This window comes from Serratia grimesii NBRC 13537 (genome assembly GCF_001590905.1).
GTDB classification, from domain to species: Bacteria; Pseudomonadota; Gammaproteobacteria; order Enterobacterales; family Enterobacteriaceae; genus Serratia; species Serratia grimesii.
On sequence record NZ_BCTT01000001.1, the window covers coordinates 173,015 to 220,313 of the forward strand.

Here is a 47,299-nt window from a genome sequence, read left to right on the forward strand (position 1 = left end):
AGCTGAGAACTCATCTTTCAACGGTGTTGTCAGATCGAGTGTATGTAACGGCAAGCCGCTGGTAATGACATTTTGGATGCTTTGGAGGACGTCAGGATGGTTATGACCCAGAGCCAGCGTACCCGCACCAGCCAGGCAATCAAGATATTGATTATTCTCAACATCCGTGATCCACACGCCTTGGGCTTTCGCAATTGCTAACGGCAATTTGCGGGGGTAACTCCTGACATTCGATTCAAATTCAGCTTGCCTCGCTAAATATGTTTCGTTGTTTACATTTTTTGAACTCACACCTAAATTATCAATACGGACTTTATCCGTCATCATATCTCTCCTACAACTGGGGGTATCGATACCGCCCGAGTTGAATTATTGAATGCAACAATTAACTACCGTGAGAAAAACGCGCCCAATATATGGCTTTTTACCCCCCGGCTCAATAGTTATTTAGCCGGGGGGTAATTATTGTTTTTTCGATAAAAATCAATAAATTGGTGCTTTATTAGCCAATAATGCCACCGTATGGACGTAACGGGAAAGTTGACAAGGCACGTATTGCGCCCGCAATAAAAGTAGGGGTACTAACCCAATGCACTTATTTTGCTGACAATTTTCTGATCGTAGCCAGGTTTACGCTTGGGTGTTTTTTAAGCAATAACTTATTATAAATAAATCGTTGCTTAGAAATTAAGCGAATTTAGGATGGCATAACCATAGTAAACGGGTGGTTATTGTCGTTAAATCTAAAATATAGGGGGTTTTATTGATGTTTTGTCTGCATGATTAATTCTTCTCCTGAGTCAGTAAAACCAGCAGAACCGTCTAAGCTGAATGAAATAAGTCAGTTACGGTGCGGTGTTAAGCCATTAAGGGTAACGGCTAGCCATGCAGGTTGTGAATCAGCATCGCCCAGTAATAAGCCGGAGTAACCTATGTACGAACCCTGTTTTCCAGAAAATGAAACCGAACGGCTATCGGTTCTGCATTCACTGAACATACTGGACACGAATTCAGTAGAGAAATTAGACCGGCTCACGCGCCTGGCCGCCAAATATTTTGGCGTCAGTATTGCCCTGATTTCGTTAATCGATCGCGAGCGCCAATGGTTCCTTTCTCGCTCGGGCCTGGAGGCACGGGAAACCCCACGCAATATTTCGTTTTGCGGTCACGCCATTTTGCAGCGTGACGCGTTGGTGGTGCCGGATACTGCGGTTGACCCGCGTTTCTTTGACAACCCCTTGGTCACCGGCGGGCCCAAGATCGGTTTTTATGCCGGGCAACCCTTGTTGTCACTGGACGGTCTGCCGTTAGGCACCTTATGCATTATCGACGGTCACCCACAGGCGTTCTCCTCAGAGATGGTGCATGATTTACGCGATTTTGCCGCCGTTATCGAAGAGTATTTGCACAGTATTGAGCGTGATATCTATACCGAGAGTCTGAAATCAAACCTGCAACGTACCGAAGCCCTGTTTGAGCAGACCTTTGCACAGGCGGCAGTGGGCATGGCTCTGGTCTCGCTGGAGGGATATTGGCTACGGGTGAACCCGCGGATCTGTGAAATGCTGGGATATTCTGAGAGAGAATTGCTGGATCGCACCTTCCAAGACATCACCTATCGCGAAGACCTGCACACTGATCTCGGGCTGTTGAAACAACTGTTAGCCAATGAAATAGACACCTATTCGATGGAAAAGCGCTATATCCGCGCTGATGGTTCAACAATTTGGGTTCAACTAACGGTGTCGCTCAATCGTTTGCCGAATGGAGAGCCTCATCATTTTATCTCGGTCATTGTCGATATCAGCGAGCGTAAAGCGGCCGAGGCCGACCTCTATGCACTGCAACATGAGCTGGAAGACAGGGTAGTGACACGTACCCGTGAGTTGAATTTTGCCGTCAATAAACTCAATCATGAGATTGCCAATCGGGCACTCACCGAGCTGCAACTGAGTAGTGAGAAAGAACGCCTGCGGGCCATTACCGATAATATGCCGGCCTTGATCAGTCAGATTGACGTCAATGAGCGTTATCTGTTCGCCAACAGTGCTTACAAAAGCTGGTTTGGTCTGGATGAATCTCAGCTCAACACGATGACCGTACAGGCATTTATGGGCGACGAGGCTTATGCCGTAGCCAGACCGATGATCGAGCGGGCGTTACAGGGGGAAACCGTCAGCTTTGAGAATGAGCTGCAAACGCGCCAGGGGACAGCGATCATTCATACCACCCTGGTACCCAGTGAAACCCAGGGCTTCTATATTCTGTCCATGGATATTACCGAGCTTAAACGTTTGCAGCGGCGGTTAGAATACGACGTCTCTCATGACATGCTGACCGGGCTAACCAATCGGCGGGCTTTCCTGCTCCGGTTAGGCGCAACGCTGCAGGCTTGTTGCCCACAGCAGCAGATGGCGTTGTTGTTTATCGATCTTGATGGTTTCAAAATGCTTAACGACAGCTTTGGCCATGATTTCGGCGATCTTATTCTGAAAACCTTTGCAGAATTGCTCAATGCCTGTGCCGGGCCTCATCACAGCGTTTCACGCCTCGCCGGTGATGAGTTTACGGTTATCCTCTGGCCTTTGGCACACCCACAACTGCAGGTCAGTGCCTTTTGCGAAAGTGTACTGGTCAAGCTGGCGGCAATGGAAAGAGTCGGCAATCAAAAAGTGAATCTCTCCGCCAGTATCGGTGCAGCCATTACTTCTGGCGGTGATATTACCGCCGAGGCCCTGCTGACCAAAGCGGACGATGCCATGTATCGAGCAAAATCCGCAGGTAAGGGGACCTATATTATCCGTTAATCAGAGTCCACGCTGGTGGCAGCCCAAACCAGGATAGTTGGGCTGCCGATAATGGGGACTAAAAGGTCAGCGAATCATAGTTTTTGCGCCGGTAATTCAGCGCGGACAATGCCCACAGCAACACAAACAGCACAATAGCGGCGTAACCGACGCTGCCCATATGGTCATTGAGAATCTCAACACCGTGCCAAAGGCCGCCTTGTAACCCCAGTTTGTCGGCCAACAAACCTAAACCTTCCAGGCCCCCAATCACCAAAGCAATCACCACGCTGGTGCCGGTAATGGTCATATTGTAATACAGCTTGCGGATCGGTTTATTGAAGGCCCAACCATAAGCGCCGACCATCACAAAGTTATCCAGTGAGTCGATCAGCGCCATGCCGCTGGCAAACAGCAACGGGAACAGCATAATCGACCAGACCGACAGGCCGGACGTGGCGCCTGCCGCGGAGATACCCAACAGACCGACTTCGGTGGCGGTGTCAAAACCCAGACCAAACAAAAAACCGACCAGATACATATGCCAGCTTTTATTCACCAGATTAAAAGCAAAGCGATACAGGCGTGTCATCACACCGCCGCTACCGTTAACCAGCAGAGCCACATCTTGTTCCACCAATTTTTCTCCGCGTTTCGCCTGACGGAAAATGCGGTAAACATCGCGAAAAATCAGCCAGTTCAATAGCGCCATGGCCAGCAGGAACAGTGACGAGATGAGCGTGCCCAGTGTCGCACCATACTGATGCAGCCAGCCAATGCGGTCGCCAAAGGCCAATGAAGTGGCGGCAATGGCAATGCAGGCCAGGATCACGATGCTGGAGTGGCCCAAAGAGAAGAATGCGCCGACGGAAACCGGGCGCTGGCCTTGCTGCATCAGTTTGCGCGTAACGTTATCGATAGCGGCGATATGGTCAGCATCCACCGCATGACGCAGCCCATAGCCATAAGCGAGCAAAGCGGCGGCGATTAACGCCGGGTAGCGATGGAAGGCGGCAAAAGCGGCCCCCCAGGCCAACAGATTTAGCGCCACCAGCGCCAGTAATAACCAAAAGGCGCGGGTATGGGTGTGGAAAAACTCGCGGTTTAACATATCAGGTCCTGTCAAAGGTAGAAGAAGAAGCCGGAGAGTGTTGGGCGCAGGCGACCAGCGCCTGACCCAGCGCCAGCCCGCCATCACCCGCCGGCAATTGCTGTGGCAGCAGTATTTGCAAAGGGGCCAGATGGTGCTGCAGAAGTTGACGCAGAAGACGGTTGTGCAAAACACCACCGCCTACCGCCACATGCTCAATGCCATGATGAGCAGCAAAATGTTTGGCCATATTCGCAAACCCTTGCGCCAACGCATCATGGAACGCCCAAGCCTGTTGCGCGGCAGGGGCCTGCCAGCCCAACCATTGCTGCCAGAACACGGATAAATCCAGCTGATTACCGCGAAGCGGTAACGTAACAGGGTGAGGGCAAGGCTCACTTTGATGGGCAAGAGCTTCAAAAATGCTGGCTGCTTCTCCCTCCCAACTTTGCTGTGCAGGGGCATAACCCAGCGCCGCTGCTGCGGCATCAAACAAACGACCGCATGAAGAGGCTAACGGCGCATTAATACCGGCGTTAATTGCGTGTAGCAGCGGTTGCCATGGGGTTTGCAGCAACGGTTTAGCCTGTGGATAGCGTTGCCAGTCCGGTACGAAACGTGCAAAGTGCGCGAGCTGATTACGCCAAGGTTGTTGTGCGGCACGATCGCCGCCGGGCAGCGCGACTGCCGGCAGGCCACCCAGATGGCGGCAACGACGGTAATCAAATAACAGGCATTCTCCACCCCACAAAGCACCGTTCTGCCCATAACCGAGACCGTCTAACGCGAGGCCGATCACGGCACCGCCGTCCAGCGGCCAGTGATGCTCAGCCAGACAAGCGGCCAAATGTGCATGATGGTGCAACACGGGTGTCACCGGCAGCGATTGCAGCGCAGCCCACTGGTGGCTGACATAACCGGGATGAGCGTCGCTTGCCAGCCGCTGCGGTTGGCAATGGTATAAGCCGATGAAATGCTGCATTGCCTGTTGCCACTGTTGCTGGATATCCTCCCGTTCTAAATCACCAAAATGCGCGCTGAGCAGGGCGTTATCTCCTGCGATCAGGCAAAAAGTATTTTTACGATCGCCACCCACGGCCAACAACGGTTGCTGAGCAGGAAAGCCTGGCGGTAGCGGCAGGGCGTCAGGCACGAATCCACGCGCCCGGCGTAGCATTTCATGGCCATTCGGCAGCAAACGAACGAGAGAATCGTCCGCACGTTGTACGATCTCGCGATTGTGCATGAGCCACAGATCGGCAATTCCGGTCAGCTCAGTTAACGCCTGGTCATTCGTTAATACTGGCCGCAGGCCTGCAGCATTGCCAGAGGTCATCACCAACGGCCGTTGTATTTCTTGCATCAAGAGATGCTGAATTGGGTTAGCGGGCAACATTAAGCCCACTTCATTCAATTGTGGGGCAATAGCCTCGGACAACGGTGACTCGGCAGACAGTGCCGTCAGGACGATAGGTGCAGCAGGCGACGTCAATAATGCCTGTAACCGCGGCAGGTCAACGTCAGCGGAACAGCGCTCCAGCCAACGGGTATCCGGTAACATCACCGCCAGCGGTTTGCTCGGTCTCCGTTTCCGTAGGCGAAGGCGATCGACGGCCTGGGTATTGGTGGCGTCACAAGCCAGGTGAAAACCGCCCAGACCCTTGATTGCCACAATGTGTCCGGCAGCCAAGGCAACGGCAGCCTGTTGCAACGCCGCTTCGCCTTGATACTGGGCCTCTCCTGGCGCGCCACAGCAGAACAGCTGTGGCCCACATTCGCTACAGGCCACGGGTTGTGCATGAAAGCGTCGGTCTTGCGGGGCGTGATACTCCCGATCGCAGCGCGGGCAGAGAATGAATGGCGCCATGCTGGTTGCCGGACGATCATAAGGCATCGTGCGAATAAGGGTAAAACGGGGGCCACAATGCGTGCAGTTGATAAAGGGATAACGGTAACGCCGATCCTGCGGATCATTCATTTCCTGTAGGCATTGCGGGCAGGTCGCCGCGTCCGGGACGATGTGCGTAGCCATAGCGCCGGACTGACTGGGGCGGATGCTGAAATCATTGGGGGCGTGCAGCCAGGTAAAGGGCCATTGCTGAATGCGATCGATCTGCGCCAACGGAGGCGCCTGTTGATGCAATACATGCAGGAACAACTCAAGTTCGACGGGCTGTACCAGACGAATCTCCACACCAGCACTGTCGTTCCAGACTTCGCCACGCAGGTTGAGCTGTTCGGCCAGTTGCCAGACAAAAGGCCGGAAGCCGACGCCCTGTACTTTGCCGCTGATGCGCAGCAGTAATCCTGAATGGGACATAGTTAATTACCTTCTGCGGGTTTTGTAGGGGCGCTGCATGGCTGCGCCCGGGGTAATCGGTTCGACGGCGACCGGGTTATCGGGGCGAATTATTCGCCCCCTACAAAGTTGACGGTGCCGCTTTAGAACACATCTTCTGCTGCGCGACGCAGGCGGGCCTTCATGTCGCTGTAGCTCTGCTGGGCATAATTTTCCGCCCAGTTCTGATCGCTAATTGCCGCCAGTTTTACCGCGCAGTACTTGGTTTCTGGCGTTTTGGAGACTGGGTCCAGATTTTCTTGGGTCAGTTCGTTACAGGCCCCAATCCACCACTGGTAGGTCATATATACCGCCCCCAGATTGATGCGTTCGTTATAGTTGGCGCGACTGATGACCTTGCCGCGGCGCGAGCTGACCCACACCAGTTGCTGATCGGCAATACCCAGCGCTTCGGCATCCTGTGGATTGATCTGCACGAAACCGGGTTCATCAGCCAGAGTTTGCAACGCGGCACAGTTACCGGTCATCGAACGGCATGAGTAATGGCCGACCTCACGCACGGTACAGAGCACCAGCGGGTAGTCTGCATCCGGGATTTCCGCTGGCGCACGCCAGGTGGTGGCAAATAATTGGCCCTTACCGGACGGCGTGGTGAACTGATTGCCCTGATACAGATAAGGCGTTCCCTGGCTTTCCAGCGTGGTACAAGGCCATTGAACATGGCCAAGTTCGCCCATTTTTTCGTAAGTGGCACCGTAAAACAGCGGGCAGAGTTCGCGCATTTCGTCCCAGATCTGCTGGTTATCGTCGTAATGCATCGGATAGCCCATCTCGGTCGCCAACAGACTGATGATTTCCCAATCGCGTTTGACGTTGTACTGCGGCTCAATGGCTTTTTCGAAACGTTGGAACCCGCGATCGGCACAGGAGAATACGCCACCATGCTCACCCCAGGAGGTGGCAGGCAGGATCACATCGGCCTGTTCGGCGGTTTTGGTCATAAAGATGTCTTGCACTATCACAAAGTCCAATGCGTCGAACGCGCCGCGCACCAGGCTCAGATCGGCTTCGGTCTGTAACGGATCTTCCCCCATGATGTAATAGGCCTTCACTTTACCTTCGTGCACCAAATGTGGGATCTCGGTAATGCGGTAACCGACGTTGGGATCCATCTTGCTGGCATCAATACCCCAGGCCGCAGCGAATTTGGCGCGGACGCCAGCGTCGGTGACGGCCTGATAACCTGGGAACTCATTGGGCAGGACGCCCATATCACAGGCACCCTGAACGTTGTTCTGCCCACGTACCGGGCCAACCCCCACATTAGCGCGTCCCAGATTGCCGGTAAGCAGCGCCAGACTGGCAAGGCCTTTGACCACATCGACAGCCTGACCGAATTGAGTCACGCCCATGCCCCACATGATGGTGGCGGAAGGCGCACTGGCGTAGGTGCGCATCGCCTGGCGAATTTGCTGGGCGCTAACGCCGGTCAGATGTTCCACGGCTTCTGGCGCATAATCCGCTAACTGTAGGCGGTAAGCCTCGAAACCTTCCGTGTATTTCGCCACGTAATCGCGGTCATACAGGTTTTCTTCAATCAGCGTATAGGCAAAGGCATTCACCAGCGCCATGTTACAGCCGTTTTTGATCTGCAAATGTTGGTCGGCAATACGTGCGGTTTCGATACGGCGCGGGTCACAGACGATAATTTGCGCGCCTTTCTCTTTGGCCTTCAGCACCCGGCGAGCCACGATAGGGTGCGAATCGGCACAGTTGTAACCGATGACCAGCAGGCATTTAGAGTTTTCGATATCGCCAATCGAGTTGCTCATTGCGCCGTTGCCCAATGTGGCCTGCAAACCTGCCACCGACGGGCCATGACAGACACGGGCGCAGCAGTCAACGTTGTTGGTCCCAATCACCGCACGCGCGAACTTCTGCATAACGTAGTTGGTTTCATTACCGGTGCCACGTGATGAGCCGGTATGCATGATCGCGCTGGCACCGTGTTTATCTTTGATCTGTTGTAAGCGTTGCGCGGTATAACGAATCGCTTCATCCCAGCTGACCGCTTCAAACTTGCCGCCTTTCTCACGGCGAATAAGCGGCTGGCTCAGGCGCGGGGTCAAGAGTTTGGTATCGTTTAGAAAGTCCCAGCCGTAATAACCTTTCAGGCACAGCTCGCCCTGATTGGTCACGCCATCAGCCGCCTCGGCACGGATGATTTTCCCGTTGTCGACCACCAGTTTCATTTTGCAGCCTGCACCGCAGTAAGGGCAGACGGTTGTGATTTTTTTCATCGGTTCAGTTCCTAAAACAGTGACGACAGGGTGTCGAGCGCGGCGCGACGACGTTTCTCGGCATTCATTTCTTGCAGCATATTGCGGTCAACGCAGTGCAGTGCATTAGTTGGGCAGGTTTCCATGCAGGCGGGGCCGCTATCACGACCGATACACAGGTCGCATTTGTGGGCTTCAGCTTTCTCGGTGGTGGCACTCATCACAGCGCCGTTCTGGCGGACAACCGGGCGGGTGATCACTTCCATCGCGCCGTAAGGGCAAGCGACGACACAGGTTTTGCAGCCGATGCAGCGTTCTTGCATCACCAGCACCATGCCGTTGGTGCGACTGATCGCACCGTTGGGGCACACATTGGAACAAGGTGCGTCTTCACACTGGCGGCACAGTACGGCGGTACTGACGTTAACGCCTTTGATCACATGCAGTCGCGGGGCGAAGCTGGCGGGATTTAGCGCTGAAATTTCCTGGCTTTCACTGTGTGCCATCACACAGGCGATCTCACAGGTACGGCAGCCGATGCATTTTTTGGGATCGGCGATGATAAACCGGTTCATCAATAACTCCTGGGTTACCCTTCAGCAGGGTATGGCAGTAGAAACGTTGTGACTTCTTTTAGGCATAAAGCATGCCAATTATTAAAATTCATTAAAAACATAGGATTAGTGAGGGTGTGACGATATGACCGACCACGCATCGACATAATTGACGATGCCGCGTCAGACATTCGTCACCACCAGTTGTGGGTAGCCGCCCTGGTGCGGCCAGTCATGCAGCCGCTGATGCAGGGTGGTTACTGCCTGCCTTACCGCCGCGCCGATCGGGTAGTAAAACGCCACCACCTCCGGCTGAATGCCGATAAAAGTAATATCCGGCACCGTTTCGCGCAGTTGGTCGATCAGGAAGTTGAGCGGCAGGTTATGGGTAGTCATGATGAACATGTCGGCAATGTCTTTTTCATCGATCACCCGGGTTTCTCCCGCGGCCAGCCCCATGTCGGTGGCATCGACAATCACCAGCCGTGAAGGGTGCAGCTCGCGGATATGGCCAATGTCGTTTTCCGGTGCGGCGCCGCCGTCAATCACCGTCCAGCCGTCGGGGGGATTGCCGGCACAGAGTTCTGCCAGCAGCGGTCCGGCACCGTCATCACCCATCATGCAGTTGCCTACACACAATAGAACGTCAGTCATCATGCCTCCGGACCATCAGATAAATGGCAGGTTCGTTTTCAATCGATTGCAGCAGGGCGATCAGCTGCTGGCTCCAGTCTTGCTGTTCCACGGTCATCTGCGGCGCTGCGGTACTCAAGGCAGTGGCTAACAAGTGGGTATGGCTGCTGTCGATACAAATTTCCCCAAAGCGATCGACCCCTTCAAGCTTGCGCCGGGCGGTGCTGCCTACGGGCAGGTGGGCCACCCATGCGTGGAACCCGGTCAGTGGGCAACTGAGTTTGGCCTCCAGGCAGTCGATAACACCCAGATGGTGGCCGATAGCCAGGCTGTAATAGATCACCTCCTGGGCTTTGGGTGGGGCCTTTTTCTCTTGCACGAACTTACGGCTTAGGGAGTAAAACACCACTTGAGCCTGGGAACCGGTCATAGTCGCAACTCCCCACGCAGTACCCGCTGATAGATACCTTGCAGGTTGCCGACAATCTCGCTCAGACGTAGATCGTCTTGTTGTTGCAGGTAAGCGCTAATGCGTTGTTCGACGGGGAGTGCACTGTCTGCTGCCAGCAATTGCATGAACTGGTCGGCGATTTGGCGACCATAGCGGTAGCCGGCCATCCGCCTGGCTTCCCGATCCAGTAATACCCGTAACGGTTGGGGGAGTTCAGGGTGCAGCAAATGTGCCGCTTCACCCTGGGTTTCATCATGCTGGCGGCCTTTGATTTTCTGATCCAACAGACCGAGCGCCATGGCGAAACCGTAAATGGTCGCGGCGGGCGTTGGCGGGCAACCGGGGATATAGACATCGACCGGTACGATGCGATCGGTGCCGCCCCATACACAGTAGAGATCGTGGAAAATGCCGCCGCTGTTGCCGCAGGCACCGTAAGAGATGCTGATTTTCGGATCGGGTGAGGCTTGCCAGGCACGGATCGCCGGGATACGCATGGCGCGGGTGACTGCCCCGGTAAACAGCAAAATATCGGCGTGACGGGGTGAGGGAACCACTTTAATACCGAAGCGTTCGGCATCGAACAGCGGCGAAATGGCGGCAAAAATCTCTATTTCACAACCATTGCAACCGCCGCAGTCTACCCGGTAAACATAGGCCGAACGGCGGATATCCTTCAGCAGGGTAGTTTTCAGCTTGGCGATGCTGTCGTCGAGGGTGATCGGCACCGGCAGGCCATTTTCATCGCGTGGGCCAATCAGTGGCGGATTCATGAGATGACCTCCCGGGTCAAATGACGGCCAATGTCAATGCGATCGGCCTGGGTCAGGTTTTGCTGTTGTTTACAGGCAGGACAGGTTTCAAACTGCGGACGGCGGGCGGCCATTTCTGCACTGCTCAGTCCAAGCAGCGCAATCGCATAATCTATTTCTTTTTGCGACGCATAGGCTTTACCGCATTGCCGGCAATGGCAAATGGCGAAATCGGCGTGTTCATACAGATCCTCTTTGCGCCACACCGCCAGCTCGAATGCCTGTGAAAGTCGGATGGCGGTGGTTGGGCAGACCTCTTCACAGCGCGCACAGAAGATGCAGCGACCAAGAAAAAACTGCCAACGTATTGTGCCGGTGGTCATGTCGGTCGACATGGACAACGCATTAGACGGACAGGCGTTAGCACAAGCCCCACAGGCAATGCATTGCTGCGGGTTATATTCGGGTTTGCCGCGAAAATTCGGGTCAATGACCAATGGTTTGGCTGGATAGGCCACGGTGGCAGGCCCGGTGTTCAGCACTTTTTTAATCAGTTTCAGCATGATGGGCTCCGGTTAGAACGGTTTGTTTTTCCGTTCGATGCCATAACGCTCAATTTCTTTGTACGGCACGATGATGGATTGGCGCTTACGCACGTCGACGATGGTCATCCTGTCGGTACAGGAATAGCAGGGATCCAGGCTGCCAATGATCAGCGGGGCGTCAGAAACGGTATTGCCGCGCAGCATGTAGCGCAGTGTTGGCCAATTGGCATAGGTTGCGGCACGGCAGCGCCAACGGAACAGTTTCTGGTTGTCGCCGGTCATGCTCCAGTGGATATCATCGCCACGCGGCGCTTCGGCGAAGCCCAGGGCAAAGCGGTGTGGAATGTAGGTGAATCCCTCCACGGCCAGCGGCCCAGTTGGCAAGGTTTGCAGACCAAACTCGATAATGCCAAGCGAGTTGAACACTTCGTGAATACGTACTTTAAGCCGGGAGTAGACGTCACAACCGTCCTCAACGCACAATTCCACCGGCAGTTTGGCGTAGCCGGCAAACGGATGATCGAGACGAGTATCACGTCGGTGGCCGCTGCCACGGATCATCGGCCCCACGTTGCTGTAGTCACGAGCCACTTGAGGATCAAGACGGCCAACGCCTCGGCTACGTTGTTCGGTATTCGGCGTACTGAGCAAGATATCGACCAGATCCACCAGCTCACTGCGCATTTGTGCCGCCAGCCGTAGGGTTTGCAACATGTCGTCTTTTAAAATATCGCGCCGGATGCCACCAATCAGGTTCAAACCGTAGGTTTTACGCGCGCCGGTCAGTATCTCAGCCATCTTCATCGACTGTTCACGCACCCGGAAGAACTGCATAAAACCGGAGTCAAAACCGACGAAATGGCAGGCCAACCCCAAGTTCAGCAGATGGCTGTGCAGGCGTTCCACTTCCAGCAGGATCGAGCGGATCATTTGGGCACGTTCTGGTACCTGAATACCCATCGCGTTCTCTACCGAACTGGTGTACGCCACACTATGCGTAAAACCGCAAATGCCGCACACGCGATCCGACAAGAAGGTCACTTCGTTGTAACCCATGCGGGTTTCGGCCAGTTTCTCCATCCCACGGTGTACGTAGAACAGCCGGTAGTCGGCATCGATGATGTCTTCACCGTCCACGAACAACCGGAAATGCCCCGGTTCATCTGATGTAATATGCAATGGGCCAATAGGCACCACGTTGGCTTTGCTACCGGCCAGGCTCTGGAACGGATAGGTTTCCACGTCGGTGGTTGGTGCGGGGCGTTGACGATAGTCCATGGCGTCTTTACGCAACGGGTAGAGATCGTCCGGCCAGTCGTCCGGCAGCACCAGTCGGCGTTCATCTGGCAAACCCACCGGGCGCAGGCCATACATATCGCGCACTTCGCGTTCACCCCAAACGGCAGCGGGTACCCGTGGCGTCACGGAAGGGAACTCCAGGGTCTGGGCATCAACTTCGGCGCGTACCGTGATCCAGCATTTTGTGCCTTGCTCCATCGACAGCACGTAATACAGCGCGTAATTGCCACACAGCGTGCGTTCGTCGTTACCAAACAGCACCGACAGCCAGCCGCCCTGTTGGTAATACAGCCATTCCACCACTTCCGGCAGCGCGTTGAGTTTGACGGTCACCGTCAGTTGGTCGGCCGTTTGCCATTCCGCCGCCAGCATGGCAGCGGGGAATTGTTGCTGCAATGCCGCCAGATAGTGCTGGCCTTGATGTTCGTTAGTCATTGTTGATTGCCTCAATCATTATTCAGCCGACGACCAGCCAGGAAACCAGCGCCAGAAATGCCAGTCCAAAACCGGTCCAGGTGGTGTAAGCGGTTTTCAAGAAACGCAAACGCGCCACGCTGTTTTCGATAACCGCAATCAGTGCCACTGCACACAGCAGCTTGAACAGCGCCAGTACCAGTCCAACCAATAATTGCGGCGCGTTGAGTTCTGCCGCTTGCCCCCAGGGCAGGAAAACGCCGAGGAACAATTGCAACACCACCAGTTGTTTGAGGCTGATGCCCCATTTCAGAATGCCTAGCTCAGCCCCGGAATATTCCGTCAGCGGGCCTTCCTGTAGCTCTTGTTCCGCTTCAGCCATATCGAACGGCAATTTGCCCATTTCGATGTAGGTGGCGAACGCACAGGCCAAGCCGGCCAACAGCAGCGGTAACCCGGCGTGGTGTGGCAACCCCAATACGCTTTGCACCATCGCGCTTAGTTGGGTGGAACCCGCAACCAATGCCGCTACCCACAAACCGAGTAGTAAAATGGGTTCAACCAAAATGCCCAACACGGCTTCGCGGCTGGCACCGATGGCGGTGAAGGGGCTGCCGGTATCCAATCCTGCGATAGCGAACACAAAGCGCACTACGGCGAACAGATAGATCAGTGTGATCACATCACCGATGGCGGGCAGCGGTGAGGCGGTGGTCAGCATCGGTAGCGCACAGGCGATGGCCAGCAAGGTGCCGGTCAACAAATAAGGCATGGCACGAAAGGCCAGGCCGGAAGCGCCCGGTGCCACGCTTTGACGCTTGAGCAGTTTGGCGATATCTCGGTATTCCTGTAATACGCCAGGCCCGCGTCGGGTGTGGATGCTGGCTCGCAGCACCCGGCTGATCCCGGCAAACAGCGGGGCAACGGCCAGTAACAGCAGGGCCTGTACCAAGCCGAGTAATACATAGGGATAGGTCATCGTTATCTCCTCAGGCAAAAGCCACAACCAACAGCACCGCCAACTCTACGGCGGCCAGACCGCGGCAGAAGGTAACGAATACGTTACGGTGTAACCCATCACTGACTTTCTCAGGCAGCCAGCGTCGCAGTTGATACAGCGGGGCAAACATTACTCGCAACGGCTGAGCAAAGCCGGTAGCGGTGATCACCATTGCGTCTTCATGCCCATAACCGCAGGCCCAGGCACTGCCTTGCACCCGATGAGGCTGGCGACGAGTTTGATAACGCGCCGCGATCAACAAAGGCAGCAGTGGCATCGCCAGCAATAAAATGGCGATCAGCGGAGTAGAAACCAGCGCATCAGTCACAGACAGGTTGTGTTCCGGCAGGGTGCCAATCAAGCGGGCAAACAGCGGGACGATCCAGGGGGCGCCCAGACCGCATAGCAAGCACAGTAATGCAGGCAGTACATGGCTGAGCGTCAGCCACAGGTTGGCCTGAACCGCATTCTTGGCAGCGGCGCTGCGCGGCGCGCCCAAGCAAGCGACACCAAATACCTTGCTGACGCACATCACCGCGAGTGCACCGGTCAAGGCTAAGGTCACTGCCAGCAACGGGCCAAACAGATGCCCGATAAAGCTGGGTGCTGCGCTGAAACGGAAGAGTCCCTGATAGATTAGCCATTCACTGGCGAACCCATTTAAAGGAGGCAGTGCAGCCATCGACACCAGACCAATCAACAGGGCAACCGCGGTCCAGGGCATCAGCCGCGCGAGTCCCCCCATTTTTTCCATGTCTTTCAGGCCGGTTTGTTGCTCAATGGCACCCGCCGCCAGAAGCAGTGCGCTTTTGAACAGGCTATGATTCAACAAGTGGAACAGACCGCCGATCAGGGCGAATGCGGTCAATAGCGGCAGTTGTAGCGCCATGCCGACCATCGCACCACCGATACCCAACAGGATGATGCCAATGTTCTCCAGCGTGTGATAAGCCAGCAAGCGGCGCAGGTCGTGCTCCATCAGCGCATACAGCCCGCCGAAAAACGCGGTCCCAGCGGCTAACAGCAACACCAGTAAGCCCCACCAAAGTGGCGGTGTGCCCAACAGATCCATACCTATTTTCATAATTCCCAGCAGGCCGACTTTCATCAGTGCACTGGAAAACAACATGGCGGCGGAGGCCGGTGAGCTACTGTGAGATTGAGGAACCCAGGCATGTAATGGCATCACCCCGGCAAAGATGCCGAACCCGGTGAGTGCCAACAAAAACACGCCATTACGCAGTGCGTCCGGCAATGGCGTAGCGCGGATCACGCTGAAGGCCAAACTGTGGCTATGGGTATAAATCAGGGCGAAAGCGATAACCAGTAACAAGGTACCCAAGCGCATCAGTAAGAACTGGTTATGCCCGGCACGCAGGCTTTTGGCTCCTGGGGCATGGACTATCAGGAAATAGCCGCACAACGCGGCCAGCTCCAACAGTAACAGCAGCGCCAATGCATTATCAGCCATCACCGCGGCACTTAACGCCGACAGCATCAGGTTGGTCAGACCACCAATTCGCCCGCGAACGCGCGCGTTTAAGCTCAATATGCAGCCTGCGTGATACAGCGCGGTGCAGATACCGCTGAGGGCAATCACCAGCAGTAACAGTGCGTTAGGGCCACTGATTTCCACGGCATAATTCAGCCAGGGTAAGCGGGCGCTATGCAGCGGCGTAAACAGCATAGATAAGGCCGCCAGCAATGTGGCTATAGCACACAACAAGCTGCCGCCACTCAGTAGCTGGCTAACACGTGGCCAGGGAGAGATTAGCCAGCTCAACAGGGCGCAGAGCAAGTACCCCGCCAATGCCAATGTCAGAAGCAACAGTGGATCGGGCGTAATGGTATACATCATTAATTCGGCTCCTTGCGGGATTCAGGGGCGGCAACGAACGGTAACTCGGCACTGAGCGCCTGCATGGCGTTACGTCTTTTTTGCTCGCTTGCATTACGTACGTCATGATCAGTCACCAGACGGATGGCCTGGGTAGGACAGGTACGGATACACGCGGGGCCATCGGCACTGAAGTCGCAGAGATCGCACTTCACCGCCACGGCACGGACACCGGGTACGCAATCCAGGAAGGGGCTGATCGGGCGCGCTGCTTTGGGCGCGGGCAATGCCAGCGGGGTGTTGCAGTCCGCAGGGATCGCCAGCGGAGTACTGCCCCCGAAACCAATGGCGCCGAACGGACAGGCAATGCCGCACAGCTTGCAACTGATGCACAGGCTTTCGTTCAGTACGATGGCGTCATCTTGGTGGCGGATAGCATTGACCGGACATACCTGTGCGCAGGGGGCGTCTTCACACTGGTGGCACATTGCCGGTGCAGAGTCGCGGGCGTTGCGTATTACCTGCAAGCGGGGTAATGCCTGCAATCCATATTGCCGGTGTTCCGCAGAACAACTTGCCATACAGGTATTGCAGCCAATACACAATTTAGGGTCCGCAATAATAAAGCGGTTCATGCACACTCCTTGCTTCGTCATTTATGACGAAATCGTCAGTAAAAAATGACGTTTCGACAGTTTTCTGTCAGTGATTAACGCCGACAGTCAGACGGGTAAGGTTATTTTCTTCAGTGCGTCATAAATGGCATTGCCATCATGAAGAGAGTCAAACAAGCATTGGTAAATAACGGCTATCTTATCCAGATAATGTTCAAATACTGCCTGCGTATCACGGTTGTTTATTTTCCCGTCGACATTGCCGCTTTCATCCAGTGTGGCATGTGCAAAAGGGGCAAAATTTTCCGGTTCGTGTGCCGTCGCCAAATTAATGCGGTAGCAAATATCGCGACTGTAGAACCCCTCGCTTAATTGAATGCTGACAATAAAGTGGTTGAACAAAACAAAGCGCAAGTCGTCTTCCTGCCCATAAGTAAACTGATGATTAATCTTCTTTTTGGTGGTGGTGACTGCTTTGATTAACGTGCTGTGGTAGGTCTGCCACTGTGCCATCAGACGGTTGCTTTTGCTGGCGATATAATCGGCCTGGCTGGTTACTTCACTGATTGTACTCATTGTCCTCACTCAAAATTGATGATCATTGTCGAAATAGCTCCTGGTCAACGAGTTAAAGCATAAAGTGTGCCAAACATTTTAATTCCTCACTTATCCCTTTTATTTCAACCGTTGGCACTAAATTAAATGCGTAGCCAGCCCGTCGGCGATTGATGTAATTACTGTCGATGACATGACGCTCGACAAATATGTCAATTTCGGCTTGGCATCATATTTGCAGTGGTATTAATACAACGCGTTTTATCACCTTTGGCGGAGACCAGATGCACGAAATAACCTTGTGCCAACATGCGATGGAAATAATGCAGCAACAGGCTCGCCAGCATCGTGCCCAGCGTATTACAGCGGTGTGGTTTGAAATTGGCGCATTTTCCTGCGTGGAAGCGGAGTCTTTGCGCTTTTGTTTCGACATGGTGTGTCGTGACACCCTGGCCGAAGGCTGCGAACTGCATCTGGTGGAACAGAAAGCGCAGTGTTGGTGCCATGACTGCCAGAGAGATGTCCAGTTGCTGATACCGCAGGTTTTGGTCTGCCCGCACTGTAGCGGACGAAATCTGCGGGTACAGGCCGACGATGGCTTGCAAATAAAACGCCTGGAAATTGAATAACAGAGGGGAATGAATATGTGCAGTACCTGCGGTTGTGCCCAGGGTGAATTGACGATTGAAGGAGAAGTAAAAGTGCCATTCCGTCCGCAACGGAACAGGCAAGGCGATTTGCATTATGGTTTGGGGCTGGCCGGTACCCATGCGCCAGGTATCAGTCAGCGCCGTATGCTGGACATTGAAACCCGGGTGTTGGATAAAAATGATCGCCTGGCAGAACGCAATCGTCAGTATTTCGCTGAACAACATATTCTGGCGCTGAACCTGGTATCCAGCCCCGGTTCCGGCAAAACAACGCTGTTGACAGAAACGCTGCTGCGGTTGCGTGGTCAGCACCCGTGCGCGGTGGTGGAAGGCGACCAGCAAACCACCAACGATGCTGAACGTATTCGCGCCACGGGCGTGCCGGCGATCCAGGTCAATACCGGTAAAGGCTGTCATCTGGATGCCCAAATGGTGCATGAGGCCGCCCAGCGCCTGGAATTAAAACCCAATAGTCTGTTGTTTATCGAGAACGTCGGCAATTTGGTTTGTCCGGCCAGTTTTGATTTGGGTGAACGCCATAAGGTGGCGGTGCTGTCGGTTACCGAAGGGGAAGACAAGCCACTCAAGTATCCACATATGTTTGCTGCCGCACGGGTGATGCTGCTGAACAAAATCGACCTGCTGCCGTATCTGAACTTCGATTTGGCGGCCTGCATCGACAATGCCCGCCAGGTGAACCCCACCATTGAAGTGATTACCCTTTCAGCGACCAGCGGTGAAGGCATGGATCACTGGCTGACCTGGCTGGAGAAACAGTTATGTGTATAGGCATTCCTGGGCAGATCGTGGCGTTGGATGAAAACCACCGTCAGCATGCCTGGGCTGACGTTTGTGGCGTACAGCGTGAAGTGAATATTGCGTTAGTTCGCAAAGACGATGAACCGAGAGAAGCCATGATCGGCTGTTGGGTGCTGATCCATGTGGGCTTCGCAATGAGCCGCCTCGATCAGCACGAAGCCGAAGAGATGTTGGCGGCACTGCAAGCGATGGGGGAAGTCGAACAGGACGTGGCGCTGTTTTTAACGGGGGAAGGTCAACATGCACTACGTTGACGAATTCCGCGATCCGCACCGGGTAAAAGCCCTGTTGCAGCATATCCGACACCGTGCCGCCCAGTTGCCGTTTACCGCTGAGCGACCGCTACAAATCATGGAGGTGTGCGGGGGGCATACTCATGCCATTTTCCGTTTTGGCCTGGATAAACTGCTGCCGTCGCACATTGAGTTTATTCACGGACCGGGTTGTCCGGTATGTGTGTTGCCGATGGGGCGCATAGACGCCTGCTGCGAGATTGCCGCGCACCCGGAGGTGATATTTTGCACCTTTGGCGATGCGCTGCGGGTACCGGGAAAACAGGGATCTTTGTTGCAGGCCCGTGAGCGCGGTGCCGATGTGCGGGTGGTTTACTCTCCACTGGACGCTCTGACACTGGCACGGCAAAACCCGCAACGGCACGTGGTGTTCTTTGCCCTTGGTTTTGAAACCACCATGCCGGTTACAGCGATCACATTGCAGCAGGCACGGCAGGAAGGGCTGAAGAACTTTAGTGTGTTTTGCCAACACATTAGTCTGATCCCGACGCTGCGCAGTTTGTTGCAACAGCCAGATGTGCGCATCGACGGTTTTCTGGCCCCCGGCCATGTCAGCATGGTGATAGGGACCGAGCCTTACGGTTTTATCAGTCGGCAATACGGTAAGCCTTTGGTGGTGACCGGCTTTGAACCGCTGGATATCTTGCAGGGGGTGATGATGCTGGTTGAACAGTTCATTGGGCAACAGAGTCGGACCGAAAATCAATATCGCCGCGTGGTGCCGGAACAGGGAAACCTGCTGGCTCAGCACGCCATGAGCGAGGTATTTGTGCTGGGAGGCGGCAGCGAATGGCGCGGCCTTGGGACCATTGCCGACTCCGGTATTGCCTTAACACCGGCCTATAGAGACTTTGATGCGGAACGCCGCTTTCGGCCACAACATCGTCAGGTCGCGGACGATCCTCTTGCCCGTTGTGGTGACGTGCTCACGGGACGCTGTAAACCACGTGATTGCCCGTTATTTGGCCGCGGTTGTACGCCGCAAAATGCTTTTGGTGCCCTGATGGTGTCTTCAGAAGGCGCCTGTGCCGCCTGGTACCAATACCGCCGTGAAACAGAGGAAACCCCCGCATGAATAACGTGATTACTATGGCGCACGGCAGTGGCGGTGTGGCGATGCAACAGTTACTGGATACGCTTTTCTTACCTGCCTTTGCCAATCCACTATTGGACCAGCGTGAAGATCAGGCGCGGTTAAATTTGGCAGAGTTAACACAGCAGGGCGATCGACTGGCGTTTACCACCGACAGTTACGTGATTGACCCCATCTTCTTTCCCGGGGGGGATATCGGCAAGCTTGCCGTTTGTGGCACGGCGAACGATCTGGCAGTCAGCGGCGCCTGGCCACGGTATCTTTCTTGCGGTTTTATCCTCGAAGAAGGCTTGCCCTTGGCTGATTTGCAACAGATCGTTGCCTCAATGGCGGCGACTGCCCAACAGGCCGGCATTCGCATCGTGACCGGGGATACGAAGGTGGTACAACGTGGCGCTGCTGACAAAGTGTTTATCAATACTGCCGGTATCGGCGTGATCCCGCCCGATCTTAATTGGGCCGCTCAGCATATTCAGGCCGGTGATGTCATCATTGTCAGCGGCACATTAGGTGACCATGGGGCAACTATCCTCAATTTACGGGAAAGTCTGGGGATGTCGCTGGACGTCATCAGTGATTGCGCCGTATTAACCCCTTTAATTACGCCCTTACGCACTATCAGTGGCGTGCGGGCTTTGCGTGATGCTACCCGCGGTGGTGTGAACGCCATTTTGCATGAGTTTGCTCGTGCAGCACATGTCGGTATCGAAATTGAAGAGAGTCTCTTACCGATAGCGCCAGCGGTGAGGGGAATTTGTGAGTTGCTGGGGCTGGACGCCATCAATTTTGCCAATGAGGGCAAGCTGGTCATCGTCGCCGCACCTGAAGCCGAACATGCGGTTTTGGCCGCATTGCAAGCCCATCCCCTGGGAACCAACGCGGCGGTCATTGGCCGAGTGACGGCAGGGAGACAAGTGAGAATGCAAGGGGCTTACGGCATCAGCCGCTTACTGGATTTGCCACATGCCGAGCCTTTGCCGCGCATTTGTTGATCCTGTCGGGGGAGAACCTTGTCGCCCAGCGTTACACTTTGTGACGTGACTCACTAAAATCATCATCGCGACTCAGGCAAGTGATAAACAATGTCGAATGCTCAATTAGAAAAACAAGAATTACTGGAAATTACCCGCACGCTGCTCAGTCAGCACAACTTCGCCAATTTGCTGATGCAATTGCGTCAGGTGCTGCAACGTCAGCAACTGGCAGACCATGTGACGCTGGTGCTGTTTGATTTGTACAGTGAGCGAGTCAGCTTTCATGGGCTGGATGCGCAGCGGCAGCCGGTTATTTATCAGGATGAAACTCTGCTGTCCAATGGGCCGGTGAGCCGACTGCGACAAAGCCCGTTGCCGCAACGCTGGCAGAGTGATGATCTGCATGCGCGCTACCCACAAATCAGTGCGTTGGCGTTGTATCCACCCTTTAAACAGTATTGCCTGATGCCGCTGCACGCTGGCGGTACCCTGATCGGCGGTTGTGAACTGTTACGCAGTAGCCCGCAACCCTTCAGTGATGCCAGTCTGGTGCAGTTACAGACCCTGATGGAATTGGTTGCGCTGGCGGTGGAACAGATCAGGTTGCGTGAGCAGGCGGAAAACCGCCAACGTCAGTTGCGCCATGAGCGCGACGATTACCGTATTTTGGTCGATGTCACTAACGCGGTGCTGTCGAAGCTTGATCTGGATGATTTGATCGGCGAAATCTCCACGGAAATTCACCGTTTTTTCAAGATCGACGCCATCAGCATGGTGCTATGTGACGATAAAACCGATCAGGTGACCATCTACTCCACCCATTATCTGCAAGATGACGTGGTTGAACGGCAGCAATACAGTGTGCCGTTGGCCGGTACGTTATCGGAACAGGTGATGCAGAGCGGTGAGATGCTGCTGTTAAATCTAAAGCATTCCGATCGCCTGGCGGCTTATGAACGTCAGTTGTTCGATCTGTGGCATGACCAGATTCAAACGCTTTGCGTACTGCCGTTGGTGTTTGGCAAAAAGACCCTGGGCGTACTGAAACTGGCACAATGCCAACCGGACAACTTCAACGCAGCCAATCTGCGTGTGTTGCAACAGATTGCCGAACGTATTGCTATTGCGGTCGACAACGCACTGGCCTATCAGGAGATCAACCGGCTTAAAGAGAGCCTGGTACATGAGAACCTGTATCTGACCGAGCAAATTAACGGTAACAATCCAGATTTCGGCGAGATTGTCGGGCGCAGCGTAGTGATGTCTGCGGTGCTCAAACAGGTTGAAATGGTGGCAAAAAGCGACTGTTCTGTGCTGATTCTGGGGGAGACCGGCACCGGTAAGGAATTGATTGCGCGCGCTATACACAATCTGAGTGAGCGCCGTGACCAGCGTATGGTGAAAATGAACTGTGCAGTGATGCCAACAGGATTGCTGGAAAGTGATCTCTTCGGTCATGAAAAGGGCTCGTTTACCGGAGCGACAAACCAGCGGATGGGGCGCTTTGAACTGGCCGACAAAGGCACCTTGTTTCTGGATGAAGTCGGGGAAATTCCCATTGAGCTGCAACCCAAGTTGCTGCGGGTGTTACAGGAACGTGAGTTTGAGCGAGTCGGGGGTAACAAAGTAATTTCGGTTGATGTGCGTCTGATAGCAGCGACCAACCGCGATTTGCAGCAGATGGTGGCCGATCGTGAATTCCGCAGCGATCTTTTCTACCGGCTTAACGTGTTCCCCATCGTCATTCCTCCTCTTAGGGAACGTCCGGAAGACATTCCACAACTGGTGAAATTCCTGACCTACAAAATCGCAAGGCGGATGAAACGTACCATCGATAGTATCCCGGCGGAAACGTTACGTTTGCTGAGCCAAATGCCATGGCCAGGCAATGTGCGTGAATTGGAGAATGTCATCGAGCGCGCCGTATTACTGACACGCGGTACCGTACTTAACCTGCAACTGCCGGAGATTCAGTATCCTGTACCTTCGATGGCGTTGCCTATCCCCGCGGCGGAACCCATCCAGCCCGGCGAGGACGAGCGCCAGAGGATTATCCGCGTACTGAAGGAAACCAACGGTGTGGTTGCCGGCCCACGTGGCGCGGCACAGCGGCTGGGTCTGAAGCGAACCACATTGCTTTCCCGGATGAAAAAATGGGGGGTTTTGGTCAAGTAAGGGGAGTATAAAAGGCCAGAGCCCGGTGCTATCGGACTCTGGCATCGTTAGAGGCTTGATCTTAACTGTTCAGCTTTGTTTCGTCGTCAATATCAAGCGGCCTTTGCTTGCGGAGTAAATGCAACAGTAAGGACACGCGTCGCTCTGTCCGCTCCGGCGTGTCCGGCGGCAAGTTATAGCGCAAGGTATAACGCTCGTTTTTTTCATTGAAGAATTCGATGACAAGCACGGGGACCGAAGCCCCGACGACTTGTTGATAGTTCAATGAGATAGATGACAGGTCTCTTTTCATGAAAACACTCATTATCCATCAGCTCACGACAACGGTACGACGTGTTGATACCGCAATCCGGCCGATACCAAAACTCAGTGCGGCACCCAATAGCAGTATTAGTAAAGAACTCCATGCCGCACGGGAGACTTGTTTGGCAGCCACGTCCGCAGCTTCGCGAGCTTTCTGCTCAGCCTGAGCTTTTAGCTGTTCGACTTTTTGTACCGCCTGCTGATAAGCCTGGGCGTAATTATCAACGATCTGGGTTGCTTCGGCGTGACTCTTACCGGTACGTGCTGCAACGATGTTCACCAGCGCATCCTTATCCGCGGCGTTCAAAGCAGGTTCACCCGATTGCTTAACGCGTTCGAACCATTGCTTGAGCTCTGTGGCCGCCTGCGTTGGGTCAGTGGTTACATCCGTGGCTGATTGCTTGCCGTCCGTCGCCGCTTGTTCGGTTTTTTGCGTCAGCTTTGACGGGTCTAATTCAGTCTTACCGGTTTGCTTGAGTGTGGTAGTCAACTGATTCTCCAAATCGTCCCAGTCCAGACTAATACCTTTCTTATCAAGCTGCTGTTTGACGCTATCACCAATACCCGGTGCTGCTGCCGCAAGACCGTTACCTGCCAGAGATAGCCCTTTGCCAACGGCATTGCCGGCTAAACCGACAACGCCACTCGCCAACGAAATAACCAACCAGGTAGTCAGTAACGTGGTAACCGCCCAGCTCAACAGGCCGTGCAAGCCGCCGCGGTCCGGAGCCGTACGACCGGCGATAAATGCCCCTGCGGCCAAGGCGATCAGCGTGGAGACAAATAGCCAAATTCCGGTCCCAACACCGAAGCCGCTTAAGGGGTTGCCTTCATGCATCGGGTCCACGGCAGATGCGCCAACGGCGGTACCCAGAACGCTTAATATTAGGTAGGTCACCAGCGCCATGGCACTCCCGGCCAATATTGAGCCCCATGAAACGTGAAACGCAAAGCGATTGGATTCATAGACAGTGGTCATTGTTATTCCTTATATTTACTGGACAAGTGGTTGTATGCGCAGCAGTCAACCGCGCCGACTAAATCAGTCTGCCGCTCTGCACCACCAACCGTCCCGGTTCATTTGCACCGCTAGACCTAGTGCATTCACACCCCGCGAATGAATGACTTACGCACTATGCTGATCGTGAAGTCGCGTAACTTACAGGAGCTCCGATCGCCGCTCGGCGGCCCGAGACCTTTCGCCTTTTGGAGAAAACATGAGCCAGGCCGTTCTTGCCAGCGAAACTAACCGTAGCCAATTACAACAGATCATCTCAGGGCTGACTGAAGGGGTGATCCTGATTGAAATCGACCAGACTATTCTGTGGGCTAATGAAGCCGCTCTGAACATGCATGGATTGAGTCAGCTGAGTGAGCTGGGGGCAAATGCCCGTGAGTATGGCGAGCGTTTTGCTTTGCGCTATCGCAACAATCATCCTTTAACGGCGGATCAATACCCGATTAACCGGGTTGCCAATGGTGAGACATTTAGCGACGTACTGGTGGAGGTGAAACCCAGCACTGAGCTAGATTTCATTTGGGTGCACCGTTTACGCAGCCTGATTATCACCGATCACCAAGGACAGCCTGAGTTACTGGTTTTGATCTTGAGCGATGCGACAGAATGGGCAAGTGCAGAGGCGCGTTTTGAGAAAACCTTCAACGCCAATCCCGCACCCGCAGTCATCTGTAGCCTGAACGATCTGCGTTACATTAAGGTCAACCAAGGGTTCCTCGATATGACCGGCTATAGCCGCGATCAGGTCATGGGCAATTCGGTCTACGCATTGGATGTACTGGAGCAGGCAGAGCATAAAGAACAAGCGGTGCAGCGCCTGATAGACGGGGAAACTATTCCGCAGATGCAGGCTGAACTGAAACTGCCTGCCGGGGGAACTAAACTGGTGATCGTCGCCGGCCAGCCGTTAGACATTAATGAAAAAGATTGCATGCTGTTTACCTTTACCGATCTTGAGCCACGTCGTAAGGCAGAATCAGCGTTGCGCGAGAGTGAAGAGCGCTTTGCCAAGTCCTTTCGTCTGAGCCCAGTTCCTACGCTGGTATGCACCGCCGACAAGCAGCAGGTGTTGGATATCAATGAAGCTTTTATGAAGACTACCGGCTATGCCGCTGATGAGCTGATCGGTAAGTCGGTTGATGACATCAATTTTATCGACGGGCAAGGAGAATGTCAGCGCTTGTTTACCACGTTGGGGAAAACTGGCAACGTCGAAAGTCAGGATTTTAAAATCCGGAAAAAGGGCAATGAGGTGATCGACTGTGTGGTCTCAGCGGATGCGGTGAGTATTCAGGATGCCCCTTGTTACCTGCTCGTGCTGATGGACATTACTGAGCGTAAGCGTTCAGAACTTGAGTTGGTCGTTGCCATCGAGGAAGTGATGCAAGATGCGTCTTGGTTTAGTCAAACTCTGCTCGAGAAACTGGCTAATGTAAAAAGTATCAATAAGCCCAACCTGTCTGCATTTTCCTTCACCGATCTTACCGCCCGCGAACGCGATGTATTGGGGCTAATCTGCGAAGGCCTGCCGGACAAGAAAATCGCCACGCGGCTCAACCTTGCCCCCAATACCGTTCGCAATCATGTGGCTACGGTGTATTCCAAACTTGATGTGCATAGCCGCAGCGAAGCTATCGTCTGGGCCAGAGAGCGGGGGCTGTTTGCCGGCGAGCGACAGCCTAAAAATGGCAAATAGGGTGCAAATGAACTAGTCCTGCCCATGCAAACTGACCTTATGAACCATTGACTGCCAGATTAATATTGGGGAACCCGTACAGGTATCGGCGTGTAAAGACGCCGATGTGAACCTAACCTCAGGAGAGCATAATGAACAGCGATAAGATCAATGGTGTTATGGACAAAGTTGTGGGTAAGGCGCAAGAAGCGGCAGGTGACATGACTGGCGATGAACAGTTACAAGCCGAAGGTACCGCCCGCTACGTTGCTGGGACAGTCCAAGAGAAATATGGTGACGCTCTAAACTGCATCAGCGATGTGGTCAGGAAAAAACCCATCACTACCTTGTCAATCTTTGCCGGTGTGAGTTTATTGGCCGGTCTGTTGTTACGTCGTCGTTAAGATTGATTTAACTGCCATTTATTTCTGATATCGCCCGCATTTTGCGGGCGAACTGTTGCCAAATAGGCTTGTCATTGATAGCCAAATTCACTCATCCTCTATCGTCTACGCAATCATCTTTGTCAGCTATCCTTCCTTGAACAGAACCAAAACCATCTTGGGCTCTGTTTTGCGTCTGACGCATACGTCCTATATATTTATTAATAGGCCCAATGGCCGTTAGGGAATAGTGATTCTTGATCCAACTAGTCACCGATTACTAGGAAGCTATCATGCATAAAAGAACACTGGCGACATTGCACTACGAGAATATGCCTTACGACGGGGTGTACTACCATATCTTAAAACGTGAGGCGCAAGGGCACACGGCGCTGTTGAAACTTGATGCTGGCAGTAAGCAGTCGGCCCGCATGCATCCGGGCTGGGTTAAATTGATGGTCCTGTCCGGTGAGCTCAAAATAGGGGACCAGACTCTTCAGTCTCATGAAATGTTGATGATCCCGGCCAAAACCGCGTATACGGTAGAAGCCATAACGGAAGTTTTCTGTCTGGCGATTTCTGAACTCGATGGGGTTGAACTGGCCCGTTAAGGATTGTACTTATCAGATTGGCCTGGTGGGCGTCATGGCTTATCTGATGGAATTCCCCGTTCAAGCTACGGGGAGTTCTGATTTAGGGCGGTAAACGGCCTAAAACCTAATGAAAGAGATCGGTTTTGCCTGCTGACATCCGCTTGCCATCGTTTTTTGAACCGATATAACCCATCCAATCTATCCTGCCAGTTTCAGAACATCCCAATGTTCGTGCCTCTCACTGCAACGTCTTGAGCCATCAACAGAGAAGGGATATAAAACATTATTGTGACAAAATGACAAATTAGTCACTCATTGTGAATCAAGGCGCACAGAGATAAGCTATACCGATGAATGAGAAAATAAATACACCACAGACGCGGGGCCCCTCGGACCACAGTGTTCGCGATCAGGTCGTGGCAGCCGCTACCGAATATTTCGGACACTACGGTTATGAAAAAACCACAGTGTCTGATCTGGCTAAAGCTATCGGCTTTTCGAAGGCTTATATCTACAAATTCTTTGAATCCAAACAGGCGATTGGCGAGGTCATCTGTTCAAATCGGCTGGCGATGATTATGGCGCTGGTGGACTCAGCAATCACCGACGCACCTACTGCTTCAGAGAAGCTGAGACGCTTGTTTAGGGCCTTGTCAGAGACCGGTAGCGATTTATTCTTCCATGACAGAAAACTCTATGATATCGCCGCCGTCGCTGCACGCGATCAATGGCCGTCTGTGACAGCGCACGAGACGCATCTGTTGCAAATCATCCAACAAATCCTCCGTGAAGGGCGTGAGTCTGGAGAGTTTGAACGCAAGACCCCTTTGGATGAAACCGCCAGTGCGATTTATTTGGTTATGCGTCCCTATATCAACCCCGTACAGCTGCAATATAACCTGGAAACCGCCGGGGAAGCCGCGGTGCTATTGTCGGCCCTGATATTGCGTAGCCTATCGCCTTAATACAGTTGTGACCATTGACTTAATTGGTCACTAGTCGGAGAATGCGGTTCTTGTCTTGCCAATGACGTAAGGGAACCCCATGCTTCGGCTCAAACCTGCCACCATTGCCGCTTGCCTGTTACCGCTGGGCCTGGTGGGCTGTGATCACGTATCGACCGTCGACGATCCACGTAATAAGCCGCCGTTAGTGAGAACGGCGGTGGTTGAAGATGCGGTCGATATCTCCCGTGCATTCACCGGCGTCGTGGTCGCCCGAACTCAAAGTGATTTGGGATTCCGTGTCTCCGGCAAGATACTGGAACGTCTGGTCGATACCGGTCAGTCCGTCAAGCGCGGTCAGCCGCTGATGCGACTGGATCCGGTTGATCTTGGCTTGCAGGCACGAGCACAACAACAAGCAGTGGCGGCCGCCCGGGCGCAGGCTCGGCAGGCGACTGCCGATGAGACACGTTACCGTGGGCTAGTCACAACCGGCGCTGTTTCGGCTTCAGCCTATGATCAGATCAAAGCGGCTGCGGATACCGCAAAGGCGCAACTCAGCGCCGCAGAAGCTCAGGCAGATGTTGCGCATAATGCGTCCGAGTATGCTGTTTTGCTGGCTGACACCGATGGTGTGGTGATGGATACGCTCGCCGAGCCAGGACAAGTTGTCAGTGCAGGGCAACCCGTAGTGCGACTGGCACGCGCGGGGCAACGAGAGGCCATAGTACATCTACCGGAAACGTTGCGTCCGGCCATCGGCAGCGTGGCTATGGCCCGATTGTATGGCCACAACGCGGGAGAGGTTCCTTCAACATTACGCCTGCTTTCTGATGCCGCCGATCCTTCCACCCGGACGTTCGAGGCAAGGTATGTACTTAACGGTCCGCTGGCAGGGGCGCCCTTAGGAGCGACCGTCAGCCTCGATATTGTCAAAAATGAAAGTACGGCGACAATGCGTCAGGTCCCCATAGCAGCGCTGTTTGATCCAGGCCAGGGGGCCGGCGTATGGGTTATCGCTGGTAAGCAGGCAACCGTATCCTGGCGCCCCATACAAGTCCTTAGCATCAGCGACGATGTCGCGATGGTTACCGGCAATCTTAATGCAGGTGAGCAGATTGTGGCATTGGGAGCCCATTTGCTGCGAGACGGTGAACAGGTAAGGGTGACATCCGCTTTACCGGGAGCCGTCTATGAGTGAAGGACGCTTTAATCTCTCGGCGCTTGCCGTTCGCGAACGGGCTATTACGCTGTTCCTGATTCTTCTTATCGCAGTTGCCGGTATCCTTGCGTTCTTTGAACTGGGACGGGCAGAAGATCCTCCATTTACGGTTAAACAGATGACGGTTATCACCGCATGGCCGGGGGCGACTGCACAGGAAATGCAGGATCAGGTCGCCGAACCGCTCGAAAAACGGATGCAGGAACTAAAATGGTATGACCGCACCGAGACTTATACACGCCCAGGGCTAGCTTTCACCCTAGTGTCACTGGCAGACAAAACACCGCCTTCCGAGGTGCAGGAAGTTTTCTATCAGGCACGCAAGAAGCTGGGTGATGAGACTAAAAACTTACCCGCGGGCGTCATTGGGCCAATGGTCAATGACGAGTTCTCTGACGTGACCTTTGCGCTGTTTGCACTAAAAGCCAAGGGAGAACCGCAGCGTCTGTTGGTTCGCGATGCAGAATCTTTACGCCAACGTTTACTGCATGTACCCGGTGTTAAGAAGGTCAATATCATTGGGGAACAGGCCGAGCGTATCTTTATTTCATTCTCCCACGATCGGCTCGCCACATTGGGGGTTACCCCTCAAGAGATTTTTTCTGCGCTAAACAGTCAAAATGCCTTAACGCCCTCGGGGTCGATTGACACCCACGGACCGCAGGTCTTCCTCCGCCTTGACGGTGCCTTCAACACCCTGGCCAAGATTCGCGCCACGCCCATTGTGGCGCAAGGACGAACTCTGAAGCTTTCGGACGTCGCGACAGTGGAGCGCGGCTATGAAGACCCGGCGACCTTTATTATTCGCAACAACGGCGAACAGGCTTTGCTGTTGGGTATTGTGATGCGTGAAGGGTGGAACGGACTGGATTTAGGGAAGGCGCTTGATGCTGAGACTTCCAAGATAAACGCGGATATGCCGCTGGGTATGACGTTCACTAAAGTGACCGATCAGTCAGTTAATATCCGTTCCGCCGTTAATGAGTTTATGGTGAAGTTCTTCGTTGCACTTCTGGTAGTGATGGTAGTTTGCTTCGTCAGTATGGGGTGGCGAGTGGGCGTTGTCGTCGCGGCTGCTGTCCCCTTGACGCTGGCAGTCGTGTTTGTCGTCATGGCAGCCACCGGCAAAAACTTTGATCGTATCACCTTGGGCTCGCTGATACTGGCGCTGGGATTGCTGGTTGACGACGCTATCATCGCCATTGAAATGATGGTGGTGAAGATGGAGGAAGGTTACGACCGTATCAAAGCCTCCGCCTATGCCTGGAGCCACACCGCCGCCCCTATGCTGGCGGGGACACTGGTGACAGCGATTGGATTTATGCCTAACGGTTTTGCGCAGTCAACGGCTGGTGAGTACACCAGTAATATGTTTTGGATTGTCGGTATCGCGCTGATCGCCTCTTGGGGGGTTGCGGTGTTCTTTACGCCGTATTTAGGGGTTAAGATGTTGCCGGACATCAAGAAGGTTGAAGGCGGGCACGCGGCAATCTATAACACTCGCCACTATAATCGTTTCCGCCGCTTACTGACCCGTGTCATCACCCGTAAATGGTGGGTGGCCGGTGCGGTGATTGCCGCCTTTATCGTGGCCATCCTTGCTATGGGGCAGGTAAAAAAGCAGTTTTTCCCCACCTCCGACCGTCCTGAAGTGTTGATCGAGGTGCAAATGCCTTATGGTACCTCCATCGAGCAGACTCGTGTTGCCACCGAGAAAATTGAAACCTGGCTGAAAAAACAAGGTGAGGCCAAGATCGTTACGTCCTATATCGGTCAAGGCTCACCACGCTTTTATCTGGCGATGGCGCCAGAGCTGCCCGATCCATCGTTTGCAAAAATTGTGGTGCTCACCGACACCCCGTCAGCCCGTGAGGCATTAAAATTCCGCCTGCGAGCGGCGGTGGCAGATGGACTGGCCGCAGAAGCGCGAGTGAGAGTCACCCAGTTGGTGTTTGGCCCGTATTCGCCATTCCCGGTTGCGTATCGTGTTATGGGACCGAACGCCGATAAACTGCGTGAGATTACAGGCCAGATCGAGGCCGTGTTGCAAGCCAGCCCGATGATGAGAACCGTCAATGCCGACTGGGGACCACGCGTGCCGACGCTGCATTTCTCTTTGGATCAAGACCGGTTGCAAGCCGTGGGGTTAACGTCAAACAGCGTGGCGCAACAACTGCAATTTCTGCTCTCAGGTGTACCGATTACTACGGTGCGCGAAGACATTCGTGCCGTGCAGGTTGTAGGACGTGCGGCAGGGGACATTCGACGCGATCCCGCCAAGATTGAAGGCTTTACTCTGGTGGGGTCTGCCGGGCAGCGTATTCCGTTGTCGCAGGTGGGTGAAGTCGATGTACGGATGGAGGATCCCATTTTGCGGCGACGCGACCGTACCCCAACGATGACTGTGCGAGGGGATATTGCAGAAGGGCTGCAACCACCAGATGTTTCCACAGCGATACTAAAAGAACTCCAGCCGGTAATCGACCAACTGCCTGCCGGTTATCGCATCGAGCAAGCGGGGTCGATTGAAGAGTCAGCCAAAGCAACCAAAGCAATGTTGCCACTATTCCCAATCATGATTGCGCTGACGCTATTGGTCATCATTTTGCAGGTACGCTCTATGTCGGCAATGGTCATGGTGTTTCTCACTGCGCCGTTGGGCCTGATTGGCGTCGTCCCCACATTACTGCTGTTCCAACAACCATTTGGCATCAACGCCTTGGTAGGTTTGATAGCACTGTCGGGTATTTTAATGCGAAATACCCTGATCCTGATTGGGCAAATTGCTCATAATCAAAAAGCAGGCATGGATCCGTTTAATGCCGTGGTGGAAGCCACAGTACAACGAGCTCGTCCAGTGTTGCTCACGGCGTTGGCAGCCATATTGGCGTTTATCCCACTGACCCATTCGGTATTCTGGGGCACACTGGCATACACGTTGATCGGCGGCACCTTCGGTGGAACTATCATGACTTTGGTATTCCTGCCCGCCATGTACGCTATCTGGTTTAAGATCCGTCCTGACAAGGCATAACGTGATGATATTGTCACTTGTTTGCACGATAAAAGACTTCACTGGGCGAAGCCAACAATGGAGAAGGTCAAGATGTTGAAGAATATGTTCACACATTTTCCTGACGCCGCACTTAAGGCCGAAGCTGAAATCTTCGAGACAGTGTTATCGCAACCGAATGTGCATATTGAACGCATCATCTCTACCGGGCAATCAAGCCCGCCGGACTTCTGGTATTGCCAGCCGCAAAGTGAGTGGGTCATCGTATTACAGGGTTCTGCCGGCTTGCGGTTCGAGCATGAATCGGAGATACGGGTAATGAACGTCGGCGACTTTGTGAATATTCCGGCACAAAGCCGCCATCGCGTTGAATGGACAGATTTAAGCGGGCCGACGATTTGGTTAGCGGTTCATTACGGGTGAAAAAATCCCATGAAAGTAACCCTTAAATTTTAAATCGCGTCGGTCGATAAATTTCAGGAATGGCCAGGTTCTTGCCGGAAATCAGTTCTTCACTGACCATTCGCCCTACAGTGGCTGCACAGGTCACGGCAGGGTGCATAACAGCAACATAAACGCCTGTGACGCCACCCACGAACCCCATGACGGGATAACCGTCATGCAGCATCGGACGTTGACCCACAGATTGTCGGAGTAAATGGACTGATTCCGTCCCTTTCAGACTCTGTTTAATTGCTGCTAATGTTTCCAAAGCCACGTCTTCTGTGCTGCCCGTTGCTGGATAATCCTCTGCCGCCAGAATATCGCCATTCCGGGCATGACGAACCTCAATATCATTCCCCGAAATCAGAGTATTAACAACACGTTCACTGATACCGTATCGTAGCAAAATGGCTGGCGAAGCCATGACCGGGAGCGAGATCCCAATGGTTGTTAGCAGGGGAGAAATGCCTGTTCCGCAAGCCAGAATGACACTATCTGCGTTTACTACTTCGCGTGGTGTTTGAATGCCAGTGATTTGGCTTCCCGTTTTGATAAACCCGGTTACAGGGGTTTGAGTTTTCACTGTTGCACCAAGACTCCGGGCTTTATTCAATAGCACACGGGTAGCGTCTTCCGGATCAACAGCGCCATCTTGTTTCGCATAATATGCCCATAGCGGGGGAGCATTCATCGCGGGTTCAAGTTGGGAAATGTCAGACTGTTTAAGTATTTTTTCTTTATCTTGTTGGCCTGATAAAGCATCACCGTAACTCAGTGCGCCACCCCAGTGAACCGAGAGTTCCGGCACTTCTTGCTCAAGCCGATGCCAGTCTTCCACCGAAGCGCGACGAAGAAGTATATCTGGTGCATCATCGCTCACGGTTGTGTGGATCCAACCAAAAGAGCTGCCCGTTGCGCCTGATGCAGGTTCACTTTGATCAATGACAGTCACTTTGACACCGCGAGTGGCCAAGTGGAAAGCAATGGAGGCGCCCACAATCCCTGCACCCACAATAATCATATGTTTTTCAGCGCTGTACATACTGGCTTCCTGGCGTAAAAAGGGGGCCTGACTATCTCATAAAATAGCCATTTCGTGGATAGAAATACAGGAATCGTTTTTTGATTTATGCGTATGTAAGGCATTCACTTAAAAAGGTGAGTAGCGTTCCATTTTAGTGACAGCGTCACGTTATTAAGTTAAATACACACGCATTCAAGTGAGTAAAAGGCTGGCATGTTGACCGATTCAGCGGAATGTATGAGACCCGCCATCAACAACGCATGTTCTACGACGTCTGTCTGAGCGCCTGGAGGATAACGTTGAATGCTGCTGAGGATTGTAAACGGCTGGTGTAGTACAAGTAGTACTCAGGATAGGTGATACAAAATTCGTCCAATACTGTGACAAGTTTGCCTGCATCGATGTGATTTTGTGCTAACACCTTGGGAACAAAAGCAAAACCATAACCATCAACAGAAGCCTGAAGCGCCTGGTTGATACCGTTGACGACGATTTGCCCGTTTACCCGCAGTTTGTGCTCCTGCCCGTCAATGGCAAAAATCCAGGCTAAAGGTTCATGCGTGGGCAACAGCAAATTGATGCAGGAAAATGTCAGTAATTCACTTGGGACCGCGGGAGAATTGTGTGTTGCAAGGTACTGCGGGGAGGCGATCACCACCATCTGATGTTTGTTGCTGATGGGTATGGCGATCATATCTTTGGCGATCAAACCACCACGCCTTACGCCCGCATCAAAACGTTCTTTGGCGATATCAACCAAACCATAATCCGTGATGAGTTCCAATTTGACGTCGGGGTAATTTTTAAGGACCGGGGATAATTTAGGCCATAGGATTTGTTGAATAGCGTACTCATCGGCCGAAATACGCACCGTACCAGTAGGTTTTTCTCGCAGATCAGCTAATTGTTCAAGCCCTAATGAGATCTCTTCGATAGCCGGACCAATAAGGCTGAGCAGTCGCTCTCCGGCATCAGTCAGCGTAAGACTTCGGGTGGTTCTGTTCAAAAGTTTAAGCTGTAGCCTACGTTCCAGACTGCTGATCGTTTGGCTGACGGCAGATTGCGACGTACCCGCTTTTGCTGCTGCGCGAGTAAAGCTCCCTTCCTGAGCGACCGCCATAAAGGTGACCAGATCATTGAGGTTCTCTTTTATCATTTTATAAGCCCAACTTATAACTGAAATCTGATTATCCCCGCTAATCAAAATGAATGTCCAGTCTTAAGATGACTCATGCCATCAGTCAGTAGAAAACAAAAGTCTTACTGACCGCCGAATACTTATGAGGAGCGTGATGATGAACCAGAAGATAAGCTTCATTAATACCAACAACCCGATGATCTCTTTATCCGCTGTTATCTATTTCCCACCAGAGTTTAATGAAAACCGTCAATATCCAGCGATTGTCGTTTCACATCCTGGTGGTGGTGTTAAAGAGCAAACCGCTGGCACTTACGCCAAAAAATTGGCAGAGCAGGGTTTTGTCACCATAGCCTATGATGCCTCTTATCAGGGCGAAAGCGGCGGTGAGCCACGCCAGTTGGAAAACCCTTACATTCGTACCGAAGACGTCAGCGCGGTGATTGATTATCTGACTACGCTACCTTACATCGACAACGCACGCATCGGTGCCATGGGGATCTGTGCTGGGGCTGGTTATACCGTTAATGCCGCCATTCAGGATCGCCGCATCAAGGCTATCGGTACCGTCAGCGCAGTCAATATCGGTTCTATGTTCCGTAACGGTTGGGAAAATAATGTGAGCTCCATTGATGCATTGCCATTAGTGGAGGTGGGTTCCAATGCACGTACACAAGATGCCAACAGTACCGATATCGGCACCATGCCGCTGGCACCGATGAAGGAAGCTGATGCACCAAATGAGGAGTTGCGCCAGGCCTGGGAGTATTACCACACGCCGCGAGCGCAATGTCCGACTGCACCTGGATTCGCCACACTCCGCAGTCTGAACCAAATTATCACGTATGACGCTTACCACATGGCAGAAGTCTACCTGACGCAGCCGCTACAGATTGTGGCCGGTAGCGTGGCTGGCAGTAAATGGATGAGTGACGATATCTACGACCGCGCAGCCAGCGATGATAAGCGTTACCACATTGTCGAAGGTGCTAACCATATGGATATGTACGATGGAGAAGGCTATGTCACAGAGGCCGTTTCTGTCCTGGCTCCGTTCTTTGAGGAGACACTGTAATGAAAAATGTTCAAATCCAAAACGCAGATATGGCTTGGCACATTGCAGCCAACATTCATTTACCGGCGGGCTTTGATGAGTCGAAGAAGTACCCGACGATCGTTAGTGTACATCCGTTCGGAAGCTGCAAAGAACAGACTTCGGGTAATGTTTATGGCAAAGCGTTAGCCGAAGCCGGCTACGTGGTAATTGCCTACGACGCCAGCTTCCAGGGGGAGTCCGGTGGATTTCCTCGCTGGATTGAAGATCCCACTCAGCGTGTAGAAGATATCAGCCGGGTTATCGATTATGCCGTGACTTTACCGTATGTTGATGCTGAACGTATCGGCGTGCTGGGGATTTGTGGCGGAGGCGGTTATGCCATCAATGCCACCTTGACGGAGAAACGCATCAAGGCGGTAGTGAGCATCACAGGTGTTAACGTAGGCAGACTCTTCCGCGAAGGCTTCAGCAATTACGATCCACTCGGTGCGTTACAGGCCATGGCAACACAGCGCACGGTGGAAGCACGTGGTGGAGAGCTCCAGATCAATGAATTACTTCCCGCCAATCCAGAAGTGGCCAAAACGCATGGTCTGACAGAGCGTGATGTTTTTGAAGCCACGGATTATTACAAAACGCCACGCGGGCAACAGCCAGGAGGAACCACGCGCATGCTGTTTTCTCACGCACAGAAAACGTTAGCCTGGGACGCATTTGCTTTTGCAGAAACGCTGCTCAATCAGCCAATGATGGTTGTCGTTGGTGAGAAAGTCGGTGCCTTTGGTGCATTCCGTGATGGCATGGAGGTGTATGGCAGGGCGACAGTATCGAAACACCGCGAGCTGGTTTCACTGCCTGACTTTTCCCATTACGAACTGTACGACAAACCCGAAGCGGTTCGTGCAGCATTGGACAAGGTGATACCGTTCCTGGACACGCATTTGACCTAACCATTTACAACCGCGAACAGGCGGGCATTTGCCCGCCAAACTACCAAGATTGCTTATTTGTGCTAGGCTCCCGGCCCAATAAGTTGCCGTTGGATTTCCGCCCCAGGCATCATCGCCAACAGTCCCTCAATCAACATATCACCGGCGTCATGCAATGCTGATAAGGGCATTTCTGGCAGGCTTTCCAGGATAAACCACATCTGCTGACTTTCTACACTGAGGCGCGTTCTTACACCTTGGCGCCAGTTCCATCGCCGGCAGGTCACGCCCACATCATCACGCCATATCACTTCGCCAGATTCTGGTGACTCATAAGCAGGCAAACCTTCCTTCATGGTATCGAACTGTTCGCTTGCGTCTGCCAGGGTCAACCGCGGTGTGCCAACATAGGCTGCCAGATTTTCTCCACCCACCGGGATGGCATAACGCAGACTGACTGCATTATAAAGATCAACGATAGGATCGAGCCCCGTCAGTTCACCATCACGGAGCACTCTTTTACGCAGTGCTTCGGCAGAACAGGGGGTGCGCTTAGGTTTAGCACCAAAGCGTTTGAATACTTCGGCCCATGCTGCCAAGTGTGCTTCTGCCCATTCAGGTTCACCAACGGAAACCGCTTGGCAGGCCTGTTTTAGCGCAAGCTCACCCATCTCAGGATGGGTTACTGCCGCGGCTTTAACCAGGATGCTGAGCGCCCGAAAACCCGGAGCCATATTGGCAATATCGGTATCAATTGACGGAATAACAGAAAACATCGGATAATCCTATAATGACTAATTTATTTCATGATATCGACCAATGACCAATAAAGTCAATAAATCGACCGACTCTGGTGCGGACATTCATTTAGTCAGCGAAGCCGTCGCTGAGCGGATTAAAGCCTTTCGTAAACAAAAAAAACTTTCACTCGATGAGCTTTCACGACGTGCCGGTGTCAGTAAGGGCATGCTGGTAGAAATCGAAAAGTGCCAGGCCAACCCCAGCATTGCCATGCTGTGTAAGATCGCGGCGGCTATGGGGTTGTCGGTGGCAGATATTGTCGATGTGGCCAGCAAGCCGCCGGTGCATCTGATCCAGAAAGAGGAGATCCCAATTTTATGGACAGGCGAAAAGGGGGGAAGTGCCCGATTGCTGGCTGGCACCAGTGGTCCGGATATGGTTGAACTCTGGCGTTGGCACATGCATCCTGGTGAACAGTTTTCTTCTCCTGGGCATCCTGTCGGCACCTGTGAGCTGTTGCATGTGGAAAAAGGGACACTCCAACTTTCTGTCGGCGATACAACGTTGATCGTTCCAGCCAGTTGTTCAGCCGTAGCCAAAACGGATTTTCCACACCAATATGCCAACAACAGCCATGAAGAGCTTGTCTTTACTATGACAGTTGCAGAATTGCACGCTTAAAACTGCACTGTAAGCTCGTCTACTGTGGGGGCATTTCACTTAGGCTGACCGTTGCCGTACGCCCGGCGATCAAGGTTATGCCGCTGGGCACTTCATCAATGGCAACACGCACCGGAATACGCTGAGCCAAACGGATCCAGCTGAAGGTTGGATTGACGTTAGCGAGCAGATTGCCAGTGGCAGTGGTGCGTTCACTGTCATTGATGCCAGCGGAAAGTCCATCGACATGGCCATACAGTGGCCGTTGTTCACCCATGATGCGAATAATGACCTTATCACCGTTTTGAATTTGCCCCAGTTTGGTTTCCTCGAAATATCCGGCAATGTAGAAGCTGTTGGAATCTACCAATGCCATGATCGGCTGGCCTGCGGTCGCGTAGGCACCAGGCCGTAAAGAGAAGTTGGTGATGACACCATCTACCGGCGCATAGAGATCGGCACGCTGCAGGTTGATACGTGCTAACGCCTGATCGGCCAGGGCTTGGTCCAGATTGGCCTTGGCCAGCGACTGTGCATCACGGTGGTTGTCGCGCTCCTGCTGCGAAATCGCCGATTGCAATGCCTGATAACGCTGGTTCTCACGTCGTGAGGAAGCCAATTGTACGCTGGCGCGTTCCACGGCGGCGTCTGCCTGTTCCAGCGCGTTACGTAGACGCACTTTATCCAAAGTGAGTAGAAGCTGCCCTTTGTGCACCACCTGGTTATCGTGGATATGTACAGTGTCCACTTTACCGGAGACATCCGTAGCCAATGGCACCACGTCGGCGCGGATCTTGCCGTCACGGGTTTGCGGCGCATAGGTGTAATAGAGGTAAAGCTGCCACAACACCCATAACGCGGCCAACACGGCAATAAGGGTCAGCGCGGGGCGCAGAAGGACGACGGTACGTTCACGAAACATGGAATCCTCAGGGAGTAGTTAACAATTTAAGGCCATAGAAAAACAGTCCGGCCAAAATGAGAAATAAGGCGGTGTCGAATAATGGGCGCTGTGCCACCAAACGGTAGACCCCCGCGACACTCAACATCCATGACAGCACCATGCGCAGGAAAAATGCGCATACCAAACACAGCAGCAGCGGCGAAATGAAAACGCCATCAATATTGATTTCACCAATCATATTATGGGGTCCAGTGCAAAGCCGTAGGGAAGTGCAGCAACCGTAGTCGCGTGAGCGGCCGCAACATACGCCGGTCATTTTGCTGCCAGGCTTGTTGCAGCCCAGCGTCGATCTGGCTCAACAGCGTCGACGGTGTTTCTGCGGACAGGGATAGTTGGCGGAACGCAGTAAGTAACCCAGCGAGCCACACAGTACCGTTGTTGAATTCACCGGCTTGCTGCAACCGAATCAGATCGATGCCGGTCTTTAATCTGACCAACAGCTGCGGACTGCGATCGGACTGACCGATGGCGGACAAGCGACTTCCCAGGGCTGTAATGCGATCTAAGGTCCGTGCCTGATAGCGCTGCAAGTCTCGTTCGGAAACGTGCCGATTGATGCGCAGCATCTCGTGAGCATCTTGTCGCATCAACCGAACGACTGCCTGGTCGGTACCCCAGCGTCGGAACAGCGCCGCGCACAAGAAAGCGACATAGACGCCGATCAACGTACCTGTGGTACTTTCCAGATACAGTCCCATATTGTTTGCTGCGTAGTGCCCCTGAAAGTTGACGTTGCTGAGTGACAGCGCGATCGCAAGCGTAGCCAGCGGATTGCTTGCAGCCCACACACCCAGTGGCAATAGAAAAAGGCCCATCACAACCAGGAAGCTGCCGTAATCTCCGGCCAACGGCAACAACACGTAACTGAGCAGGGCGCCAAGGGCCATGGCGATGGCAGCGAAACGTCCAAAGGTCGCAATGGTGGTACCGGGGTTATCGCCAGAACCGAAGAAAGCAATAGCGACGATCCCCATCAGCACCATGTTGGCACCCTGTTCCCAGCCAGTGAAATACCATAAGCCGCACAGCAGGATGTAGGTTGTCAAAATACCAGCGAACATACGTACTGCCATGCCAGTATCTGGCGGCGGTGAGAATACGCGGTTGCGCATCATCTGCGACTGAAGTACCGCAGGCAAGGGTTCGCCATCAAGAAAAGCATTCAATTGTTGAACCTCGGTCCATAGCGTCAACCATTGATCGATGTGTTCCACCAGTTCGTCGACAATCAATTTCTCCCACGGCGAAAGTAATTCGTCGGAGGGTAACAGGGCGATCAAGGGCTTAGATTTTTGCGTATTTTCGCCGGCCTGATGACGTACACCATCCAACCAGGGGCGCAGCACCGGACGTAGGCTTATTGGCAAAGCAGCAATGCTGCTACCTATGGAAGAAAGCAGTGGCACGATTTGCAATACTCGCTGCTGTATCGATATTGCCGCCTGGCGGGTGCTTTTATCGACCGAACTGTCATAACCGAGAGTGGTCATCATCTGATTAAACGAAGCGATATCGCTCAACAAGCGAATGCGATCCGCTTCGGCCTGTACGTCGCCAGTATTGCCATCGAGACTGTCTTTTTGCCAACTCTCCAGGTCAGATAACCAGCCTTTCAACCGTGTGCGCAATACTGGCGCCAAAGACGAAGGGAACAGCACGCTGTCTACCAGCGTTACCGCCAGGATCCCTAGGCAGATCTCTGTGACGCGGGTTACCACCATAGTGAACATGGTGTCTGGGTGGTTAATGTAGGCAATGGCAACCAGCATCATGGTGATGGCGCCCAACTGAAAGAAGTAAGCACGCGGCGTGCGGTCGAGGTAAGAGATACTCAGCATCACCGAAGAGGACAAGCCAGCAACAGCAATCAACAGCACCGGGGTGTTGCTGAGAAATGCCGAGATCGCCAGCGTCAGCACGCCAGCAAATAGGGTGCCGCAAAAACGGTAGGTAGCACGGGCGCGCACGGCGCCACTGACCGGATTGCTCAGCACGCAGCAGGTTACCATTGCCCAATAGGGATTTTGCAGACCGATGTTTTCCGCCAGCGCAAAGGCCAACATGGCCGAAATAAATAGCTTCACTGCATATAACAGTTGCGGTTTGCCTACTCTCATTCCTCATTGCCAGCTTGTTGCAGGTATTGACTGGCGCGATCTTCGAACAGACGCAGAATGCGTGTGGCAGTTTCGATATCTTCCAACGGCACGTCGTGCATCAGCTCGACCCGCAGTTTGTCCGCTGCGGCTTCGATTTTTTTTGCCAATTCGGCACCGGCAGGCAGGATACGTAGGGTTTTAAACCGACGATCGCCTGCCGATTCCTGTCGTTCAAGAAAGCCTAGCGCCGATGCCTGATCCAGCAGGCGCACCAGCGCACCAGGATTGACGCCGACTTCTTCCGCCAGATCGCGCTGATTAATACCTTGCGGATTGCGGTGTACCCATACCACGACGGTTGCCAGCGACATAGAGATGCCGGATTTTGCTATCACCAACGTCGCAGCTTGCTTCCACACTCGGCGAACCGGTTGCAGTGCATTGGTGAGGGCATAGAGGGATTTTTCTTTTGATAACATGGGGGACCTCAATAAACAGTGCATATAGATTAAATGGCAACAGTTGCTTTGGCAATTAATTTTATACATCAAAATCAGTGATCATCGAGAATGAAAAACACGATAAAAGTGACGACGTCACATAAAGTAGATCTTATAAGCTGTTATTTAATGGGCATTGTGTACTCAACGTGACTATTGACAGACCTATCCTGATGAGGAATTTTATAATGAACAAAAATTAGCTTTATTCATTACCAACAACCCCATGATCTCTTTAACAACCGGAAGCGGTACGTTAAGCATTGGGCAAGATGGCCCCGATCCTAAACATATCGCTGATCTGACAGTGATAAAGGTAGGTTGGCATGGCGCGTTTTGAAGAGATCTGCAGAGGGATTAGTGCCAAATGTTTTCAGATTTCACGTAGCGCGATCAAAAAAAGGAGGGTGTTTTGACCGATTCGACACAACTATTGGCATTAATCCAATCCCTGGAAGTTAAGCTGCACCAGCCAGCAACGAGAAACAGCATCACGTCGGTTAGTGAGTTGCTGCATGATGAATTTAAAGAGATTGGGCGTTCAGGTAATTACTATGATAAACAGCAAACTCTGGCAGCACTTCAAATAGAACGTGGTCAGGCATCGATTTATTCCGAAGGGTTTAAGCTAGCCATCATTGCCGAAGGTGCGGTATTGCTGACGTATCGTAGCTTTCATCGCAGTGATGATGGTGGTGTTACTCGATGTACATTGCGCTCATCGATCTGGTTGTTATCTGCAAAAGACAATGGCGATCAATGGCAGATGCGTTTTCATCAGGGCACGCCGACGAGTTGTTGACACGGTAAATGTTGAGCCACAAATAATCACCAATGAATTGACGTTGGTTGCTGACAGAACCGCTAAAGAGAAAGGTGAGGCGAGTTATAGCCGGAATGGACAGCCTGGTGCGTAGCTATCAATGCAATTTAACTTATGTTGACTTACTATTCAGTTCATAAGTCTAATTTATTTATCATGTTGTTATATATAAAATTTATCCAATATTCACCTTATTCACTCACAATCAACTTCATGAACCACCTAAGAATGGATGTTTTATAGTCGTTTCCCATCCCTAATCTACAGTCTATGTTCATGAACCATGTGTAAACCTTGCGCTGGTAGGTTCAACCCTATTTTTCATAATTATCCGATTGATCTATTGATCATATCTTTTTTATTGGTAACATTTAGACATAATAAGACCATAAGTAGAGTTTATATCTCTGAGGGCGGTAGCGTTCACAAGCCAAAGTAAATAACGGTTATTTATTATTCCAATGATTTTAATTTCAAATGCATTTAATGCTATGTGTAATGAGTTTAAAAGACATAATAATTGTTAGATAAACTCAAGAACATGAAAAAAATTAATAATGACACTAAATCGGATTTTAACGTCCGACAAGAAAGAGGATAGGCGTAACTCACCGGCTATTACAGTATGCTCAGGCCACACGAATAATCAGAAATAAGTTGGGATAGTCAATGAAGGACTTCGAACGCAAAAAATATAAGACTTTATTTTGATAGCGCTGCATATACAGATGGTTTTTATATGAAATGAATTATACTTATTCTGGGTTGCTTTAGTTCGCACTAAAAATACATGAAAATACAGTGTTGAGGTGTTGTATGAAATTCCCATTCAATAAAAGTTTATCATCCATGACATTATCTCCTGAAAAAATTAAAAATATAACCATTCTCACAAATAATTTTGATAAAATTATTCTTATCAAGGCCATGTCGAATGGGAATAAATTGGGGTATTTGAACTTTACTCAATATGATGGTGCTAATTTAAAATTGGCCGATATTTTTGTTTTTGAAAACTACAGAAATCTAGGTGTTGGTACGGAGCTTCTAAAAAAATCTATTGAGTTAGCTGCTTCATTAGGTGTTAAAAAAATCTTTGGTGTTATGGTCGGAGAAATTGAGAGGCTAACAATTTTTTATAAGTCCTTTGGGTTTTCTATCATAGGAAAAAACATTGAACTTAACCTAACCAAGCTTGATTCTGATCATCACCTCACTGATTAAGAACAAACTCGAGTTAGTAGCTTTATAATAGAATTGCTGACAAACATGCTGATGTGGCGTTTTGTGAAAGAGGGGAATACCATTGTCGACTTATTTTTATTAAAAAACATTAATAATATAGTCTAAGGAGTTTATGCTGTGAATAATTTATATGTAAAAAAAGTTGGTAAAAGTAGTGTTTCATGGATATCTTCAACAGATGAAGTTTTAACTCCTTTGCAGATACTAAATACTTGGAAGGCTAATGATTTCATATTCAAGGAAGAAGATGAAGATAATAATAGGGCGGGGTTACGCCCACCGCAAATTGGCGGGATTCATGCTGCGTTAGGGCATGAGCGATCTGATAGTAGCACCTCGGCCACAATAGTTATGCCAACTGGAACTGGAAAAACAGAAACTATCCTTTCGATAATTATTGCTGGGAAGTTTGATAAAACCTTGGTGGTTGTACCTTCCGATGCTTTAAGAACTCAAATATCAAAGAAATTTTTAGAGTATGAACTACTAAGGAAGTTTGGTCTGATAAATACTAAAATTGAGAATCCAAAAGTTGCTATAATTAACCACGGAGTGAACGATGAAAATGAGTTAAGTGAAATCATCAATTCCAATGTCATTGTCGCCTCTGCTGCTGCACTGAGTCACTTTTCCGATGGTAATATTTCCAAGCTTACTAAGGCATGCTCTCACCTAATTATTGATGAGGCACATCATGTTACAGCGGCAACTTGGGCTAGAATTAAAAAACTATTCAGAAAAAATAAAATATTCCAGTTTACTGCAACTCCATTTAGAACTGATGGTTCAAGACTGGAAGGGAGGATAATATTTAATTACCCCTTAAGAAAGGCCCAGGAAGACAATTACTTTAAACCTATAGAGTTTCATCCTGTTAGAGAGTTTATTGAAGATAACGCAGACAGAGAAATTGCAGAGAAAGCCATATCATTATTAAGAAGTGATCTTTCCTCAGGACTTAATCATATAATCATGGCAAGAGCTTCTACGATAGCTCGTGCAAAAGAAATTTTCATTTTTTATGAAAAACACCCTGATTTAAATCCAATCATTATTAACAACACAACTAAAAAGAAAAAACAGGTAATCGAAGATATCAAAGCTTGCAAACATAGGGTTATTGTCTGTGTTGATATGCTTGGAGAGGGTTTCGATTTGCCACAACTTAAGATTTCGGCAATACATGATCCTCATAAGAGTATAAATGTCATGCTTCAATTCACAGGGCGGTTTACACGTAATACGGCTGGAGTTGGCGATGCCAAATTTGTTGCTAACATAGCTAATGTTGATGTTGGGGAAAGCCTAGATGAATTATACAGAGAAGACTCTGATTGGAATGTCCTTATAAGCAATATCAGTTCGCGAAAGATTCAAGATGAAAAAGATTATGAAAACTTTAAGTCTGGGTTCTCCAATCCTGGGAAATTACTTGAACTTGGATTAACTCCAAATATAAGTACCGTGATTTTTAGCATGAATTTATCCACCTGGAATCCTGAAAGGATATTAAAAAATGGAGGAAGAAATTTTAATGTTTTCGATTCAATAGTCAATGATGAGGAGAACTTGCTTATATTTTCTGTTAAAGCTCTTACAGCAGTTGGCTGGACAGACTCTAAAGAGTTATTTGATGAGTCCTGGGACCTCTACATTGCTTATTATAATAAAAACAAAAAATTACTATTCATTCACTCCTCTGCCAAAGATGGTTTGGTAACAAAGCTTGTTAAAATTATTGCGCCAAGCGCACTCCGTATTCAGGGGGAAAGGGTGTTTAGAACTTTTTCTGGAATAAAAAGATTAAAACTCCAGAATGTAGGCTTGAATAAGAATAGAAAAGGGTTACGTTACTCAATGCATACAGGGACCGAAATTAATGAGCAGATTCCTGATGTAGAGGCGAAAAGAGCCACAAAATCTAATATATTCGGTAAAGGATACGAAGATGGGAAATTAGTTACCATTGGTGGATCTCATAAAGGTAAAATATGGTCTATGGATAGCGACTCCATTGAGAAATGGATATTGTGGTGCGATAAACAAGCGAAAAAAATACTTGATGACACCATCGATACTAACGCTGTTTTTACTACTGCCATGCGCATGGATGAAATTGATAAATTACCAAGTTTAGAAATAATTGCCGTTGAGTGGCCTAATGAGATTTTAAGACGGAATGAACAAAAAATAAAAATATCAACAGATAATTGGGACGAGAATTTTTTATATTGTGAGCTTTCTTTAGCTAATGGACAGCCAATAGATAAAAAATCATTTCATTTAGAATTAAAAACCAAAGATAACGCCTGTAGTATCATAGGTACTTTTACTGCCAAAGGTCAAATAGAGTTTGAGTCAAGTGATAATTTGAAGATAGAGTTTGGTGAGAAAATATTGTTGTTAAAGGACTTTTTAAATGAATATCCGCCAATTCTATTCTTAGAGGACACTTCCTTTATTGACGGAGGGTTGAGAGTCCTCCCTCATGAAGATTACGAGTATTTGTATTCTCTTGACAATGTTGAAGATTGGAAATGGACAGGGGTGGATATATCTGTTGAGTCACAAACTTCCTCGAGACTCCCTCAATCAATTCAATATCATACCATTAAAAAAATTTCGAATAATTATGATTTTATATTTGACGACGATGGTTCTGGCGAAGTGGCAGATATTGTTGCAATCAAAAACATCAATGATATGGAATTAATCATCCATTTGTACCACTGTAAATATTGTTCTAAAGTAAAAGGGGTAGCAAAACCTGGAGCTAGAATTGATGATATCTATCAAGTTGTAGGCCAAGCTGTTAAAAGCGTTAGGTGGTTTTCTAACAAAGAGCAACTTATCCTGCGGTTAATGGAAAGAGAGAAAGGTCGTCTTGCTAAAGGATTACCTTCAAGGATTAACAAGGGAAAGTATGAGGATTTAATTCACCTCGCGAAGATTTCCAGATATTCAACTTTTAATTTGGGAATTACAGTTGTACAACCTGCAGTATCTAAAAAGGTTATGTCCCGTGAACAACTTATTGTTCTTGGCGCAACGGAAGCATATATAGATGATGTAACGGGCGTTAAACTTCGAGTAATTGTTAACGAATGATTATTTTATTAGATGATTTTTAAATAAAATATCAACATTCGAAATTAACTTGTACCAGGATAATATCGCCATGTGTGAATCACTGTTCGGCGGGCATCGCCGAACGCTTACAGTACAGGCCTATATGCTAGCCAATAAGGCAGAAGCGGCATTCCGGCTTTTGCAGCAATACGGCCCAGAGCTGATCGTACCCGACTATATCCAGGAGGCGCACTGTAAATATTGTTCTAAAGTAAAAGGGGTAGCAAAACCTGGAGCTAGAATTGATGATATCTATCAAGTTGTAGGCCAAGCTGTTAAAAGC

General features: G+C 51.4%; 43 protein-coding genes and 1 pseudogene (1 of these 44 only partly in view). 21 read left to right on the forward strand and 23 right to left on the reverse strand.

All coding sequences use genetic code 11. The features are described 5' to 3' along the window. Positions 1 to 324: the start of a diaminobutyrate--2-oxoglutarate transaminase gene (locus tag SGR01S_RS00750; protein WP_037415171.1), read on the reverse strand. 1,068 nt of this gene lie to the left of the window's left edge; only the first 324 of its 1,392 coding nucleotides appear in the window; its start codon is at positions 322 to 324; its stop codon lies beyond the left edge, outside the window. A 608-nt stretch (positions 325 to 932) separates the two neighbouring features. Between SGR01S_RS00750 and SGR01S_RS00755 the strand changes: the two genes are divergently transcribed. Further along, the gene (locus SGR01S_RS00755; protein ID WP_061806219.1) at positions 933 to 2,807 is read left to right on the forward strand and encodes a PAS domain S-box protein; all 1,875 of its coding nucleotides are present in this window, start codon (positions 933 to 935) and stop codon (positions 2,805 to 2,807) included. 58 nt (positions 2,808 to 2,865) lie between these two features. On the opposite strand, the gene SGR01S_RS00760 is transcribed toward SGR01S_RS00755, so the two are convergent. The 13 genes from SGR01S_RS00760 to hycA form a co-directional block, all read right to left on the reverse strand. Then, a complete protein-coding gene (locus SGR01S_RS00760; protein ID WP_061806220.1) occupies positions 2,866 to 3,897 on the reverse strand; it encodes a HoxN/HupN/NixA family nickel/cobalt transporter in 1,032 nt (343 codons plus the stop codon). A 1-nt stretch (position 3,898) separates the two neighbouring features. Next, the gene (hypF, locus tag SGR01S_RS00765; RefSeq protein ID WP_061806221.1) at positions 3,899 to 6,196 is read right to left on the reverse strand and encodes a carbamoyltransferase HypF; all 2,298 of its coding nucleotides are present in this window, start codon (positions 6,194 to 6,196) and stop codon (positions 3,899 to 3,901) included. 122 nt (positions 6,197 to 6,318) lie between these two features. Further along, positions 6,319 to 8,475, reverse strand: coding sequence for a formate dehydrogenase subunit alpha (fdhF, locus tag SGR01S_RS00770; RefSeq protein ID WP_061806222.1), 2,157 nt, complete (start codon positions 8,473 to 8,475; stop codon positions 6,319 to 6,321). A gap of 11 nt (positions 8,476 to 8,486) precedes the next feature. Continuing rightward, the gene (gene hydN, locus SGR01S_RS00775; RefSeq protein WP_037415222.1) at positions 8,487 to 9,029 is read right to left on the reverse strand and encodes an electron transport protein HydN; all 543 of its coding nucleotides are present in this window, start codon (positions 9,027 to 9,029) and stop codon (positions 8,487 to 8,489) included. 162 nt (positions 9,030 to 9,191) lie between these two features. Then, positions 9,192 to 9,662, reverse strand: coding sequence for a hydrogenase maturation peptidase HycI (gene hycI / locus SGR01S_RS00780; RefSeq protein WP_061806223.1), 471 nt, complete (start codon positions 9,660 to 9,662; stop codon positions 9,192 to 9,194). Continuing rightward, positions 9,655 to 10,071: a formate hydrogenlyase maturation HycH family protein gene (locus SGR01S_RS00785; protein WP_061806224.1), complete on the reverse strand. Its 417-nt coding sequence runs from the start codon at positions 10,069 to 10,071 to the stop codon at positions 9,655 to 9,657. Before SGR01S_RS00785 ends, hycI begins: the two co-directional genes overlap by 8 nt. Then, positions 10,068 to 10,865, reverse strand: coding sequence for an NADH-quinone oxidoreductase subunit B family protein (locus SGR01S_RS00790; RefSeq protein WP_037415228.1), 798 nt, complete (start codon positions 10,863 to 10,865; stop codon positions 10,068 to 10,070). The genes SGR01S_RS00785 and SGR01S_RS00790 overlap by 4 nt, the downstream gene beginning before the upstream one ends. Beyond that, entirely contained in the window at positions 10,862 to 11,407 is a 546-nt protein-coding gene (locus SGR01S_RS00795; protein ID WP_061806225.1) for a formate hydrogenlyase complex iron-sulfur subunit, read from the reverse strand. The genes SGR01S_RS00790 and SGR01S_RS00795 overlap by 4 nt, the downstream gene beginning before the upstream one ends. 12 nt (positions 11,408 to 11,419) lie before the next feature. Further along, entirely contained in the window at positions 11,420 to 13,123 is a 1,704-nt protein-coding gene (locus tag SGR01S_RS00800; protein WP_061806226.1) for a hydrogenase large subunit, read from the reverse strand. A 22-nt stretch (positions 13,124 to 13,145) separates the two neighbouring features. Next, the gene (locus SGR01S_RS00805; protein WP_061806227.1) at positions 13,146 to 14,081 is read right to left on the reverse strand and encodes a respiratory chain complex I subunit 1 family protein; all 936 of its coding nucleotides are present in this window, start codon (positions 14,079 to 14,081) and stop codon (positions 13,146 to 13,148) included. 10 nt (positions 14,082 to 14,091) lie between these two features. After that, positions 14,092 to 15,960, reverse strand: a complete 1,869-nt coding sequence (locus SGR01S_RS00810; RefSeq protein ID WP_061806228.1) for a proton-conducting transporter transmembrane domain-containing protein — start codon at positions 15,958 to 15,960, stop codon at positions 14,092 to 14,094. Then, the gene (locus SGR01S_RS00815) at positions 15,960 to 16,574 is read right to left on the reverse strand and encodes a 4Fe-4S dicluster domain-containing protein (protein ID WP_061806229.1); all 615 of its coding nucleotides are present in this window, start codon (positions 16,572 to 16,574) and stop codon (positions 15,960 to 15,962) included. Before SGR01S_RS00815 ends, SGR01S_RS00810 begins: the two co-directional genes overlap by 1 nt. Positions 16,575 to 16,661: 87 nt before the next feature. Continuing rightward, positions 16,662 to 17,129 carry a formate hydrogenlyase regulator HycA gene (gene hycA, locus SGR01S_RS00820; protein WP_061806230.1) on the reverse strand — a complete coding sequence of 156 codons (468 nt, stop codon included), beginning with the start codon at positions 17,127 to 17,129 and terminating at the stop codon, positions 16,662 to 16,664. Between the two features lie 263 nt (positions 17,130 to 17,392). Here hycA and hypA point away from each other — a divergent pair, with 263 nt between their 5' ends. From hypA to flhA, 6 genes are all read left to right on the forward strand, one after another. Then, positions 17,393 to 17,737 (forward strand): hydrogenase maturation nickel metallochaperone HypA, encoded by a 345-nt coding sequence (gene hypA / locus SGR01S_RS23525; protein WP_073963395.1) that lies wholly within the window; start codon positions 17,393 to 17,395, stop codon positions 17,735 to 17,737. 15 nt (positions 17,738 to 17,752) lie between these two features. Beyond that, entirely contained in the window at positions 17,753 to 18,547 is a 795-nt protein-coding gene (gene hypB, locus SGR01S_RS00830) for a hydrogenase nickel incorporation protein HypB (RefSeq protein ID WP_061806232.1), read from the forward strand. Further along, positions 18,538 to 18,831 carry a HypC/HybG/HupF family hydrogenase formation chaperone gene (locus tag SGR01S_RS00835; RefSeq protein ID WP_037415245.1) on the forward strand — a complete coding sequence of 98 codons (294 nt, stop codon included), beginning with the start codon at positions 18,538 to 18,540 and terminating at the stop codon, positions 18,829 to 18,831. Before hypB ends, SGR01S_RS00835 begins: the two co-directional genes overlap by 10 nt. Next, positions 18,818 to 19,945: a hydrogenase formation protein HypD gene (gene hypD, locus SGR01S_RS00840; protein WP_061806233.1), complete on the forward strand. Its 1,128-nt coding sequence runs from the start codon at positions 18,818 to 18,820 to the stop codon at positions 19,943 to 19,945. Before SGR01S_RS00835 ends, hypD begins: the two co-directional genes overlap by 14 nt. Then, positions 19,942 to 20,955 (forward strand): hydrogenase expression/formation protein HypE, encoded by a 1,014-nt coding sequence (gene hypE / locus SGR01S_RS00845; protein WP_037415250.1) that lies wholly within the window; start codon positions 19,942 to 19,944, stop codon positions 20,953 to 20,955. The genes hypD and hypE overlap by 4 nt, the downstream gene beginning before the upstream one ends. A gap of 90 nt (positions 20,956 to 21,045) precedes the next feature. After that, positions 21,046 to 23,112, forward strand: coding sequence for a formate hydrogenlyase transcriptional activator FlhA (flhA, locus tag SGR01S_RS00850; RefSeq protein WP_061806234.1), 2,067 nt, complete (start codon positions 21,046 to 21,048; stop codon positions 23,110 to 23,112). Positions 23,113 to 23,173: 61 nt separating this feature from the next. Here flhA and SGR01S_RS00855 read toward each other — a convergent pair whose 3' ends face one another. Next, positions 23,174 to 23,404 (reverse strand): hypothetical protein, encoded by a 231-nt coding sequence (locus SGR01S_RS00855; protein ID WP_037415254.1) that lies wholly within the window; start codon positions 23,402 to 23,404, stop codon positions 23,174 to 23,176. 18 nt (positions 23,405 to 23,422) lie between these two features. Next, positions 23,423 to 24,394: a hypothetical protein gene (locus tag SGR01S_RS00860; RefSeq protein ID WP_061806235.1), complete on the reverse strand. Its 972-nt coding sequence runs from the start codon at positions 24,392 to 24,394 to the stop codon at positions 23,423 to 23,425. Between the two features lie 238 nt (positions 24,395 to 24,632). On the opposite strand from SGR01S_RS00860, the gene SGR01S_RS00865 reads away from it, so the two are divergent. The 7 genes from SGR01S_RS00865 to SGR01S_RS00895 all read left to right on the forward strand — a co-directional run bounded on the left by SGR01S_RS00865 (position 24,633) and on the right by SGR01S_RS00895 (position 32,686). Beyond that, positions 24,633 to 26,129: a helix-turn-helix transcriptional regulator gene (locus tag SGR01S_RS00865; RefSeq protein ID WP_061806236.1), complete on the forward strand. Its 1,497-nt coding sequence runs from the start codon at positions 24,633 to 24,635 to the stop codon at positions 26,127 to 26,129. Positions 26,130 to 26,260: 131 nt separating this feature from the next. Continuing rightward, complete coding sequence (locus tag SGR01S_RS00870; protein WP_061806237.1) at positions 26,261 to 26,512, forward strand: CsbD family protein; 252 nt, start codon at positions 26,261 to 26,263, stop codon at positions 26,510 to 26,512. A gap of 272 nt (positions 26,513 to 26,784) precedes the next feature. Further along, positions 26,785 to 27,102, forward strand: a complete 318-nt coding sequence (locus tag SGR01S_RS00875; RefSeq protein WP_037415267.1) for a cupin domain-containing protein — start codon at positions 26,785 to 26,787, stop codon at positions 27,100 to 27,102. A 332-nt stretch (positions 27,103 to 27,434) separates the two neighbouring features. Further along, positions 27,435 to 28,049, forward strand: a complete 615-nt coding sequence (locus SGR01S_RS00880; RefSeq protein ID WP_061806238.1) for a TetR/AcrR family transcriptional regulator — start codon at positions 27,435 to 27,437, stop codon at positions 28,047 to 28,049. 79 nt (positions 28,050 to 28,128) lie between these two features. Further along, the gene (locus SGR01S_RS00885; protein ID WP_037415273.1) at positions 28,129 to 29,229 is read left to right on the forward strand and encodes an efflux RND transporter periplasmic adaptor subunit; all 1,101 of its coding nucleotides are present in this window, start codon (positions 28,129 to 28,131) and stop codon (positions 29,227 to 29,229) included. Continuing rightward, complete coding sequence (locus tag SGR01S_RS00890) at positions 29,222 to 32,284, forward strand: efflux RND transporter permease subunit (RefSeq protein ID WP_061806239.1); 3,063 nt, start codon at positions 29,222 to 29,224, stop codon at positions 32,282 to 32,284. Before SGR01S_RS00885 ends, SGR01S_RS00890 begins: the two co-directional genes overlap by 8 nt. Positions 32,285 to 32,356: 72 nt before the next feature. Next, complete coding sequence (locus SGR01S_RS00895) at positions 32,357 to 32,686, forward strand: cupin domain-containing protein (RefSeq protein WP_061806240.1); 330 nt, start codon at positions 32,357 to 32,359, stop codon at positions 32,684 to 32,686. Between the two features lie 22 nt (positions 32,687 to 32,708). On the opposite strand, the gene SGR01S_RS00900 is transcribed toward SGR01S_RS00895, so the two are convergent. Together SGR01S_RS00900 and SGR01S_RS00905 are read right to left on the reverse strand one after the other, a co-directional pair. Continuing rightward, on the reverse strand, positions 32,709 to 33,749 hold the full coding sequence (locus SGR01S_RS00900; RefSeq protein WP_061806241.1) for an NAD(P)/FAD-dependent oxidoreductase: 1,041 nt from the start codon (positions 33,747 to 33,749) through the stop codon (positions 32,709 to 32,711). 247 nt (positions 33,750 to 33,996) lie between these two features. Then, the gene (locus tag SGR01S_RS00905) at positions 33,997 to 34,887 is read right to left on the reverse strand and encodes a LysR family transcriptional regulator (protein WP_255212208.1); all 891 of its coding nucleotides are present in this window, start codon (positions 34,885 to 34,887) and stop codon (positions 33,997 to 33,999) included. 136 nt (positions 34,888 to 35,023) lie between these two features. On the opposite strand from SGR01S_RS00905, the gene SGR01S_RS00910 reads away from it, so the two are divergent. Further along, positions 35,024 to 35,944: an alpha/beta hydrolase gene (locus tag SGR01S_RS00910; protein WP_061806242.1), complete on the forward strand. Its 921-nt coding sequence runs from the start codon at positions 35,024 to 35,026 to the stop codon at positions 35,942 to 35,944. Beyond that, positions 35,944 to 36,876: an alpha/beta hydrolase gene (locus tag SGR01S_RS00915; protein ID WP_061806243.1), complete on the forward strand. Its 933-nt coding sequence runs from the start codon at positions 35,944 to 35,946 to the stop codon at positions 36,874 to 36,876. Before SGR01S_RS00910 ends, SGR01S_RS00915 begins: the two co-directional genes overlap by 1 nt. A gap of 62 nt (positions 36,877 to 36,938) precedes the next feature. Here the strand turns inward: SGR01S_RS00915 and SGR01S_RS00920 are convergent, their stop codons facing one another. After that, a complete protein-coding gene (locus SGR01S_RS00920; RefSeq protein ID WP_037415288.1) occupies positions 36,939 to 37,631 on the reverse strand; it encodes a B3/B4 domain-containing protein in 693 nt (230 codons plus the stop codon). Positions 37,632 to 37,674: 43 nt separating this feature from the next. Between SGR01S_RS00920 and SGR01S_RS00925 the strand changes: the two genes are divergently transcribed. Then, positions 37,675 to 38,277 (forward strand): helix-turn-helix transcriptional regulator, encoded by a 603-nt coding sequence (locus SGR01S_RS00925; protein ID WP_061806244.1) that lies wholly within the window; start codon positions 37,675 to 37,677, stop codon positions 38,275 to 38,277. 19 nt (positions 38,278 to 38,296) lie between these two features. On the opposite strand, the gene SGR01S_RS00930 is transcribed toward SGR01S_RS00925, so the two are convergent. The 4 genes from SGR01S_RS00930 to SGR01S_RS00945 are packed head-to-tail and all read right to left on the reverse strand — an operon-like array spanning position 38,297 to position 41,798. Continuing rightward, the gene (locus SGR01S_RS00930; protein WP_061806245.1) at positions 38,297 to 39,178 is read right to left on the reverse strand and encodes an efflux RND transporter periplasmic adaptor subunit; all 882 of its coding nucleotides are present in this window, start codon (positions 39,176 to 39,178) and stop codon (positions 38,297 to 38,299) included. Between the two features lie 7 nt (positions 39,179 to 39,185). Continuing rightward, positions 39,186 to 39,398: a DUF1656 domain-containing protein gene (locus SGR01S_RS00935; protein ID WP_037415290.1), complete on the reverse strand. Its 213-nt coding sequence runs from the start codon at positions 39,396 to 39,398 to the stop codon at positions 39,186 to 39,188. Position 39,399: 1 nt separating this feature from the next. Beyond that, the gene (locus SGR01S_RS00940; protein WP_061806246.1) at positions 39,400 to 41,337 is read right to left on the reverse strand and encodes an FUSC family protein; all 1,938 of its coding nucleotides are present in this window, start codon (positions 41,335 to 41,337) and stop codon (positions 39,400 to 39,402) included. Then, positions 41,334 to 41,798 carry a MarR family winged helix-turn-helix transcriptional regulator gene (locus SGR01S_RS00945; protein WP_061806247.1) on the reverse strand — a complete coding sequence of 155 codons (465 nt, stop codon included), beginning with the start codon at positions 41,796 to 41,798 and terminating at the stop codon, positions 41,334 to 41,336. The genes SGR01S_RS00940 and SGR01S_RS00945 overlap by 4 nt, the downstream gene beginning before the upstream one ends. A 433-nt stretch (positions 41,799 to 42,231) precedes the next feature. Here SGR01S_RS00945 and SGR01S_RS00950 point away from each other — a divergent pair, with 433 nt between their 5' ends. The 4 genes and pseudogenes from SGR01S_RS00950 to SGR01S_RS23530 form a co-directional block, all read left to right on the forward strand. Then, positions 42,232 to 42,621, forward strand: coding sequence for a nuclear transport factor 2 family protein (locus tag SGR01S_RS00950; protein WP_061806248.1), 390 nt, complete (start codon positions 42,232 to 42,234; stop codon positions 42,619 to 42,621). An 837-nt stretch (positions 42,622 to 43,458) separates the two neighbouring features. Continuing rightward, a complete protein-coding gene (locus SGR01S_RS00955; RefSeq protein ID WP_061806249.1) occupies positions 43,459 to 43,866 on the forward strand; it encodes a GNAT family N-acetyltransferase in 408 nt (135 codons plus the stop codon). A 138-nt stretch (positions 43,867 to 44,004) separates the two neighbouring features. Further along, the gene (locus SGR01S_RS00960; protein WP_061806250.1) at positions 44,005 to 46,995 is read left to right on the forward strand and encodes a DEAD/DEAH box helicase; all 2,991 of its coding nucleotides are present in this window, start codon (positions 44,005 to 44,007) and stop codon (positions 46,993 to 46,995) included. Positions 46,996 to 47,017: 22 nt separating this feature from the next. Continuing rightward, positions 47,018 to 47,206: pseudogene (locus tag SGR01S_RS23530) on the forward strand (ATP-dependent endonuclease); the annotation flags it as partial. Positions 47,207 to 47,299: the final 93 nt, after the last annotated feature.

What these genes read in the sequence shown, in the direction of transcription:
- SGR01S_RS00895 (WP_061806240.1), top strand. Translation starts at nt 32,357, where the DNA reads ATGTTGAAGAATATGTTCACACATTTTCCTGACGCCGCACTTAAGGCC.
- SGR01S_RS00955 (WP_061806249.1), top strand. Translation starts at nt 43,459, where the DNA reads ATGAAATTCCCATTCAATAAAAGTTTATCATCCATGACATTATCTCCT.
- hypA (WP_073963395.1), top strand. Translation starts at nt 17,393, where the DNA reads ATGCACGAAATAACCTTGTGCCAACATGCGATGGAAATAATGCAGCAA.
- fdhF (WP_061806222.1), bottom strand. Translation starts at nt 8,475, where the DNA reads ATGAAAAAAATCACAACCGTCTGCCCTTACTGCGGTGCAGGCTGCAAA.
- SGR01S_RS00855 (WP_037415254.1), bottom strand. Translation starts at nt 23,404, where the DNA reads ATGAAAAGAGACCTGTCATCTATCTCATTGAACTATCAACAAGTCGTC.
- SGR01S_RS00760 (WP_061806220.1), bottom strand. Translation starts at nt 3,897, where the DNA reads ATGTTAAACCGCGAGTTTTTCCACACCCATACCCGCGCCTTTTGGTTA.
- hycA (WP_061806230.1), bottom strand. Translation starts at nt 17,129, where the DNA reads ATGAGTACAATCAGTGAAGTAACCAGCCAGGCCGATTATATCGCCAGC.
- SGR01S_RS00885 (WP_037415273.1), top strand. Translation starts at nt 28,129, where the DNA reads ATGCTTCGGCTCAAACCTGCCACCATTGCCGCTTGCCTGTTACCGCTG.
- SGR01S_RS00890 (WP_061806239.1), top strand. Translation starts at nt 29,222, where the DNA reads ATGAGTGAAGGACGCTTTAATCTCTCGGCGCTTGCCGTTCGCGAACGG.
- SGR01S_RS00940 (WP_061806246.1), bottom strand. Translation starts at nt 41,337, where the DNA reads ATGAGAGTAGGCAAACCGCAACTGTTATATGCAGTGAAGCTATTTATT.
- SGR01S_RS00755 (WP_061806219.1), top strand. Translation starts at nt 933, where the DNA reads ATGTACGAACCCTGTTTTCCAGAAAATGAAACCGAACGGCTATCGGTT.
- hypE (WP_037415250.1), top strand. Translation starts at nt 19,942, where the DNA reads ATGAATAACGTGATTACTATGGCGCACGGCAGTGGCGGTGTGGCGATG.
- SGR01S_RS00795 (WP_061806225.1), bottom strand. Translation starts at nt 11,407, where the DNA reads ATGCTGAAACTGATTAAAAAAGTGCTGAACACCGGGCCTGCCACCGTG.
- SGR01S_RS00815 (WP_061806229.1), bottom strand. Translation starts at nt 16,574, where the DNA reads ATGAACCGCTTTATTATTGCGGACCCTAAATTGTGTATTGGCTGCAAT.
- SGR01S_RS00835 (WP_037415245.1), top strand. Translation starts at nt 18,538, where the DNA reads ATGTGTATAGGCATTCCTGGGCAGATCGTGGCGTTGGATGAAAACCAC.
- SGR01S_RS00875 (WP_037415267.1), top strand. Translation starts at nt 26,785, where the DNA reads ATGCATAAAAGAACACTGGCGACATTGCACTACGAGAATATGCCTTAC.
- SGR01S_RS00945 (WP_061806247.1), bottom strand. Translation starts at nt 41,798, where the DNA reads ATGTTATCAAAAGAAAAATCCCTCTATGCCCTCACCAATGCACTGCAA.
- SGR01S_RS00785 (WP_061806224.1), bottom strand. Translation starts at nt 10,071, where the DNA reads ATGACCGGTTCCCAGGCTCAAGTGGTGTTTTACTCCCTAAGCCGTAAG.
- SGR01S_RS00900 (WP_061806241.1), bottom strand. Translation starts at nt 33,749, where the DNA reads ATGTACAGCGCTGAAAAACATATGATTATTGTGGGTGCAGGGATTGTG.
- hypD (WP_061806233.1), top strand. Translation starts at nt 18,818, where the DNA reads ATGCACTACGTTGACGAATTCCGCGATCCGCACCGGGTAAAAGCCCTG.
- SGR01S_RS00880 (WP_061806238.1), top strand. Translation starts at nt 27,435, where the DNA reads ATGAATGAGAAAATAAATACACCACAGACGCGGGGCCCCTCGGACCAC.
- SGR01S_RS00915 (WP_061806243.1), top strand. Translation starts at nt 35,944, where the DNA reads ATGAAAAATGTTCAAATCCAAAACGCAGATATGGCTTGGCACATTGCA.
- SGR01S_RS00905 (WP_255212208.1), bottom strand. Translation starts at nt 34,887, where the DNA reads ATGATAAAAGAGAACCTCAATGATCTGGTCACCTTTATGGCGGTCGCT.
- SGR01S_RS00920 (WP_037415288.1), bottom strand. Translation starts at nt 37,631, where the DNA reads ATGTTTTCTGTTATTCCGTCAATTGATACCGATATTGCCAATATGGCT.
- SGR01S_RS00865 (WP_061806236.1), top strand. Translation starts at nt 24,633, where the DNA reads ATGAGCCAGGCCGTTCTTGCCAGCGAAACTAACCGTAGCCAATTACAA.
- hypB (WP_061806232.1), top strand. Translation starts at nt 17,753, where the DNA reads ATGTGCAGTACCTGCGGTTGTGCCCAGGGTGAATTGACGATTGAAGGA.
- SGR01S_RS00800 (WP_061806226.1), bottom strand. Translation starts at nt 13,123, where the DNA reads ATGACTAACGAACATCAAGGCCAGCACTATCTGGCGGCATTGCAGCAA.
- SGR01S_RS00935 (WP_037415290.1), bottom strand. Translation starts at nt 39,398, where the DNA reads ATGATTGGTGAAATCAATATTGATGGCGTTTTCATTTCGCCGCTGCTG.
- SGR01S_RS00805 (WP_061806227.1), bottom strand. Translation starts at nt 14,081, where the DNA reads ATGACCTATCCCTATGTATTACTCGGCTTGGTACAGGCCCTGCTGTTA.
- SGR01S_RS00870 (WP_061806237.1), top strand. Translation starts at nt 26,261, where the DNA reads ATGAACAGCGATAAGATCAATGGTGTTATGGACAAAGTTGTGGGTAAG.
- SGR01S_RS00930 (WP_061806245.1), bottom strand. Translation starts at nt 39,178, where the DNA reads ATGTTTCGTGAACGTACCGTCGTCCTTCTGCGCCCCGCGCTGACCCTT.
- flhA (WP_061806234.1), top strand. Translation starts at nt 21,046, where the DNA reads ATGTCGAATGCTCAATTAGAAAAACAAGAATTACTGGAAATTACCCGC.
- hycI (WP_061806223.1), bottom strand. Translation starts at nt 9,662, where the DNA reads ATGACTGACGTTCTATTGTGTGTAGGCAACTGCATGATGGGTGATGAC.
- SGR01S_RS00860 (WP_061806235.1), bottom strand. Translation starts at nt 24,394, where the DNA reads ATGACCACTGTCTATGAATCCAATCGCTTTGCGTTTCACGTTTCATGG.
- SGR01S_RS00810 (WP_061806228.1), bottom strand. Translation starts at nt 15,960, where the DNA reads ATGATGTATACCATTACGCCCGATCCACTGTTGCTTCTGACATTGGCA.
- hydN (WP_037415222.1), bottom strand. Translation starts at nt 9,029, where the DNA reads ATGAACCGGTTTATCATCGCCGATCCCAAAAAATGCATCGGCTGCCGT.
- SGR01S_RS00925 (WP_061806244.1), top strand. Translation starts at nt 37,675, where the DNA reads ATGACCAATAAAGTCAATAAATCGACCGACTCTGGTGCGGACATTCAT.
- SGR01S_RS00790 (WP_037415228.1), bottom strand. Translation starts at nt 10,865, where the DNA reads ATGAATCCGCCACTGATTGGCCCACGCGATGAAAATGGCCTGCCGGTG.
- SGR01S_RS00910 (WP_061806242.1), top strand. Translation starts at nt 35,024, where the DNA reads ATGATGAACCAGAAGATAAGCTTCATTAATACCAACAACCCGATGATC.
- hypF (WP_061806221.1), bottom strand. Translation starts at nt 6,196, where the DNA reads ATGTCCCATTCAGGATTACTGCTGCGCATCAGCGGCAAAGTACAGGGC.